General features: G+C 51.4%; 45 protein-coding genes and 2 riboswitches (2 of these 47 cut by a window edge). Of the genes, 33 read left to right on the forward strand and 12 right to left on the reverse strand.

The window, feature by feature from the left end; genetic code table 11:
* The 19 genes from B2633_RS15845 to B2633_RS15935 all read left to right on the forward strand — a co-directional run.
* A protein-coding gene (locus B2633_RS15845; RefSeq protein ID WP_483171664.1) for a calcium-translocating P-type ATPase, PMCA-type crosses the window boundary here: on the forward strand, positions 1–185 show its 3' end. It extends 2,437 nt beyond the left edge of the window; only the last 185 of its 2,622 coding nucleotides appear in the window; its start codon lies off the left edge, out of view; it ends in the stop codon at positions 183–185.
* Between the two features lie 292 nt (positions 186–477).
* Positions 478–1,353: a DUF4349 domain-containing protein gene (locus tag B2633_RS15850; RefSeq protein WP_483171665.1), complete on the forward strand. Its 876-nt coding sequence runs from the start codon at positions 478–480 to the stop codon at positions 1,351–1,353.
* A 386-nt stretch (positions 1,354–1,739) separates the two neighbouring features.
* On the forward strand, positions 1,740–2,180 hold the full coding sequence (locus B2633_RS15855; protein WP_483171666.1) for a Na-translocating system protein MpsC family protein: 441 nt from the start codon (positions 1,740–1,742) through the stop codon (positions 2,178–2,180).
* Between the two features lie 357 nt (positions 2,181–2,537).
* Positions 2,538–3,593 carry an alcohol dehydrogenase gene (locus B2633_RS15860; RefSeq protein ID WP_483171667.1) on the forward strand — a complete coding sequence of 352 codons (1,056 nt, stop codon included), beginning with the start codon at positions 2,538–2,540 and terminating at the stop codon, positions 3,591–3,593.
* A gap of 460 nt (positions 3,594–4,053) precedes the next feature.
* A complete protein-coding gene (locus tag B2633_RS15865) occupies positions 4,054–5,742 on the forward strand; it encodes a metallophosphoesterase (protein ID WP_483171668.1) in 1,689 nt (562 codons plus the stop codon).
* Between the two features lie 29 nt (positions 5,743–5,771).
* On the forward strand, positions 5,772–7,739 hold the full coding sequence (locus B2633_RS15870) for a chitobiase/beta-hexosaminidase C-terminal domain-containing protein (RefSeq protein WP_483171669.1): 1,968 nt from the start codon (positions 5,772–5,774) through the stop codon (positions 7,737–7,739).
* Positions 7,729–8,748 carry an FMN-binding protein gene (locus tag B2633_RS15875; RefSeq protein ID WP_483171670.1) on the forward strand — a complete coding sequence of 340 codons (1,020 nt, stop codon included), beginning with the start codon at positions 7,729–7,731 and terminating at the stop codon, positions 8,746–8,748. The genes B2633_RS15870 and B2633_RS15875 overlap by 11 nt, the downstream gene beginning before the upstream one ends.
* Positions 8,749–8,906: 158 nt before the next feature.
* Positions 8,907–9,155, forward strand: coding sequence for a DUF4405 domain-containing protein (locus B2633_RS15880; RefSeq protein ID WP_483171671.1), 249 nt, complete (start codon positions 8,907–8,909; stop codon positions 9,153–9,155).
* A 78-nt stretch (positions 9,156–9,233) separates the two neighbouring features.
* A riboswitch (molybdenum cofactor riboswitch) is annotated at positions 9,234–9,355 on the forward strand.
* Between the two features lie 69 nt (positions 9,356–9,424).
* Positions 9,425–10,435 carry an FAD:protein FMN transferase gene (locus B2633_RS15885; protein ID WP_483171672.1) on the forward strand — a complete coding sequence of 337 codons (1,011 nt, stop codon included), beginning with the start codon at positions 9,425–9,427 and terminating at the stop codon, positions 10,433–10,435.
* Between the two features lie 114 nt (positions 10,436–10,549).
* Positions 10,550–18,424 carry an S-layer homology domain-containing protein gene (locus tag B2633_RS15890; RefSeq protein ID WP_483171673.1) on the forward strand — a complete coding sequence of 2,625 codons (7,875 nt, stop codon included), beginning with the start codon at positions 10,550–10,552 and terminating at the stop codon, positions 18,422–18,424.
* 122 nt (positions 18,425–18,546) lie between these two features.
* A complete protein-coding gene (locus tag B2633_RS15895) occupies positions 18,547–19,959 on the forward strand; it encodes an S-layer homology domain-containing protein (RefSeq protein ID WP_483171674.1) in 1,413 nt (470 codons plus the stop codon).
* Positions 19,956–20,495 carry an ECF transporter S component gene (locus B2633_RS15900; RefSeq protein ID WP_483171675.1) on the forward strand — a complete coding sequence of 180 codons (540 nt, stop codon included), beginning with the start codon at positions 19,956–19,958 and terminating at the stop codon, positions 20,493–20,495. The genes B2633_RS15895 and B2633_RS15900 overlap by 4 nt, the downstream gene beginning before the upstream one ends.
* Before the next feature lie 47 nt (positions 20,496–20,542).
* Positions 20,543–21,070 carry a hypothetical protein gene (locus B2633_RS15905; protein ID WP_483171676.1) on the forward strand — a complete coding sequence of 176 codons (528 nt, stop codon included), beginning with the start codon at positions 20,543–20,545 and terminating at the stop codon, positions 21,068–21,070.
* A gap of 18 nt (positions 21,071–21,088) precedes the next feature.
* Positions 21,089–21,751, forward strand: coding sequence for an energy-coupling factor ABC transporter ATP-binding protein (locus B2633_RS15910; RefSeq protein ID WP_483171677.1), 663 nt, complete (start codon positions 21,089–21,091; stop codon positions 21,749–21,751).
* Positions 21,744–22,418 carry an energy-coupling factor ABC transporter ATP-binding protein gene (locus tag B2633_RS15915; protein WP_483171678.1) on the forward strand — a complete coding sequence of 225 codons (675 nt, stop codon included), beginning with the start codon at positions 21,744–21,746 and terminating at the stop codon, positions 22,416–22,418. Before B2633_RS15910 ends, B2633_RS15915 begins: the two co-directional genes overlap by 8 nt.
* Entirely contained in the window at positions 22,402–23,145 is a 744-nt protein-coding gene (locus B2633_RS15920) for an energy-coupling factor transporter transmembrane component T family protein (protein WP_483171739.1), read from the forward strand. The genes B2633_RS15915 and B2633_RS15920 overlap by 17 nt, the downstream gene beginning before the upstream one ends.
* Before the next feature lie 112 nt (positions 23,146–23,257).
* Positions 23,258–23,791, forward strand: a complete 534-nt coding sequence (mobB, locus tag B2633_RS15925; RefSeq protein ID WP_483171679.1) for a molybdopterin-guanine dinucleotide biosynthesis protein B — start codon at positions 23,258–23,260, stop codon at positions 23,789–23,791.
* Positions 23,784–24,455 (forward strand): BUD32 family EKC/KEOPS complex subunit, encoded by a 672-nt coding sequence (locus B2633_RS15930; RefSeq protein ID WP_483171680.1) that lies wholly within the window; start codon positions 23,784–23,786, stop codon positions 24,453–24,455. The genes mobB and B2633_RS15930 overlap by 8 nt, the downstream gene beginning before the upstream one ends.
* A complete protein-coding gene (locus B2633_RS15935) occupies positions 24,452–24,802 on the forward strand; it encodes a NusG domain II-containing protein (protein WP_483171681.1) in 351 nt (116 codons plus the stop codon). The genes B2633_RS15930 and B2633_RS15935 overlap by 4 nt, the downstream gene beginning before the upstream one ends.
* A 33-nt stretch (positions 24,803–24,835) precedes the next feature.
* Here B2633_RS15935 and B2633_RS15940 read toward each other — a convergent pair whose 3' ends face one another.
* From B2633_RS15940 to B2633_RS15950, 3 genes are read right to left on the reverse strand one after another with little or no spacing between them, the layout of a single operon-like run.
* Positions 24,836–25,693, reverse strand: a complete 858-nt coding sequence (locus tag B2633_RS15940; protein ID WP_483171682.1) for an energy-coupling factor transporter ATPase — start codon at positions 25,691–25,693, stop codon at positions 24,836–24,838.
* Positions 25,678–26,514 (reverse strand): ATP-binding cassette domain-containing protein, encoded by an 837-nt coding sequence (locus tag B2633_RS15945; RefSeq protein ID WP_483171683.1) that lies wholly within the window; start codon positions 26,512–26,514, stop codon positions 25,678–25,680. Before B2633_RS15945 ends, B2633_RS15940 begins: the two co-directional genes overlap by 16 nt.
* A gap of 14 nt (positions 26,515–26,528) precedes the next feature.
* Positions 26,529–27,326, reverse strand: a complete 798-nt coding sequence (locus tag B2633_RS15950) for an energy-coupling factor transporter transmembrane component T family protein (RefSeq protein WP_483171684.1) — start codon at positions 27,324–27,326, stop codon at positions 26,529–26,531.
* 130 nt (positions 27,327–27,456) lie between these two features.
* Here B2633_RS15950 and B2633_RS15955 point away from each other — a divergent pair, with 130 nt between their 5' ends.
* Positions 27,457–27,987, forward strand: a complete 531-nt coding sequence (locus B2633_RS15955; protein ID WP_483171685.1) for a Gx transporter family protein — start codon at positions 27,457–27,459, stop codon at positions 27,985–27,987.
* 156 nt (positions 27,988–28,143) lie between these two features.
* Here the strand turns inward: B2633_RS15955 and hpt are convergent, their stop codons facing one another.
* From hpt to B2633_RS15970, 3 genes are all read right to left on the reverse strand, one after another.
* Positions 28,144–28,692 carry a hypoxanthine phosphoribosyltransferase gene (hpt, locus tag B2633_RS15960; RefSeq protein WP_483171686.1) on the reverse strand — a complete coding sequence of 183 codons (549 nt, stop codon included), beginning with the start codon at positions 28,690–28,692 and terminating at the stop codon, positions 28,144–28,146.
* A 4-nt stretch (positions 28,693–28,696) separates the two neighbouring features.
* Positions 28,697–29,659, reverse strand: a complete 963-nt coding sequence (locus tag B2633_RS15965) for a cytidylate kinase family protein (protein ID WP_483171687.1) — start codon at positions 29,657–29,659, stop codon at positions 28,697–28,699.
* A gap of 851 nt (positions 29,660–30,510) precedes the next feature.
* Positions 30,511–30,741 carry a DUF896 domain-containing protein gene (locus B2633_RS15970; RefSeq protein ID WP_483171688.1) on the reverse strand — a complete coding sequence of 77 codons (231 nt, stop codon included), beginning with the start codon at positions 30,739–30,741 and terminating at the stop codon, positions 30,511–30,513.
* A 149-nt stretch (positions 30,742–30,890) separates the two neighbouring features.
* On the opposite strand from B2633_RS15970, the gene B2633_RS15975 reads away from it, so the two are divergent.
* From B2633_RS15975 to B2633_RS15995, 5 genes are all read left to right on the forward strand, one after another.
* A complete protein-coding gene (locus B2633_RS15975) occupies positions 30,891–31,829 on the forward strand; it encodes an ABC transporter substrate-binding protein (protein WP_483171689.1) in 939 nt (312 codons plus the stop codon).
* Positions 31,830–31,835: 6 nt separating this feature from the next.
* Positions 31,836–32,573 (forward strand): ABC transporter ATP-binding protein, encoded by a 738-nt coding sequence (locus B2633_RS15980; protein ID WP_481039702.1) that lies wholly within the window; start codon positions 31,836–31,838, stop codon positions 32,571–32,573.
* 377 nt (positions 32,574–32,950) lie between these two features.
* Complete coding sequence (locus tag B2633_RS15985; protein ID WP_483171690.1) at positions 32,951–34,627, forward strand: sensor histidine kinase; 1,677 nt, start codon at positions 32,951–32,953, stop codon at positions 34,625–34,627.
* Complete coding sequence (locus B2633_RS15990) at positions 34,602–35,744, forward strand: response regulator (protein ID WP_483171691.1); 1,143 nt, start codon at positions 34,602–34,604, stop codon at positions 35,742–35,744. Before B2633_RS15985 ends, B2633_RS15990 begins: the two co-directional genes overlap by 26 nt.
* Before the next feature lie 287 nt (positions 35,745–36,031).
* Entirely contained in the window at positions 36,032–43,438 is a 7,407-nt protein-coding gene (locus B2633_RS15995; protein ID WP_483171692.1) for an InlB B-repeat-containing protein, read from the forward strand.
* 284 nt (positions 43,439–43,722) lie between these two features.
* On the opposite strand, the gene B2633_RS16000 is transcribed toward B2633_RS15995, so the two are convergent.
* Positions 43,723–44,835 carry a putative sulfate/molybdate transporter gene (locus B2633_RS16000; RefSeq protein WP_483171693.1) on the reverse strand — a complete coding sequence of 371 codons (1,113 nt, stop codon included), beginning with the start codon at positions 44,833–44,835 and terminating at the stop codon, positions 43,723–43,725.
* Positions 44,836–45,067: 232 nt separating this feature from the next.
* Here B2633_RS16000 and B2633_RS16005 point away from each other — a divergent pair, with 232 nt between their 5' ends.
* Positions 45,068–45,808 (forward strand): ABC transporter permease, encoded by a 741-nt coding sequence (locus tag B2633_RS16005; protein WP_483171694.1) that lies wholly within the window; start codon positions 45,068–45,070, stop codon positions 45,806–45,808.
* Positions 45,809–45,960: 152 nt separating this feature from the next.
* Positions 45,961–46,572 (forward strand): YjgB family protein, encoded by a 612-nt coding sequence (locus B2633_RS16010; protein WP_483171695.1) that lies wholly within the window; start codon positions 45,961–45,963, stop codon positions 46,570–46,572.
* Positions 46,573–46,807: 235 nt separating this feature from the next.
* Here the strand turns inward: B2633_RS16010 and B2633_RS16015 are convergent, their stop codons facing one another.
* Both B2633_RS16015 and B2633_RS16020 read right to left on the reverse strand, forming a co-directional pair.
* Positions 46,808–47,668, reverse strand: a complete 861-nt coding sequence (locus tag B2633_RS16015) for a DUF6544 family protein (RefSeq protein WP_483171696.1) — start codon at positions 47,666–47,668, stop codon at positions 46,808–46,810.
* Positions 47,662–48,459, reverse strand: coding sequence for a hypothetical protein (locus B2633_RS16020; protein WP_483171697.1), 798 nt, complete (start codon positions 48,457–48,459; stop codon positions 47,662–47,664). The genes B2633_RS16015 and B2633_RS16020 overlap by 7 nt, the downstream gene beginning before the upstream one ends.
* A gap of 252 nt (positions 48,460–48,711) precedes the next feature.
* On the opposite strand from B2633_RS16020, the gene B2633_RS16025 reads away from it, so the two are divergent.
* From B2633_RS16025 to B2633_RS16040, 4 genes are all read left to right on the forward strand, one after another.
* Positions 48,712–49,278: a nucleotidyltransferase family protein gene (locus tag B2633_RS16025; protein ID WP_481039678.1), complete on the forward strand. Its 567-nt coding sequence runs from the start codon at positions 48,712–48,714 to the stop codon at positions 49,276–49,278.
* Between the two features lie 75 nt (positions 49,279–49,353).
* Positions 49,354–49,494: a hypothetical protein gene (locus tag B2633_RS16030; RefSeq protein WP_483171698.1), complete on the forward strand. Its 141-nt coding sequence runs from the start codon at positions 49,354–49,356 to the stop codon at positions 49,492–49,494.
* A gap of 68 nt (positions 49,495–49,562) precedes the next feature.
* Complete coding sequence (locus B2633_RS16035; RefSeq protein WP_483171699.1) at positions 49,563–50,252, forward strand: hypothetical protein; 690 nt, start codon at positions 49,563–49,565, stop codon at positions 50,250–50,252.
* A gap of 15 nt (positions 50,253–50,267) precedes the next feature.
* On the forward strand, positions 50,268–50,786 hold the full coding sequence (locus B2633_RS16040) for a nucleoside-triphosphatase (protein WP_483171700.1): 519 nt from the start codon (positions 50,268–50,270) through the stop codon (positions 50,784–50,786).
* On the opposite strand, the gene B2633_RS16045 is transcribed toward B2633_RS16040, so the two are convergent.
* Both B2633_RS16045 and B2633_RS16050 read right to left on the reverse strand, forming a co-directional pair.
* Positions 50,715–52,124, reverse strand: a complete 1,410-nt coding sequence (locus B2633_RS16045; protein WP_483171701.1) for a sensor histidine kinase — start codon at positions 52,122–52,124, stop codon at positions 50,715–50,717. The genes B2633_RS16040 and B2633_RS16045 overlap by 72 nt on opposite strands.
* Positions 52,096–52,791: a response regulator transcription factor gene (locus B2633_RS16050; RefSeq protein ID WP_481039672.1), complete on the reverse strand. Its 696-nt coding sequence runs from the start codon at positions 52,789–52,791 to the stop codon at positions 52,096–52,098. The genes B2633_RS16045 and B2633_RS16050 overlap by 29 nt, the downstream gene beginning before the upstream one ends.
* Positions 52,792–53,056: 265 nt before the next feature.
* Positions 53,057–53,184, forward strand: a riboswitch (cyclic di-AMP (ydaO/yuaA leader).
* 109 nt (positions 53,185–53,293) lie between these two features.
* On the opposite strand from B2633_RS16050, the gene B2633_RS16055 reads away from it, so the two are divergent.
* Together B2633_RS16055 and asnS are read left to right on the forward strand one after the other, a co-directional pair.
* Positions 53,294–54,535, forward strand: coding sequence for a KamA family radical SAM protein (locus B2633_RS16055; RefSeq protein WP_481039670.1), 1,242 nt, complete (start codon positions 53,294–53,296; stop codon positions 54,533–54,535).
* 231 nt (positions 54,536–54,766) lie between these two features.
* On the forward strand, positions 54,767–56,161 hold the full coding sequence (gene asnS / locus B2633_RS16060) for an asparagine--tRNA ligase (protein WP_483171702.1): 1,395 nt from the start codon (positions 54,767–54,769) through the stop codon (positions 56,159–56,161).
* A gap of 82 nt (positions 56,162–56,243) precedes the next feature.
* On the opposite strand, the gene B2633_RS16065 is transcribed toward asnS, so the two are convergent.
* Positions 56,244–57,671, reverse strand: the 3' portion of a protein-coding gene (locus tag B2633_RS16065; protein ID WP_483171703.1) for an ATP-binding protein. 1,383 nt of this gene lie beyond the right edge of the window; 1,428 of the gene's 2,811 nt are visible here — the last part of the coding sequence; its start codon lies beyond the right edge, outside the window; it ends in the stop codon at positions 56,244–56,246.

The raw sequence follows: 57,671 nt of genomic DNA on the forward strand, positions 1-57,671 counted from the left end.
CCGTGATTTCCATTGCCCTGATCGGAGTGGTTGCCTTTATACCGGCTGTGGCCTCTGCCTTCGGATTGGTTCTGCTGTCTGCCGCCTCATACCTTCTGGCATTGGGTCTGGCCCTGATCCCTATCGCGGTTTTGGAATTTTCCAAAGCTTTTGGGCTGGTGAAGCATCAAACCGCCGACGCATAAAGCGGCTTATCTGGCGGGAAACGAGCCGGTCGGCACCGGTGTTGACAGCTATTTCGGGGAGACAGGCTGCGGCCCGGAGAATATGATCTCTGCTGTCCTCATTCTCAGCGGCAATACAAAAATTGCACTACACTTGAATGTTTGACTGCAATAATTGCGTAATGATGATATAGCCTGAAGCTTTTCTCGATTTATCACCGCAGGGCTTCCGGGGAAACCGGGTGGGGTGCGGCTATCTTTACGAACTTTATGATATAGTTTTACTAACAAGGTTAGAAAGGGGAGGTATCAGTTGAATCGCTGGCCAGGAATCATTGTCATTCTGCTTATACTGCTCTTAACCGGTTCACTGATCGGATGCGGTTCCGCCAAGTCGCAAGACCTGGTCCAGAATGAGCGCGCCGAGATGGCGAAAGACAGCGCCCCCGGCAGCCCGGAAACAGCGCCGCAGTCTGATTCGGCCTTAGAATCGGCTGGCATGGAGCGTAAAATAATACAAAATGCCAACCTCGACATTAAGGTTGAGGATGTTTCTCAAACCGTAGACCGGATTACCGCCTTATGCACCGAAAATGGAGGCTATACCGTCAATAGCCGTTTGTACAGAGATGATCAAAGGGTTTCTTCGCAGCTGTCCATAAAGGTCCCGCAGGAGAAGCTGAACGACATTATCTCCTCCATCTCCCAGTTGGGAGAAGTGACCGACAAAGTCATATCTACCCGGGATGTTACCGAGGAATACTATGATGCCGAGGCGCGTCTGAAGGTGCTGAAGGCCAAGGAAGAACGCCTGGTGGGCTTATTGGGCAAAGCAGCCAGTATCAACGATATCATCAGCATCGAAAATGAACTGGGCAAAACCCGCGCCGAGATTGAGGTTCTGGCCGGGCGCCTCAAATACCTTGCCAATGCCACCGAATACAGCCTCATCGAGATAGAGCTTGTGCAAGCCGTCCCCGGCGCCGTAAAAGCGCCTCAGGGAACCATGGGCAAGGCTATGCAGGGATTGGTGTCCAGTGTCAACGGGTTAATCAATTTTGCCAGCCACAGCGTAGTGGCATTGTTCATTATCCTGCCCTGGGCCTTGGTGTTGTTCTTGGCGTTCCTGCTGTTGCGCTATATTTATGGAAAACAGCGTGCCAGACGTACCAGGGAAAAAGAATTATAAAAACCTGGTTTAGCCCAGATATAGATATAATAAACCAAACCAGGTCCTAATTTGATATGAAGTAAGGGATTTTTGTTCTTGACAATTCAACAATGCTTTACTATTCTAACAATAGAGGCAAATATCAATTCTAAACACGACAAAACTTAACAAAACTTAATATTACGGTGGCTGACAGGGAAACCATCGGTTGCTCTTTAAGAGACCAATATTTAAGTGCTGTACGTGTTACATATAGCATATTTAATATTGGTTTTATTGTTTTTACAGAGAGAGATTAAATATTCTGCAGAACATAAAAGCGTCATTGCATAGAGATTTTAAATACTCTGCAGAAACAAAAGCGTTGTTGCATAATATTGATAAGGGAGTTTGGGGGTAATATTATGTCAACTCAATTCAAATTGGTAGATGATAAAGCTATCATTCCTACCGGCATGTCCGGGCGCAGGTTGAATGACCAGGAACGCCGTCAATTTCAACACGAATTTAAAATTTACATGGAAAAATATTTCAAAGACAAGCTTGGCAAAGGGGTCGATAAGACCAAAATCGTTATTTGGGACGATATGCTGGTTATCCGCGGCGAAGGTTTTCTAACCGAGCCGGAAAAATACATAAACAAGACTCCGTCTGGAAGAGAGGTGGTAAGAGCAGCTCGAATGCAGGTGGTAAAACAGCATGCTATTGACAACGTAGGCTATTTCGAAAACAGGTTGAGCGCTGTCGCCATTCACCATGCCTATGAGTTGGAACCGGAAAACGATTTCTGGATGCATGTGATTGTCTTCGACCGCATATTAACTGAAAAATCGAGCGTAGATTAAAATCAGAGTATACTCGAAATTCCCGGTGGTCTGTAGAGAACCCTGCGGGGGGCTCCAAAGAAAACCGATGTGTTATAAGTGCTTTTATGCGCGTTTAACCATCGGCTTTTGTTGTTTTTAGGGTTAATATGGCGGTTTTTGCCGCATGTTAACCTGTAATGGTACGTTGAGCAAAACCTGCAACAAATTACCTGGTGGTCTGTAGAGAACCCTGCAGGGGGCTCCAAAGAAAACCGATGTGTTATAAGCGCTTATTAAGCGTAATTAACCCATCGGCTTTTATTGTTTCTGTATTAATTAGGGGTGGATAAAATGAGGGGCATGCAGTCCCTCGGAAAAGAAAAGGGAGGTTTTTTAATGGCTGACACAATGAAAGCTCTGGTTTATCGTGGCCCCGAAAAAATCGGTTTGGAGGATGTACCGGTACCGCGCATTATCGAACCCGATGATGCGATAGTAAAAGTGACCACTTCCACTATCTGCGGCACCGACATTCACATCTGGCACGGGGGTATGCCGGAAGTAGAACCGGGAAGAATAATCGGCCATGAATTTGTGGGTGAAGTCGTGGAAGTAGGCCCTGCGGTAAGGAACGCCAAGGTAGGGGACAAAGTAGCGGTTTCCTGTGTCACCCAGTGCGGCGAGTGCTTCTACTGTGTACGCGGGATTTATTCGCATTGCACCACCGGCAGCTGGATATTCGGCTATATGATCGACGGCTGCCAGGCCGAGTATGTGCGGGTACCTCATGCCAACCTGGGGATGTTTAGCATTCCTGAGGGACTGACGGAGGAAGATGTGCTCTTCGTCGGCGATATCCTGTCAACCGGTTATTTTGGCGCCGAACAGGCCAAGATTGAACCGGGCGATACTGTTGCGGTTATGGGTTGCGGACCGGTTGGAATGTGCGCTATGACCACCGCCCGGCTGTGGGGGCCTTCCAAGATAGTGGCTGTCGACATCAATCAGGAACGTTTGGATTGGGCAGTGAAGAACGGTATCGCTGACGTTGGAGTCAATCCCCTCAACGGGGATGCCGGCGATGCTATCAGAGAAATGACTGAAGGACGCGGCGCTGACGCTACTATCGAAGCCAATGGTTTCAAACCCACTTTCGATATGGCCATCGATGCTGTCAGACCCGGTGGAACAGTATCTCTGATCGGCGTATTTGAAAAACCCCAGGAACTGGCCATGAACACCTTGTGGATCAAGAACATCAGAATCAGCATGGGTCTGGTCAACGCCAATCGCATTCCAGAACTGATCAAGTTGATCAAGGCCGGTAAGATCAGCACCAGCTTCCTGTGCACCCATCGCGCTCCATTAAATGATATTGTTAAAGGCTATGATATCTTTGGCGGCAAGAAAGATGGCTGTCTGAAGTGGATAGTAACTCCTTACCAGAAATAGAAACCAGAAATTATTTGTCTCCTGGCAAAACAGGATTCATGTTCAAGCCAAAAGGCGCCTCTTTTATGAGGCGCTTTTTGGTGTTTGGCCAGGATGTCTGCTGAGCTGGTGGATTGGAAGAAATCGATCGTCAAGCGGCGGCAAGGTGACCCCAAGGTTGGGACGTTACCGGTAATGTGGGGTCCGAAAGAAAAGATCTGCTCAAAACCGGATTATTCCAAGTTGCCGATATGATTACATAGGACAGATGATATCAATCCTGGTTTTGCATACAAAATAATGCAGGGTTTTAACTTCTGATGTCAAAGTTATACAAAAGTTGTGCAAAACATATATTCTTCGATTCGATTATACTGGGGTGTGTGAATTTTGAGATATCGCATCAAAGAAAATATGTGGGGCCAATACCTGCGGGGAGAAACAAATGTTGTATCGAAATATTTGTAAAGGTTGTATGAATGTGAAAATCGCCAAATTTTATTTCACCTTGGGCTTGATTATTTTGTTAATGCCTCTCCTGGTCATAGCGGGATGTTCTCCTGAGCCGGAAGATCACAATACGTCTCAAGGATTTTCATTTATATATATGGGTGATTCTCAAGCTGATCCCGAGACCGGCGACTATACAGCCTGGGGTGAACTGCTGGAGACGGCTGCCCGGCATGAGAGTCGGCCTGCCTTTGTCATGATCGGGGGAGATCTGGTAAATGACGGAAGTGACCAAAGGGAATGGGATGCCTTTATGGCGGCCGGAGGCGAGACCTTGAAAAAATTGCCTCTCTATCCCGCCACCGGCAATCACGACCTTACTGATCTCTACAAAGCTATTTTTGACCTCCCTCAAAACGGTCCGCCCGGGAAAATGGAAGCCTTCTACTCTTTTGACTACAGGGACGCGCACTTTACGGTCATGGACAGCAATGCCATGGGGGCAGCCAATCCCGAAGACCTGGAATGGCTAAAAAATGATCTGTCTGCAACTGACAAGACCCACAAAATCGTCATGTTTCACCATCCAGCCTATCCGGCCATAAATATCCCCAAAGATATGCAGCGGGCTGAAACCATTCAAAAGTACTTTGTGCCTGTCATGGAGGAAGCCGGGGTTGATCTGGTTTTATCAGGCCATCAGCATGTTTATATGCGCACCTACCCTCTAAAAAAAGGGGTGCGGGATGATGACGGCATCGTTTACCTGATGGGTTTTTCCGGGGGTAAGCAGTACACTCCGGGCAGTTTTGAATATGCTGCCGCGAGCATTGGCGGCAAGCCGGTATATACCGTAATAACCCTGAATGAGAAGGGTATTTTCCTGGAGACCCGGGACAGCAGCGGAGCGATAGTGGATTCCAACCGGGGGCCAAGTCTTTCCGAACAGCAAAAGCAGTTGAGCATCATAGTGAAAGGAGACGGCATTGACGGTGAGAAGAACTTCAGCTTCGGAGAATTGGCGGCTTTGCCGTATTCTGGCTTTGAACATGTCTACTCCACTATCAACAACTGGCCGACTCCCAGGTTCTACGCAGCGCGGGGCTTAACCGTAAGGACCATTTTAAAAGCGGCCGAGGTATTGGATTCAGCTCAGCTCATCACTTTCCGCTCTCCGGACGGTTATGAAATCAGCTTCACCCGAGAGCAGTTGATCGGCCTGCCTCGTTATTATTATCCCGCTGTCAAAGAAGGCTCTGCTGCCGGAGCCGAGCGTGTGGAGTCCATAATCGCATATGAATATAAAGAAGGGTCCGGAGATCTGGGGGAAGCCGTGAACGATTCCCCCTGCCTGATCTTCGGCCAGAGCAACCCTTTAGAACATACTAATCCGGCCTTTGTGGTAAACGTCAATGAAATAATAGTGTCCAGCGCGGACGCTGAAGCCTGGGAACCGGCCAAGACCTTCCCGGCTGAGGGGAGGATCGCCTCCGGAGAAAGTGTTAAACTGCAGCACTCATCGCTCGGCCTGCTCAAGCTGCACTATACCCTGGACGGCAGCGACCCCACCATGCTTTCCCCTATGTATAATGTGAGTACTTATCAGCCGGAACTTAATAAACCCATAGTTATTACTAAAGACACGGTCATCAAGGTCCTGGTCACCGGTTATGGAAAAAAGGACAGCATTATTAAGGCCTTCACATTTGATGCCCAATAAATATGATAATCAAGTAGCAGGAGGGTATTATGCACAACCTCGGCAGGAAAAAAACTTTACTCATCGCCGCTTTAATGATTTTGACCCTTTCCATCACGGTTTACTCTGGCTGCAGCAAGAGCAAGAGCAGCGGGGATCCTGAGTACGAGGCCCGGGTGATTACCATCGAAGGCTTAAAGCCTCAGGATGAGGCCGATGTGTCCTTGACTGAGATATCGGTTGCGGAATTGCGCCAGCTGGAGCAGCATGACCTCAATGCCAGTTATAAAAGAACCACCGGGCTCACCGAAGAATTCAAAATGTCAGGTCCTTATCTCGAGGATGTCATCCGGCACCTGGGGGGGAATCTGGCTGAATATGCCGGCATAGGCGTGGTGGGTAGAGATGGTTATTACTGCCTTTTATCTAAAGAGGTAATCGATGCCACCCCCGATCTGATGTTGGCGCTGGTCATAGACGGCGAAGCCAAACTGGATGACGACAACGCCCCGGCGCGTCTGGCGGTACAGGGGCAATTCGGGCCCTACTGGGTAAAACAGGTCGAAAAAATCATTCTTTATAAAGAGATACCGGAGAAGTCTATCACTTCTGTATGGGTATTCCGCAACCTGGCGGCCGGCATCGAGCCATATAAGTATGAATACTATGGCAGCAAGGATGATGCCATCGACCTGGAACAGGTCTTCTCCCGCCTGGATAATGTAGACAGCAAGGCCTTTTTCACCATGAAATCGGCGGACGGATTCAAGAAAAATGAAGTCATCAATATGGTGAAATCGCGCTATTATATCAAGATAGAAGGGGCTGACGCACCCACCAACATTTCTCCTTATATAAAACTGGGCATGAATGTTCAGAATATCGCCTGGGTCTCCACCAACGCGGATGCTGCCATATTCCCGGAGAAGATGCTGGAATACATGGATGTAAGCGAGATAGGGGGAGAAAAAGGCATCACCCTGGAAGAAGTCCTGTATGAAACCGAAGTGGAATCGGTGAAATCGACTAGCTTTGACATACTGGGGACTGCTGGAGAGAAAATCACCGTGAGCGGTCTGGATATGAGCCGGGGCATATTGGTCAATCGGGCCGACGGCACCGCCGGGGTGGTGTGGGATCCCGGCACCGGACACCAGAACATCAACAACCTTTTGCGCATCCGTATGGCGAAGGTGACGCCATCGGCGCCGGGGAGTGACAAAACCGGGGAAGCCGGCGACAAGACAGTACCTCAGTCCTGGACTGACGGCCCCGCCGCGGACACCATACTGACCATCAGCGGGGATGGGATCAGCAAGACGATGTATCTCTCTCTGGCCGATTTAAAAGGAATGCAAGCCGCATATACCGAGCAGCGTTTTTCCACGGTCAACAACTATCCTACCCGCAAGTTCGCGGTAGCCAAAGGAGTCAACCTGGCCTATCTTTTGCAACAAGCAGGTTTAAAAAGCGGCGCGAAAAGCATACAGGTAGAGGCCAGTGACGGCTACAAGGCTTCGCTCACCCGGGAACAGCTCCTGGGAAAGCGCTATTGCTATCCGGACCTGTTATCCGGCGGCACCGCTGCCGCGGTCGAAGTCAAGCCCATGCTGGCCTGGGCTTTTGGCGAAGGACAGGAGCTCTCGAAGGCCCGGGAAGGGGATTTGCGCCTGGTTATCGGGCAGCAAGGTCTAAATGATGTAAATACCGCGGTGTCAGTGCAGATGGTCTCTAAAATAACAGTTTCCACCTCAAATCCGGGCAGCTGGAGCAAGGCACAGGCTGTAAAAGACGGCGGTCAGATCGTTTTGCAGCATGATAGCATGGATCAAGTGAAGCTTCATTATACATTGAACGGGGAGGAGCCCAATGAAAATAGCCCGGTATATAACCCCAGCACCTCATATTTCCAGCCTGAACTGATCAAGCCTATCCCGGTGAGCGGCTCCGGTGTTATTAAGGTGAAAGTGATCGGCTACGGTAAATACGACAGCGGGGTATTGAGCTATGCTTATTAGAAAGCTGGGGTTATTGCTGGTTTTGATGGCAGCCGCTGCGCTTTTAGGTTGTGGGGAGTCATCGCAGCCGACCGCGGAAGAGCTGAAAGCTGTCAACGAAATATTTACTCAGGATTACACCGCCGGGGACTTGACCGTTATCACTGATGAGTTTATGACTGCGGACAGAAAAGACAAATTCCAGGCGGTCAAGAAGGTTTTTACCACCCCTGAAGGCGACTATGCTTTTATTTGCAAACCGGTGGCTTACAACGGGCCTATTACCCTGGCCATCGGCATTGATAAGGACAGTGACAAGACTACAGGTATGAGGATAGTCAGCCATATGGAGACCGAACATTATGTGCGCGACATGAACAACAGCTGGTTTACCCAGCGGTTCGCTGACAAGTCCAGTCAGGATTACCTGCAGCTGGTTCACCTGGAGGCCAAACGGGACAATGAGATTATTATTATAACCGGAGCAACTGTGACCACCGAGGCTATCGCCAATGGGGTCAATGCCTGCATGGGAATATTCCGCGAGGCGGTTCTAGGCCAGAGCGCTGAGGCAGTGCCTTACATGGTCAAATTTGAGAAATCCGATGCCGAAGGCCCTGAGGAGAACGGTAAACTGGCTGTCAGGTCATACGGAACCATTCTGGGGGAGGTCACCCTGGAACAGATCCGGGAGATGCCCAGTGTCAAACGCACTATGATGATTCATTCCACCTCCGGCACCACCAGCCACAGCTTTAGGGGTACCCTGCTTTCCAACGTCATCGCAATCGTGGATCCCGGTCTGCTCACCGGCTGTGAAATGGTGCAGCCGGTGGGCGTGGATGATTATATGTCCAATATCTCTATGGATGAGGTCTTAAAAGAGAACGCGGTCTATGTTATGTACGAGGACAATGGGGAGCCGCTCAAAACCAAAGACGGGAAACCCGGAGCTATGCGGGTGGTGGTTCTGGATGATGTCTTCGGGCAGCGCTTCACAAATTATATGATCGAGATCGTGGTGGAATGATAGGTTTGGGGCCAGAAACAGTGCGCTGATCAGAACCGTGCTGCTGCAAATACTGAGGTTTTCCGGCATACGATCATAAGCCGTGATGCTATGGCCCTGATTAATGTGACAACTACGGGCTAACGATTCAGCCCAATTACTACAACCAGGTGATGATTATGAAGAGCGCAAAGGCCAAGGCCATCATTTCTACACTATTAATAGTGACCGCCCTGTATTCCATGTCCAGTGGCGCAGTTCTATACTTTTTAGACTATGGGATGTGGCTGGGTCTGACCCGCAAGTTTATTAAGGACAGTCATGCACTGAGCGCTTTGATTATGGGGTTTGGCATTATTGCACATTTGGTGCTAAACTGGCGGCTCTATGCACGGGAAATTAAAACCGCGCTCAAAAAGAACTTATAGAACCTTGATAGAAGCTGGTTGTGCCAATTAAATTATTGCCCCCCTTTTTCAGTATAATGTGGTAAAATAACAGAAAATTAGATAAATTTATTCCGAGTTCATTTTCCTAAGATCATAAGAGGATTATGGGAATGAACCGATGGGTATAGTTGGAAACGGCTGTGCCTCCCGTTTTGGAAAGGAATACTCAATAAAGCGTGTTGTGTAAATAACGGGCGGCATTTTTATAAGTCGCTCGTTTTTTTATTGATCAAGAGAGGAAGCACCTTATGCCTGAGTCACGAACCGTATTCTTTATATGCCTGATGATTCTGGCTTTAAGCCTCTCGGGATGCGGACAGCGGGAATTACAGACCTACAGCCGGGATTTTTTCGCCATGGACACCTACATAACCTGCAAGATAACCTCACAGGACCAGGCCCTGGCCGAGCGGGGACTGGGAGCGGTAGAGAAAGCATTTGTTGACATCGATAGTCTGACCAACCGATTTGATCAACAGTCGGAACTGCAATTGATAAACCAAAATGCTGGGATAGCCCCGGTCAAGGTGAGCCAGGACACTTTCACACTGGTAAAAACGGGTGTGGAGTGGTATCAGCGCACTGACGGGGCCTTTAATATCTTGATAGGCAGCGTCATGGACTTGTGGGGATTCGGCACCGACCATCCCGCAGTGCCGGGGCAGGATGATGTTAAGCAGGCCTTGAGCAAAGCCGATTGCAGCAAAATCGTGCTGGATGAAGCTAAGTCTACAGTTTTTTTGCCTGAAAAAGGCATGATCCTGGATCTGGGTGGGATAGCCAAGGGCTACGCCACCGATAAGGCAGTGTCCACATTGCAGGAATTGAGCATAAAAAACGCCCTTATAAATGCCGGAGGCAATGTCTATGTGTTAGGAAACAAAGCTGACGGAACTCCCTGGAGGGTAGGGGTACAGGACCCCCGCAACCCCGAGGGCATCAAAGCAGTCCTGCAAGGCCGGGATCAGGCCCTGGTGTCCTCCGGTGATTATCAGCGCTACTTTGAAGTGGATGGGGTCCGATATCATCATATCATCGATCCCCAGAGCGGTTTTCCCTCCCGGGCCAGCGCAGGCACCACGGTGGTAATGGAATCCGCCACCATTGCGGATGTGCTCTCCACCGCCCTTTTTATAAAAGGTCCGCAGAAGGGCCTGGAGATGGCGGCGGATATGCCCGGGGTGGGTGCAGTGATGATGATAAGTACAGATGGACAGATGGTAGGAAGGAATTTGGATCAGTACATAGTTCAACCGTAGCATGGCAGGATAGTTACCCATAATACAGGGACAGGCCGGTGCGTTAGGCCTGAAGCCCTTTTATGGATAAAAGATGTTTATGAGAGAGAATGAGTAAACAAGGGAGGGATCTATTTGAGAGCGAGCACTTTGATGAGACCGGGCAGGAAGACGGGCAGATGGTTCAGGCAAAGCATATCGCTGCTGTTGGCCTTGGCCTTGATGACCTGTTCGGTGATCATTCCGGGCGGCGGTTGGGCCCAGGCTGAGGATGAATTGAGCGGCAAGACCGAACAGCCGATCCTGCTGGTCAGCGGCGATGACATTATACCTAGTGGCATCTATACTGCGGCCAATGTCAAAAATGAGAAATCATATACCCTGGATGAGCTGCAGGGTATGACGGATCTGGTAGAGAGCAATTATTATTCCACTATCAATAATTCCGGTACCAAAAGAATTCATTTGGGCGATGGTATCACGGTAGAAGGATTATTGGAACAAAGTGGATTTTCTTTGTCAACGGATAGCGAAATCAGCATGATGGGAGATGACGAAGGGGTTAGTTTTAATGGCAGTAAGCCTCTTTTAGGAAGGTATTATTATCCTCATATCGGCACTGGATCTGAAAGTGACAGTGTAGTGGTTGACGCTATACTAGCATGGGCAAATAGCAGGGAGGATCAAAGCGGGGGCTCACCCGTCCTTCCCCAGGATACAAACGATATTGAAGAAGAAGATCTGCTGACACTGATGGTTGGCCAGCAGAATATCAATGATGTAAATAACAGCCTGTACTGGACGGGAGTGAGAAACCTAATAGTAGGTGATGTTCTCACTAACACGCTAATTACCATCGCTGGAGAAGAATTCACCAGAGGCGAAATCCTAATGATGGAGAGGGCGGATCGCAGCTATACCTATACCAAAAGTGGCGATATCACCGCGACAGAATACGTCCGGGGAATACCCCTGGCAGTATTATTGGACGGATATGATAATGATTATGTGGTCAACTTCACAACCGCTGATAATTGGGATGTAGAGGCCTCCGGTATGACGGTAGGTGATTTGATCAGCGGCAACTATATGCTGGCTTATGAAAAGGGAGACAGTGAAAGCGGACCAAAAGACGGAATATATGACACCAAAAAGGACGATGCTTCCGTCTATGGATATTTCAGACTATATGGTGATGCTGTCAGCCCTGCAAAAATGATCACTTCGATCACTGTTAATTCGCCCGAGTATGTGGACTACACCGACAGCTCTTACAAGCATATCAACAACGGCGGGCTTTCCGGAGACGCTCCGTACAATATCGATGCCATCACCGGGGCTACGCTGACCGTGGAAGGCCCGGGTGTTGAAAGCACCACCCCCATTCGGATTTATGATTTGGAAGCCACCGCTAATGCCAACATTTATAGAGGCTTATACACTGACGTCAGAGAAGGCAACCCTGCTGAATTCAGCTATGAAGGGGTCAAAGTGTTGTCCATCATCGACGGGCTGGTAAACAGCAATGTGGAAATAGTCGATGAAGATGTGCAGATCATATTCAAAAACCGCTGGCGGCAGAACGTTGGCTACATAAGCTATGAGCAATTGGTGGACGCTGAAACCCCGGTGATACTGGCCTATGGGACCGGCACCGCCGATGGGGCCACGGTGGCGCCCTTCGTCTACGACAATGATCTCGGTTCGGTAGCCGGACTGGACAATGAAGACGGCTGCGTGAAACTGGTCTATAATAAGAACGAGTTTCCATTTCTGTCACTGCATGATCAGTTCGTAAGCGTGGCCTATATTTACGTTGAACAGGGCGGAGAACCGCCCGGCTATAAACACAGTGAAGCCAGCGATGATGCCTATAAAAATGTGGCGAATACGGAGCAGCTTTTAACCTTCACCGGTACCGCATTGGGCCGTGAGGTCAACTACACCGTGGCCGAGCTGGAAGCCATGGTGGAGTATGGCCCGGACGATCTTCCTGTTGCAGGAGGTTTGGGCTATCGCGATGAATACGGACTGTCAAATACCACCTACTGGTATGTGAACGAATATGAAGGCGTCAAATTGTGGGATTTTTTGACCCAGAAAATGGGCCTGAATGCGGGAACCTACGCCAACGATAACAATACCCTGGTGTCCTTCGCCGCCTGGGATAATTATCAGACCACGGCTCAGTTCTCCATGGCGCAACTGGCTGATCCCGACCGCTTTTATTTCTATGAGAAATCCCCCCTGGATATCGGCACTACCCGGCCTACCAAGGCACAATTGGCCACTCCTGAATACCAGCCCGACAATACCGTAGGGGAATGGGACACCGACAGCAACGGCTATCCGGTCAAAAAAGGCTACCCGGTCATGCTGGCTTACGGCGTCAACGGCTATCCTTATGTCAGGGACAGCAGCCTGCCTGGTTATGCAGGCGGTTTGGGCAATGACGGCGGGCCGATGCGGGTCATTTTCGGCAAAACCGACGGTATGAACCGCAGCAACCCTGAAGATCCAACGAATTACGCCTACTTCTACAACAACGGTTCCAATCAGCTGCAGCGCGCCCAGGAAATCTATGTGGGCGATGACAAGCGCTACAGCACCCATATGGAAAACCCGGAATACACCGCCATGGCGGACAGCACCGCCTTGACCGTGGAAGTGGTGCAGGGAGGAACAACCACTACCAAGACCTACACTTTGGCCCAGTTGGAGAGCCTGCTCTACGGGGCCGGAATCTCCAAAGGTGATATGGAAAAGGAAGGCCGCCAGGAAAAAGCGTATTATGCCCATAAAGTATTTAATGAAGCCCTTCTCGAGGACTTGTTTGAAGGGGTCAACCTGTGGTATCTCCTGTCTGAGGATGTAGGTATGCAGGGCGTCTTAGGGAATGTATCCCTGTACTCGGGAAGCAGTGAAACCAGTGCTCTGGATCTGACCCTGACTGACCTGCAGAGCGAAGGCTTCAACTCCCTGCGTAATACCGATGGCCTGGGGATGATGGTGGCCTTCGCCAAAAACGGCTATCCTCTGGTACTTGACAAGAATGCCGCCGGTTATGTTTCAACCGATACCGTTACCGGCAAGACCATCGAAAACAGCGACGGTCCCCTGATGTTCGTCAGCGCCCAGACCGAAGCCCAGAAAGATGCCGGTACCCCGGGGGCAGCCGTTACGAATCTGACCAAAATCGTAATCAATCTGGAAGCGGATATCTATGCACATACCGGCGATTATGCCGCCTATGGCGAAAATGAAGTGGCTTTCAGCGGCGCAGTCAAGGACGGAGCTGTCACCCTCAGCGTCAGTGACCTGGAAAAACTGCAGAAGTACATGGTGACTGGCAGCTATACCGTGGGCGGAGTCAGCCAGACCTATCGCGGCATCGACCTGAAACGTCTGCTCTTCAGCAGCAGTGTGGGGGCCAGCGCCCTGCTCGACCAAGTCACTGTAAGCAACGGTGATTCCGGGTCCAAGACGGTTACTGTAGCTGATATGAACGGGGCTGCCAAACCCATAATCCTGGCCTACGGCATCGGCAAAACCGGGGCGGATCCGATCGGCAAGCCCCTGGTGCCGGATGAAAGCAGCCCGGGTTATGATGGGGAATACCTCAACAGCGGCGGGCCGTTGCGCTTGATCATCGACGGGTCTGCAGAGGACGACTGCATCGAGAATGTAACCGCAATTGCGGTCACGGCCGCGACTCTCACGGGCTGGACCCACAGCGCCGGTGCTTTTGCGGCTTATAAGAACAAAACCCTGAGCGTCTCGGGTTCCAACAGCGCCCGGTCCCTACATATGACCGTAGAACAAATAGAAGCCCTGAGCAGCACCTATAAGATATTCGATCAGTATAAGATGGGCAATTTCCTCTATTTTGAAGGTGTGGACCTCCTGAAACTGTTGAGGGATCATGTCGGTTTCAGCAATGACCTGCAGTCCTCCAATATCACGGTTTACTCCAAGGATGGCTATCACATCGACTTTTCCGCCACGGACCTGACCAATGGGGTAAACGGCAAGCCTATCATACTGGCTTACGGCCAGGGTATATCTGCCGATGATGGACTGCCCCTGGTAGACGGCAATGACACCAATGATATCAGGGACGGCTTTGATTCCGATATCGGCAATGCCTTCGGTCCCCTGCGCCTGGTGGTTCACGACAATACCGGCTGGTGCAGCAAATGGGTGACCGCTATCGTGGTGGGGACCGGCAGCGTAGAACCTCCTCCGACTCACGATTTTGTTCTGACCAATGGCAGTGAGGTCAGCAATTATGACATATCCGATATCAAAGCCATCACCACCGGCAGCGGTGGAGAGGCGACCGCAAGCTACCTCTACACCTCCAGCTCGGTATTGAAAACCGACTATGTCAAAGGGATTTTCCTGGCCGATCTGCTGGCTCATGCCGGGATATCCGGCGCTCAGGCCAAGGTGACGATAAACTGCACCGACGGCTTCGAATCCAAGCAGCCCAGCTACCGGGAAATCTCCCTGGCCGATATCAGCAGCCAGGGCTATTTCCTGGCCTATGATGCCGGTGAGAGCGCAGGTGCAATGACTGATATCCTGGATGAAGACAAAAACGGCGTGGAAGCCACCGTGCGCATCTATCGCAATTACGATGACGGCAGTTCCTGGATGAACCGCCTCACCAACATCAAAGGCATCACTGTCACCGGTGCAGGCAGTGCTGATCCCGAGTACACTTTCACCGTCTACCCGGGCAGCGGCCAGGCCGGGGAGCTTCCCACGGCCTCGGTGCGCGACGTGGCGATCGATGCCGGCGGGGGCATGTGGGTAGGCACCAACAACGGCGGCGCCTGGTACAAACCGGCGGCCGGCGAGGAGTTCACCATCAATACCCTGACCAGTGAAGGCTATGTACTGCAAAGCAATCTGGTATACGCTATCGCTATTGATAGCGGGGGAGGCGTCTGGTTTACTCAGAGCAAGACCTATAATCCAGGCCAGGCTCATCTCAATAAAGGCGCAGCCTATTTGAAGGACGGCGCCATCACCTATTACAACACCGATGTGCCCGGCACCATTCCCGACAATTATGTTCAGGAAGTGCGCATCGATGGCGGAGGAAATGTCTGGTTCGGCTCCTTCGGCGGTTTGACCAGATACAATCCCGGCACCGCTACCTGGACCAGCTGGGATCAGAATTATGCCGACGGTGAGGGAGACCACTTCCCGGCCACTTCGGTGGATAATCTCATCTGTGACGGCCAGGGCGGGGTCTGGCTGGGGTTCTATCCCACCGGCGCCGGGACTGAAACCGATCCATTCGTGGGCGGATTTGCCCATATGACCGCGGATGGGGACATCACCCCCTACCAGTATACCGCCGATTATGACAGTACATTGGCAACCTCCCTTTTAGCCCAGGTATGGGTCAGGGATATTGCGGTGGATGCCAATGGCGGCGCCTGGGTGGTAGCCTCGGGTTCTTACCCGGAAATGGCCAACGTAGGTGGCACAGTATGGTATGTGGACAATAACGGAACCGCCACCAGGTTTACCGGCGACCAACTCCTGGGCGCCGGCAGCCTGACCGGCAATGTGGAGATCCGCATGGTCAATGTGGATGCCAATGGCGGGTTATGGCTGGGAACCTCTGGAGACGGTTTGTTCTACATAGCCGACCCGGGAACGACTGCGCCCTTGACCATCACCGCGCAGTACAGCGGGGCCAACGCGGCCTGGCCTGATAACGTATATTTCAATAACATCTACGCCATGGACATCATCGATGGGGTGATGTATCTGGGCAGTGATGGCGGGGTTATGACCGCTGCCCTGGCGGATATAGCAGCTCCCCCGGAACCGGAAGTCATCGAGACCTTCACCATCGCCGGCCTGGATGCGGGAGAAATCAGCTATTATGTGGGCGGCAGCGGCCATGAGCATACCTTTAAAGGCCTGCCGGCTGGCGCCGGCCAGGTTTTAAGCAGCTACCCGTATAACGGAGACACTCATTATGTAAAAGGCGCGCTGCTAAAAGACCTGCTGGCTGATGCCGGTGCGGGAGACAACATCAAGGTTACCATCACCACCAGTGATGGCTATACCAAAGCCTCCTATCAAAATATCCCTTATGCTGATATCGTAGCCAAGAACTATTTCGTCGCCTATGATGTGGGCGAGAACACCGAGACCTTAGGCAAAGTAGCCGATGAAGACGGCAATGGCGTCACCGCTTCATATCGCATCTACCGCAACCTGGATGACGGAACGGCCGGCCTCAAGGACAACCGCATCAAAGGCGTGGTAGGCATTACCGTAAGCGATGCCGGCGGCGGGGGGGTAGACCCTGGAGATTATGACTTAACCATCAATGGTTCCGGGGTTAACCAAATTACGCATTACAGTATTTCCGAATTGAAAAATGATCTCACAACCAGAACAGCGAGCTATTTCTGGCTCAACAGTTTCGGCAGCACCGGTACTGACGAGTTTGAAGGGGTCTATCTGGAAGACCTGCTGGATGAGGTAGGCCTGAAGTCTTCGGCCGAAAGCGTGACCGTGACCGCCAGTGACGGTTACCACCGCAGCTTCAATCTGGACGGCAGCGCATTAGGTGTATACTGGACCGATATACAGGGTAACCAGATCATGCTGGCCTGGGAAAGAAACGGTTCTTCCTGCCCTCTGCAACTGGTGGTGGGTCAGACCGCTTCGGATCATGTAAACAAACCCATGTGGGTAAATGATGTCGAAACTATCACTGTAAAAACTGAAAAAACTGAATCAGGTTCGGGTTCAGCAGGCGGATATGAGCCGCCCCAGTCCCAGCAGCCCGCTGGCGGACTGATGATAACCCCGACCATTCAAGGGGATACAGCTCAGACCACTATTTCCGGCGAGGATATGGAAGCTGCTTTGGAAGCTCTGAAGGAAGCGGCGGCAGACCCGCTGGCCCCGCTGAACTTGGAGATCGATGCAGTCAGCGACTCCCCGGACGAGGTGAGAGAGTCTGAGGTTACCCTGGCGGCGGAGGCCGTCAAAGCCCTGGCCCGGGAAGGCAATGTCACCCTGACAATCAAAACCGACCAGGGCATCATAGAATTGCCGCCGGCTGTGTTGCAGTTCCTGGCCCAGGGGGGCTCTGATGAGATCCAGATAGTGATGGGTGAGGCCGCTGATCCCGATTTGAACACAGCTATCCAGGACGTGATCGGACAGAGACCGATTTTGGATGTAATGATATTCAAAGGCGGTCAGGAGCTGACTGATTTGGACGGAAATCAGCTCAAGATCATGATCCCCTATACCATGTCAGGTCAAGAAAGCCCTGACCGGCTGCTCATCTACTATATCGATGATCAGGGTCAAGGCATTGCGGTGGTCGTATCTTTGTACGACCAGCAGAATCAGTCTATGGTTTTCGAAACCACGCATTTCAGCCTTTATGCCGTGGGTTATAACGGCATAAGCTTCAATGACATTGATGGCAGCTGGGCCCGGGAGAATATCGAATTCCTGGCCGCCAGAGGCATTGTGAACGGCAGGGCTGAAGGGGTGTTCTCGCCTGACGGCAATGTCACCAGAGCCGAGTTTCTGACCATGCTGGCTAATTCGGTCAGCGGCTTGAACGCAGCTGATTCAGCCAATGCCGGTTTCAATGATGTGCCGGCCGGAGCCTGGTATGCCGATACGGTGAACTGGGCGGTCGGAAAAGGCATCGTCAGCGGTTATGGCGACGGTCGCTTTGGGCCGGATGACCTGATAACCAGGGAGCAGGTAGCGGTAATGATGGACAACTTTATCACAGCGATGGGCGTTGAATTGCAGAGCGAACAAGAACCGAGCAGCTATACTGATCAGGCTCAAATCAGCGCTTGGGCCCGGCCAGCAATAGCCAGAATGCAGCAATTCGGCATTATGACCGGCAGAAATGCAGGTATGTTCGCGCCCCTGGCTAATACTACCAGAGCCGAAGCGGCTACCCTGATCAAAGGTTATGTAGAAAGTAAATTAGGATTATAAATGTTGATGAATTGGGCGGGTTCCCTTTATTAAACGGGAACCCGCCCTGTCTTTTCTAATTTCCCTGATGAAGGTATGATTAAATAAAATTGATTTGGTTTAACGGGCATAAGGAGGTTATTATGAAGTCCAAAGCTGCCAGAATAATACTTATCAGCATATGCGCGCTAGCCTTGTTGCTGACTGTTAATGTAATTAGCATGGCCGCCTCTACGGAGACCTTGACCATCAAAGGGGATGGTGTCAGACAGGCGGTTACATTTGACCGGGTTCAACTGGAGGCCATGAACCCGGGGATCTCCCAGCACAAATATTCTGTGACCAACAATTTTCCCACCGATAAGGTAATGTATCGTAAAGGCGTGTCTCTGAAACATTTGCTGGATCAGGCCGGAGTTCTGGACACCGCCAAACAGCTGAAATTCATCTCATCCGACGGTTATACCCGCAGTTTTACTTATCAAGAACTCATAGACGATACCCGCTATTGTTTCGCCGCTGATGGTTCCCGGGCGATAGTCCCTACGATGATTGCATTTGCCGACAGCAGCCAGGGCTATGCTTCCATGCAGGACATAGAGCTGGCCTTGACCATGGGACAAAGGATCAAAGGGGAGCAGAACAATCCCTGGTTTGTGAAATACCTGCAAACCATCGAGGTCAGTACCCGAGAGCCGGAGCAATGGCCTGCTGTATCCTTCCGGACTGTAGCCGGGGCTGATGGGATCAGCGTAGAACTCAAACACAATAATTTTGATCTGGTGAAGATGTACTATACTACAGATGGCAGCGCTCCTTCCATTAACAGCAAGGTATACAATATAAGCGCCTCTTACTACCAACCCGAGCTGAACCGGCCGATCACAGTCAGCAAGAATACAGAAATAAGAGCTATCGCTGTGGGGGCCGGAAAGAGAAACAGCGAGACCGCCTCCAGTATTGACTCTGCCGCCGGTGCGGTATTTAGTGACTTACAGGCCTTTCCCTGGGCTGAGTCCGCCATAACAGAGTTAAACCGGGAGGGGATTATCGATGGCATGGGAGACGCCCGTTTCGCCCCGGCAGAGCCCCTGACCAGGGCTCAATTCGCCAAAATGATGATACTGGCTTTGGGTCAAGCACCGGACGTATCCTTCAGCTCTGGTTTCAGCGATGTTAAAAACAGCGACTGGCATTGGCCGTATGTGCAAAAGGCTGCCCGGCTGGGGCTGTTAGAAGGCTACCTGGATGGCAGTTTCGGTCCTGACCGGCCCTTGAGCCGGGAAGAGATGCTCACCATAGCGGTGCGGGCCATGGGGGTCAAGGTGGAAAACGAAACCGTCTCTGCGGAGCTGTTGAGGCCTTTTGAGGACGAAGCCAGAATCAGCGATTGGGCCAGACCCTATTTAGCCCATGCCGAAGATAAGGAAATAGTGGAGCATGGTCATTTGGCAGTAGAATCCGGTCCGGGTCTGGCAATGGATGCTCAGGGCGTGGCCAATCGGGCTGAAGCTGCCGTAACCATACAGCTTCTCCGGGAGAAAATTCGGAAATGAAGGCTCTTTTAGCAAATTTCGGGACTTTCGATTTGGTGGTTATCGCTATGATGGCCGCACTGGGGGTGGCGGTCAAGCCTGTGGTAACAGCCCTGGCACATATCATAACCGGGCCTTTGGTTATCCCCGGAGGGTCTCTGGCCGGTGGGTTTTATATGATGTGGCTGGTTCTGGGAGCAGCTCTGATTAAGAGACGCGGCACCGCTACCCTGATTGGATTTGTTCAATCCATAATGGTTATTGCCGCCGGGGTGTATGGAACCCACGGTATAGTCAGTTTGTTGACTTATACCCTCCCTGGATTAACCGTGGATGTTCTGTTGTGGCTGACAGGGCAAGAGCCCGATGAGAAGCTGGCCATGTTTACAGGCGGCATAGGCTCCAACCTGTGCGGGGTTTTCCTGACCAATGTGGTTTTCTTCCGTTTGCCTTTGGCGCCGTTATTAATGGCGTTAAGCGCCGGGGCCTTATCAGGGGCGCTGGGCGGGTTGTTGGCCTGGATGCTGGCCGACCGCTTAAAGAGATTCAACCTGTAATAAAAGTTACGCCAGGCTCAGCCTGGTCAGGCCTTGCAGAGGATATTATGAAAAAAGACAATCAGATAATAATTATGGTTCTGGCGGTTTTATTCCTGGCCACCGCTATGGGTGCAGGTTTTAACATGAAATACGCCCGCGAAAAGGCCGCGCTGCTGGCAGCCGCAGAGATTGTGGTTCTGGATCGGGGCCGGGAGGCGGCCCGCCTGAACATGGATACGCTGGGCACACTGCCCGCCATAGAATTCACGGCCAACTTGAAGAGCAGCATTATGGAGAGAGCCGAGGAGCATCTTTATACGGGGGTGGCTCTTTCTGAGCTTTTCAAAACCGCCGCTATATCTCTTGAAGGCAGGCAGCGGGTTATGGTCCGTTCCGTGGACGGATATATTGTTCCTCTGACTATTAAGGAGATAGAGGCCCTGGACAATATTTACCTGGTTTATAAAGACAACCGGGAATTTCTGGGCAGTTACAGTGATGCGGACGGGCAGGGCCCTTACATGATTGTTATCCGGGGAGACCGTTTCAGCCAGCGCTGGGCCAAATATGTGTGTGAATTGGATGTACAATAACAAGGGTGGATAAACGGATTGATAGCGAGCATACGAGCCAGAGAGCTCTCTTTTCGGTATAGGGGACAGGATCAGTGGCTCTTTGAGCAGATATCTTTTGAATTGAAAAGCGGTCAGATTTCAGCCCTTACCGGCCCATCCGGCAGTGGAAAAAGCACTCTGTGCTACTGCCTTTCAGGCGTGATTCCCAGGTTTATCAAAGGTGAGTTTAGTGGTGATGTCAGCCTTGAGGGCAGGGTAGGGATGGTTTTCCAGGACCCGGACAGCCAGTTGTTTCTGCCCACTGTTGAGGATGAACTGGCTTTTGGCCCGGAGAATCTCTGCCTTCCCCGGGAAGAAATCGGTCGCAGGATCGAAAGCATTTTGCAGCTAATCGGCCTGCACCGGCTGCGCCTCGCCAATCCGGTCAAACTCTCCGGGGGGGGAAAACAGCTGGTGGCCCTGGGTGGGGTATTGACACTGGATCCGGATATAATCCTTCTCGATGAGCCTTTTTCGCAGTTGGATGATGCCATGCGGGGAAGAATCAAAACGGTCTTGCTGGAACTAAAGAGACAAGGCAAAGCCATAGTGTTCGTCGAACATGACAAGAGCAATCTGGAGGTAGCCGACCAGATCTGGCTTTTAAGCCGGGGCGGTCTTAACCGCCAATCATCTCCAGAGGTAATCAGCCATGATTAGAGAAACGGCTATCGAAGCCAGTAATTTAGGCTTTGGTTATGACCGGGAAAGCAGTATAATAAATAGCCTGAGCTTCACTTTATACAGAGGCGAGACAGTCGCGCTTACAGGACCGAATGGGGTGGGAAAGACCACCCTGGGCAAACTCCTGGCAGGGATCTTAAAGCCTGCTCGTGGACAGGTTCTTCTTTTTGGTGAAAACACTCGCGACATGCCCTTATACCTGATGGGGAGAAAAATAGGATACAGCTTTCAAAACCCGGATCAACAGCTTTTTGCATCCTCGGTGGCGGAGGAAATCGGTTTTGGGTTGAAATACCGGGGCGCAAATTTAGAACATATTTCCCGGGTAACTGCATATCTGCTAAACCTTTTTGATATTGAACATCTTAAAGAGGCCTTCCCTCTAAATCTGAGCTGGGGTGAAAAACGAAGGGTGGTCCTGGCCGCTTGCCTGGCCCAGAATCCGGAATACCTGATTTTGGATGAACCCACAACTGGACTTGACGAAGAACGAATTAAAGCATTAACTGAAATAATTGCCAGCTTGAGGCGCAAAGGTACAGGAATACTCTTGATAAGTCACCATCAAACCTTTATCGAGCAAAATGCGGAGCGCATTCTGCGGATGGAGGGAGGGGAGATCCGTGATGACCGCTTTTTCTGACCTGGATCCGCGCAGCAAGCTGTTACTGGTAGCCTGTCTGTCCTCGGGCGCAGTGATAATGAGCCACTGGGCTTTTTTGAGCGGACTTCTGGCAGCGTCAATATTACTGCTGTTATTGTTCGGGGTCAACCCCTGGGATATGCTTAAAAAGACCCGGGTGCTCTTTAATATGGTGATATTCATAGCCCTGATGCAGAGCATATTTGTTCCCGGTGGACAGGCGCTGCTCACTGTGGGCAGTATTAATCTGCTCACCACCGGCGGGTTAATGATGGCAGCGGAATTTATACTGCGCATGTCGATAATAGCAGCTTCAGCCGGGATACTAGCTACCTCCAACAGCCGGGAGATAATTCAGGGGATGGTGCAATGCAAGCTTCCTTATGAGATTGCCTTCATGGTATCCATGGGCATCCGTTTCCTGCCGGTCTTTGCCGGGGAGGCCAGGGAGGCCATGACAGCCATTCAGTTGCGCGGGGTTAACCTGAGGGAACTTTCCTGGCGACAGAAGCTGGAGGTGACAGCCAGCCTTTTTCAGCCGGTGGTAGCCGGGGCACTGATTAAGGCCAGGGCGATATCAATGTCTATTGAGATGCGCGCTTTCCGGGCGTACTCTACTCGCAGCAGTTATCTGGTTTTGACTCTGGGAGTGAAAGACTATGTGCTGATATCTGGAGGACTTTTGTTGATGGCATTGACTTTGGCATATTATTTTTATTTATATTGATTTATCCTTTGACGGATTTGTACAGGGGATATGGAGCGCTAAGCTTCTCCCTCCAATACCCCCGGCTTACGGGAAACTAGAGCGTGACCAAAAACAGCAGAGGGGAGACAGCATGAAAGTATTATCTATCATTGGCCCTTCCAAATCGGGCAAGACCACTACAATAGAGGCCATAATACCTGAACTGCGGCGCAGAGGTTACAGCGTGGGCTCGGTAAAGGATATCCATTTTCAGGGCTTTGCCATGGATGAGGAGGGAACCAACACCCACCGCCACAAAATGGCGGGCTCGCAGCTGGTTACTGCTCGGGGTTTGTATGAAACCGATGTGATGTTCCCGCAGCGCCTCTCTCTAGAGAGAATATTGAGCTTTTATGACCATGATTTTGTGTTGCTGGAAGGAGCCTATGATTTTCTGGGGCCGGGAATCATTGCTGCACATTCTGAATCAGAAATTGAGGAACGATTAAGGCCAGAGATTTTTGCAGTTTCAGGGCAGATCTCCCATCACCTGGCAGAGTATAAAGGGCTGCCGGTAATCAATGCCGTCACCGCAGCGGCTCGCCTGGCAGACTTGATCGAAGCGATGGTGACGGATTGGAGCGGTGGCCCAGGAATGGCCAAGCAGGGGGATAGTCATGAATGAGTATAAGGGTGCAAAGCGGCTTCCCAGCAAAAAGAACGATGTTTACCGCTATGGGGATGTGGTCATCAAAAAATTCAGCGATGCCGAGAGATTCCGCATGGAAACCGAGATCGGCAGTCTGTTGGAAAAATCCGATATACTGACACCTCCTCGTCTGTCGGTAAACCAGACGGCCTATATCAACGTCTATCGTTTCATTGAGGCAATTCCGGTGGTAGATCTGATTGAGGACAGCGAACTGCAGCTGGCTGAGGAAATCGTCCACAAGATATACCTATGGGTGATGGACTTCTATGCCTTGACCCGGGAGATGACAGGGCAGCAGTATATACTGGGCGATGTTCACCTGCGCAATTTTTTGTATCAGCCCGATTCACAAAAGCTATATGGGATCGATTTTGAGGAATGCCGCCAGGGGAGGATCGAGTCTGATTTGGCCAGGTTTTACGTTTTCCTGCTGCACTATGATCCGGCCTTCACCCCCAGGAAAAAAGCTTTAGGAGCCTTCTGGCTGGATATCATCCAGGCACCGTCAACCCTCGATATTAACTTCTTTCAGCAGGAGGTGGAACGGGAGACTGCTGAGTTGCTGGCGCGCCGCCAGCATAGAAACAGTTCCTTGATATCACCCCCGGTTAGAGAGCAACGGAACATCAACCCATGAATAGACGTGAGTTATTTATGGCCGGGCTGGTAATGCTTTTGATATGGGCGGGCTGGGGGGCCTGGCGAAGCTTTGAAAACCATAAATCCCTCGATCATAATCGAATTGCCATTATCAAACAGGATCAAAAAGTGATAGAAGAAATTAACCTGGATGCCGTTACCGAACCCAGGGAGATCATACTCCCGGGCAAATATCATGAAATCGTGGAAGTGGAACCGGGGCGCATCAGGTTTAAACAGGCGGATTGCCCCGACAAAATCTGCGTAAAAACCGGGTGGCTGGAAAACCCCGGTGATACCGCGGTGTGTCTCCCCAACCGGGCCGTGATCGCTATTGCCGAATGATTACCAACCCGCCGGGTGACTCTCTAACTGATTCTACAATTTCGAACCCAGCAGCCGGGCCATTTCTTTAGCGGCTTCGGCTATGCTCCTGGCCGCACTATTCAACATATAGCCCTGCTGCTGCAGGGAGTAAATAACCTGCAAATAATCGGGAAGCTCCAGATGATACCTGGATAGTATTTCTTTGTCCTTAAGCAATTGGGACACGGCACCAAAGAAAACCAGCGAGCCCTGATGGAGAATGGCTACTTTATCAGCTAAAGCCATGATATCCTGCAGGTTGTGGGAAATCATGACTGTGGTTTGGCTGTTGTCGTGACGGTGCTTTATGATATCCAGTATTAGACTGCGTCCGGCGGGATCGAGTCCTGCCATAGGTTCATCCAGGATTAGTATCTCCGGGTCCATGGCCAGTAGGCCGGCGATAGCCACTCTTCTTTTCATACCGCCGCTCAGACTGTAGGGAGGGATTCCGGCGCTATCTTCCGGGAGCAGGCCCACCTGCTGCATGGCTTTTTTCACGCGATCATTGATTTCAGCATCATCCAATCCCAGGTTTTTCGGCCCATAGGCAATTTCCTCCCAGACCGTCGTCCCGAAAATCTGCTGTTCAGGGTATTGAAAAACCAGGCTTACCTTTTTCCATAGCTCCCGCCTTTGTTGCCGGTCGGAAGTATCTGCAGCGCAGACTGTCACCGAGCCCCTGGTGGGATAGAGCAGGCCGTTTAAGTGCTGTACCAGTGTGGATTTGCCCGAGCCGTTGGGACCGAAAACCCCTAACAGCTCTCCCCGCTGCAGTGAAAAATTGATGTCCTTGAGGGCCTCGCGTTCATAGGGGGTACCCGGCAAATAGGTGTAGTGAAGGCCGGTTACATTTATAATCGGGAGCATATGTATTGCACCAACTCTGCTGTAGTTTTTATACCGCCATCTATGCTGTACTCATTCCGGGTTAGATGGCTGAGCAGCATGTAGAGGCCGGGAGGTTCCAATCCGATGGCTGCCAATTCCGCCTCTTGCCGGTAGACTTCCCAGGGCGCGCCCTGCAAATGGATTGAGCCCTGATCGATAACTATTATTCTATCGGCCTGGACCAAATCTTCAGGGTTATGGCTCGATAAAATTATGGTCATGCCTTCACCATGCAGGGTCTTAAGTTGATCCAGCAGTTCTTTCCTGCTGATGGTGTCCAGCATGGAGGTGGGCTCATCAAGAACCAGGTATTTTGGCTTCATTGCCAAGACCGCCGCCAGAGCAACTTTTTGCTTTTGTCCGCCGGAGAGCAAATTTGGGGAATGGTGCTTCATAGCTTCAAGCCCCACTAACTGAAGGGCCCATTCAATTCGCCGGCTGATTTCCTGCAAGGGCAAGTCCAGGTTCTCCAGACCGAAGGCGATTTCTTCCTCCACCAAGGGAGAAAGCAGCTGATTGTCGGGATTCTGAAATACTACTCCCACCAGGCGCCGGATTAGGGGTAAATGGCCGGGATTGCTGGTGTCCAGCCCGTCGACGTAGACCTTGCCTCTGCCGGGCTGGATCAGTCCATTTAAGAGTCGTACCAGGGTTGATTTGCCGGAACCGTTCACACCCGTTATCCCGACATATTGGCCGGGAAGAATGGTCAAATTGACGTTGCTCAGCGCAGCGTTTGCCGCCCGAGCGTTTTTATATTTTTTGCTTACGTCTAACAGTTCAATGCCTTCTATATCCATAGTGTGACTCTCTCCTAACCCATCAGGGAGATAAACGTTCCCAGGGCCGATCCCAGCAATAAAAAAACGATTATTGCCAGATCCAGTGGCTTCATATGCAAGCGGCTGATGCGCAATTGGTTGGGGCGCCCCGTATAGCAGCGGCTGTCCATGGCTTCGCCGATATCCCCGGCTCTGGACAATGAGGTCTCAAATAATGGGATCAATATGGCCAGATAGCTTTTCAGCCTGATTCCGAGCTTTGGTGCATCAAATTGCGCTCCTCTGGACTGCTGGGCATTTTTGATGACTACCGCCTGATCGATCAAAGTGGGAATAAAACGAAAAGAGATGCTCAGAATGGTAATAAAATCGTGTATCGGTATCTTTAGTTTGCTCAACGGTAGAAAAAGCGCCTCAATACCTGCGGATAGCTTAAAGGGGGAGGTGGTTCTCAATAAAACCATGGAAACAAAGTATAGTATTAATAAACGAGCCAGGTTGATGCTGCCCAGCCTCAATCCTTCCCTGGTAACACTGAGCAGGCCCAGCTCAAAAACCGGGTTGCCGGGGGTGAGCACAGCCTGAAAGGCGAAAGTAATCAGCAGAAGATAGCGGATGCTGCGCAGACTGCGGGAAGCGAAATGCCAATCCATTCCAGAAATCTTCATAGCCAGCGCGGTTGTTAAAAGGTAGAAAATCAGCAAATGCCAGTCGGGATTGATTAGTACGCCCAGAACCATAAGCGCACAGCAAATGATTTTGGTGCGGGGGTCCAACGAGTGCAATAAAGAATCCCCTTGAACGTATTGGCCTAGCTTAATTCCGACCATATTACAATCTCCCCAAAAAGACAAATCCCATCTCGTATATTATAATATCAAAGAGCAGATTTCTGAAATCCAAGTATGGACCATCAACAATGCAGCTTATCAAGTTGTGCCTGGGGGAGAGTTGAAGGATTTGACACCCACCAAAAAACTCGCTGTTGTCGCAATGCTGGTTGCTCAAGCCTCGGTGCTTCATTTCGTCGAAAGTCTCTTGCCTAATCCCATCCCGATCCCCGGAGTGAAACTGGGCCTGGCCAACATCATCACCTTATTGGCCTTGATAGTACTGGACTTCAGGACGGCTTTGCAGATCACGGTTTTGCGAACCGTACTGGGTGCTTTACTGAGCGGCACTTTATTCGGGGTGGGGTTTTTCATGAGTTGTTCCGGTGCGCTCAGCGCTCTGTGCCTAATGGCTGTTTCTTTGCGGGCCATGTCTGGGCTCAGCATCACCGTCATCAGTATATTAGGGGCCATCGCCCATAACCTTGGGCAATTGGCCCTGGCTGCATTGATTCTTAATTTCTCGGGCATATTTTATTATCTGCCGGTTATGCTGCTGTTTTCCATTCCTACCGGATACATAACCGGACTGCTTACCAACGAGCTACTTAAATACATAAAATCCACTCAGCGGCTTGAAGACTTATTCCAAGATCAATAACCACACATAAAGAAACGTCACCTTTTGATAAGTGAGTAGCAGGCTTTACCGGTGGAGAATCCTGCGATCAAAAGGTAAGAGGCCTTGGCGCCACGCTGGCAGCGAGGTTTTAACCAGCGGGTTATAGACAATGCCGATATGACAGTGCGAGTCAGATCAAACCGGTTTGCCGGTTCTGTCCCGTACAAACTCGGCTATATAAGGAAGGTTGCGGTATTTCTCATGGTAATCCAGGCCGTATCCGATCAGGAAGGTGTCTGGCATCACAAAACAACGGTAGTCGATGTTGATGGTCAGGAGCCGTTCGGCGGGATTGTCCAGAAGGGTGCAGATTTTTAAACTGGCGGGCCGGGCGGCTTCCAGGTGCTGGCAGATGTAGCCCAGGGTGAGGCCGGTGCCGATCACATCTTCTGCCAGCAAGACGTCCCGCCCCTTAATATCGATGTCCAGATCTTTGGTGAAGCGTACTGCCCCGGCCTTGGGGGCGGCTTCCGGGGACAGGCCGATGGAAAGGAAATCAACTTCTAAAGGCAGGTCGATGCTGCGGGTTAAGTCAGCTACAAAGTAGAGAGAGCCTTTGAGCACGCTCACGATCACCAGATCCCGCTCCTTATAATCACGGGTGATCTCACTGCCTACCTCAGCGACTCGTTTTTGGATTTGCTCCTGAGAAAAAATGATTTTGCCGATACCTGATGAAGTCATTTATTTACGATTCCTCCCGTAGGCCGAATCTTCTGGCCAGGCTATAGAAGTCGTTTTTAAATACTATGTTGATATTAGTGCCCGGATACAGCTTCTTTAACAACTGCACCTTCTTCTTTTTTTCCGAGACGTATTTCTGATCCATAGTGGTGAGCTCGATATAGGTATCAAACCGGGGCAGATAGAAATCGGGGGAAAAGGCCAGGGTGATATTGCCCTCGGCATCCCACTTGATGGGAAAGGTGCGCGGTTCGTACTGCCATTCGATGCCGTGCATATCCAGGATGGTGGCGAACTCCTCTTCGGAGGGATGTTTGAAAACCACTGGCTTCCGGTTATGGTCAGTGACCGCTTCAGGTTCGGCGGGAGATAAGCCGGACCGGTTCTGGGCCGCATACCGCAACAGGGCGACAGCCTCATCGACGCTTAATAAACCGGTATTAAGGGTCAGGTGATACAATGCCGGGTCAGACCAATCCTGTTTATAAATCGTGGAAATATAGCGCCGGTGCTTGCGGTCGGTGAGCTCCAGAAATCTCTCCGCATCCTTTTTATCCAGGCTATGGGTCTGCATAACCCTGTTGATGCGAACCTCCGGGGGGGCGGTGATTTTAACATGAAGTGCCGAGGGATCTGGGGCAAATATGATCTGCGCCCCCAAACCGACGATGATGGCGGACTGTTGGGATACATAATCTTTGAGTTTGTTTTCCAGGATTGCGGCGAAACTGATGCCCAGTGATGAAGGGGTCAGAAAAAATGCGGGGCTTTCTGTGAGCATATGCAGTTCATGCTTGCCGGCCACTTCGGCAAACCATTGATTTAATATGGAGTCTCGTGTGATCACCGGTAAATTCAGATTCTTTGCCAGCTGTCGTGTAATTTCTTCGCCCAGGCTCCCAGTCTGTCGGGATATGGTGATAAGCAAACCAGTCACCTCTCGCTGCTGATCGTCGGGCCTCCGCATGCCCCTGAATTATCCTGTATTATACCATTAAACAGTATGCGGGGCTAACCGGGGTGTTTGCATGGATCCCGGCAGAGGGAAGTGCTGCAAACGGTTTCGGTTATTTACGTATCCTTAAAGGCCCTGATGAGGCCATTATTCCATTTCACCCATCAACCTATTATTACGCTTTTTTTGCTTGCCTTTCCTGCTAAGTCCTGAGACTTTTCATATTGTTTAATCTCCTCCTGCTTCCTTTAAACCATAGCCTGTTACATACTTATATCTATACTAATGTTATGATTTTGTTAAGATTTTATTAAATAAATATTTATAGTGAGGAATAAAGAGAAATAAGGTCAAAAACGCATCTAACAGATATATATGGACTTATACGGGCATATACGGACCTGGATTACCCCGGGTATTCACAGTATTATATAAATAAGCTCCAAGGAATTCCTAAGATGGATTCCTAACAGAGCCGGAAAACGGAAACGGAACATCGAGTCGGAATACAGGCGCCAGTGGATCAAAAGGGTTCACTATATCTAGGAAGTAAGCCGGAAAGTAGTGTGCAGCAGGTCTGACGACATCGAAGTGATTGCTGGAAAGTCCGAAAGGGTTGGAAGGTAAGAGCGGAAGTGAAGTAAAGCTGATGTAGACGATGAGTAAGGAAGAACGGAATGGACGAAGGGCTTGTAGGAAGATAGAGATGGGAAACAGGAGTTGGAAGGTAATGATAGGAAGAAGTTGATAAAGGTTCGTTGGAGCTTACTTATTGGCATACAGCCGGGGAAAAAACTCCCCGGCCTTTTTATTTTCTGCCGCAGGGACAGGGTTCTTTATCGCGGGTACAGGGACGCACTGCCTCATTCGCCGTTGGGGCGGTGGTGGTGTTGGCAGCCGCAGCTGTCATGGCAGACATGGCCTTTGGGCTTGAGGCCGGCGGCGTCCAGTTGAGTGGTGAGCTGGGTCCTTACCGAATCCAGATAGATGCGGTAAAGCTTTTGCTGCTCCACTTGTTCTTCCGGGGTTAACCCCTGGCTTTTCTTTTTGCGGGCCAATTCATTGATACGCTGAATTAATTCATCAGTGATCATTCTATACTCCTTCTACAAATGCTTTTGAGCTATTTTATCACAATTATTTGGATTAAGTTTCCCAAATCTATGGCCTTATCTGGCATAATGTATTAAAATCAGGCGTGAATAGACACGGAAAAAAATATGTAAGTGTGGGGGATTAGAAGATGAAAAGAATTCTGGTTTGCTTGTTGATCTTGGCCGCCGCTTTTAATCTGGTCGGCTGCGCCCAAAAAGAACCCGCTCCCGCGGAGTCAAAAACCATCACCATCGGAGTGATGCCCGATGTGGAATCAGTTCCCTTTATTATTGCGGAGAAGAACGGTTATTTTAAAAACCACGGCGTTGATGTGAAAATAGTTCATTTCAAAAGCGCCCAGGATAGGGACAGCGCCATGCAGAGCGGGCAGCTGGACGGGTTGATTACCGACGTCCTGGCGGTGGTGTTCGCCAACGAAGGCGGTTTTAAGCAGAAGATTATTGCCAGGAATGACGGCAATGTGGAAATGCTGGCCGGCAAGGACTCGGGAATCGATTCCATGCAGGATCTAAAAGGACGGACGGTTGGACTGTCCACCAATACCATCATGGAATACATGGTCGACAAGATGCTGGAAGCCGATCAGATGAGTCCCGCAGATGTGGAAAAAGTAGCCATTCCACCGCTGCCCACCAGACTGGAAATGCTTATGGGGGGCAAAATTGACGCCTGCATCCTGCCTGAACCCCTGGCCGGCCTGGCGGTTAAAAATGGAGCTAAAGTCCTTGCCAGCACCGATGAGCTGGCCAACAAGCCCGGGGCTATAGCTTTTACCGCGAAAAGCCTTGAGGAGAACCCTGAAGCCATCAAAGCGGTTTTCCGTGCTTACAATGACAGCGTGGCTTACCTGCAGCAAGAACCGGCCGAAAGCTACTTGGACTTTGTGATCGAGTCCCAGGGCTTCCCGGCCAATATCAGAGATTCCCTGGTTTTGCCCCAATACTCCGTGGCGGTGAAACCGGATGAGAAGATCGTCAATGATGTAGTGCAGTGGATGAAAGCTAAAAATTTCATTAAAGGGAATTATGAATATCAAGACCTGGTGGATGAATCAATATTGAGGTAGCTTTTAGTGATCAAGATCAAGGATTTATCGGTGTACTATAAATGGAAAAACCAGGAGATCATGGCCCTGGATCATCTGAGCATCGACATCGAAAGCGGAGAAATCTATACTTTTATCGGTCCTTCCGGCTGTGGCAAATCGACTCTGTTGTACGTATTGTCGGGGATAAAGAAGCAATATGGCGGCCAGGTTTCCATAGACGGGCGGGCCGTGGACCCCAAAGCGCAGCGCATCGGGCTGATCCTGCAGAATTACGGGCTGGTGCCCTGGAAAACGGTCTATCAGAATGCCATGTTAGGCCTCAAGATCAAAAAGGACCGGATCGCTCTCGATGAATACAGCCGCTATATTTTTCAACAGCTGGGGATCGATGATTTGCTGCACCGCTATCCCAAGGAATTGAGCGGGGGGCAGCAGCAGCGGGTGGCCATTGCCCGGGCATTTCTGTTAAAACCGGATCTGCTCCTGATGGATGAGCCTTTCTCCGCTCTGGATGCCATCACCCGTGAGGAGATTCAGGAGCTTTTCTTGAACATCTGGAAAGAGCATCAGGTGACAACGGTTTTTATCACCCACAGTGTAGACGAGGCCCTCTACCTGGGCAGCAACATCGTAGTGCTCTCTCCGGCTCCGGGACGGGTTCTGGAGAACATCAAAAACCCCTGCTTTATGATGGATAACCTGCGCTCGCGGGATGAATACCAGATGATGTCCAATCAATTGCGGACCATTATCAAGCACTAGTTTTATTAACGCAAGCGAGGACGGGGGTGTTGAGGGGGACGTTTCGTTTGTATTATCCCTACAGGAATAATACAAACGAAACGTCCCCCTTCATGCTCCTCATATGTTTTTTGCTCGAAATCTTCATATAAATTTACAGGATAATCAGGTTTTGTCAGCGAAAAAGTACTTATTCGTTATATTATTTGCTGTTGTAAGGTCAGAATTTTATGAATAAGCATGGTACTCTAAAAGTTATATTCCTCCTGCTGCCTGCCCTGTTGCTGTTCACCGCCCAGTACATCGGCCATACATCAGCCCAGTATAGAGTACCGGGAATAAATGGAGGTGTTTTGGACCTTGGCGGTTGGTCTGCCGCTGGGTACCCCAGCTTCCATATGTCCGGTGAGTGGGAATTATATGCGGATCAGCTTGCGGACGGAGCCGCAATCAACAGCGGGACCGGGAATTTCACGCTTTTTCCGCTGCCGTACTCATTATTTAAAAAGGTGGATGCCTACGGGCAGCCTCTGCCTGAGTATAATACCGCAACCTACCGCATTCGGGTCATCAACGCACCCACTGACAGCGGCTATACCATGCGCTTAGGCCCATTATGCGCGGCCTACCGGCTATATGTTGACGACCGCCTGTTGGCTGCCAACGGTAAATTGAGTGATGACCTCACAGCGCCTATATCCGCTTACCGATCTCAGCGCGTTCATTTTTCTACAGACAAAGACAGTTTCGATATTATCCTGCAAACCGCCAACCAGTATGACACCAGAGGCCTTTTGCAATGGCCGCTGGTCTTGGAGTATTATGATGCCCCGGGGCACACTGATGATTGGGAGTCAGTTATTGACTATCTGATGGTGGGAGGCCTTCTGACCATATCCATATTATTATTGGTTTTTTGGCTTCTGGTGCCGGGCAGAACAGACCTCCTGCTCCTGGGTCTGTTTGGTTTCACCACAATGATGCGGGTTATGATTATTCAAGAGGTTTTGATCGCCGACTTGCTTCCGCAAATGTCCCTGATCAGGTTTAGCCAAATGGACTATGCATCAGGCCTTCTTATTCAGTTGTTGGGCCCGGCTTCCATAGCTGCGATTTATCCCCGGCTATTGCCCCGTTGGTTTAGTCCGGCCCTGTTGATTTATACTTTAGGGCTCTTTCTATGTGTCGCAGCAGCTCCCGGAGTGATGCAGAGCGATGCCGGTATAGTTTTTGACATGTTAATGGCCTTGATAGTATTGGTGGTAATTATTGCGCTGATCAGGGCAGTTCTGGAAAACAGACCGGGATCTGCCGCGCTGCTGATACTTTTGAGTTCCGTCGTGGTTCTGTTTTTATTCGACGTAATGGCCGACAGTTCACTGGCCTACCAGGTTCTTTCAGGCAGCGGGCTGGTGTTTGGAGTTATTATTCTGGTGGAGTGTGTCATAATAGCCCGTAATTTTAAAGAAGCGCAGCAATTGGAATTATATGCTTTGAAAGAACAGATCAGACCCCATTTCATACATAACGCTTTAAGCGCCATCATTTCGATTTCCCGCACCGATCCCGACCGTTCGCGTCAGCTCCTGGTTAATTTCAGCAGCTATTTACGCGGCCACTTTGACTATACCAACATCGAACTGATAACTATAGAGCAGGAATTGGAAATGGTTAAAGCCTATGTCGCCTTGCAACAGGCCCGCTTCGGAGATGGATTTCGGGTCAATTATCTCATCGAAACCGATAATTTTCTTATCCCTCCGCTGACCCTGCAGCCTTTGGTAGAAAACGCTCTGACCCATGGTTTGCGCCTGCAGGATTCAGGAACTGTGGCAGTGTATACACAGCGGAGCGGAGATATGGTGCGCATCGGAGTCCGGGATGACGGCTGCGGAATGGACAGCCAGGATTCAAACCTAATTCGCCGGGGCATCGGTATCGCCAATATAAACCGCCGTTTAAACAACCTCTATGGCAGTCAGCTGCAGTTTTTAAGCCCCCCGGAAGGTGGGTGCGAGGTATACCTGGAGATTCCGTACAAGGAGGTAGATGGTCATCAAAGTGCTACTGGTTGACGATGAGCCGCCCATCCTGGATGAACTGGGGTATTTGCTGGGCAAATATGCGGATGTGGAAGTCATGGGCGCTTTCACCGATCCGCGGCAGGCTATTGAGTATTTACAGCAAAGACCGGCCGGGGATCTTGCGCTTCCCGATGCGGTCTTCCTGGATATCGACCTGCCCTATAGCAATGGTCTGGAAACCGCTCGAAAAATGCGTACTATCAACGCAGACATGATCATCGTTTTTGTCACCGCCTACAGTGCCTATGCCCTGGAGTCGTTCCAGGTCCATCCCCTGGATTATCTATTGAAACCGATCCAGGAGTCGCAAATGGATGCCGCCGTGAAACAAATCCGAAAACAGGTCGGGCTGCTGCAAGCCGGCAGCAGGTCTAACAATGGAGCTATCCGTATAAAATGTTTCGGGAATTTTAGCATGACGGTCTCAGGCCAGGATCAGATCAGGTGGGGTACCCGCAGGGTAAAAGACCTTTTAATGTATTTGATCGATTTGGAAGCGGCCCCGGTATCGCACAAAGACTTGGCATCAGCCATCTTCAACGGAGTTATGGACAAAAAAGCGCAGAACAATCTTTATGTGACCATCCATAATTTTCGCCGCCTGCTGCGGGATATCGATCCAAAGGGGGAGCGCCTGCGCTTCCAGGATAACATGATTCTGGACATAGCCCCGGGGACATGTGACTACACCGATTTTATGAGTTTTGCGCGCAGCAATGCGGTGATCAACTCCGGTAATGCCCGGGCTGCCGCAGCCGTGCTGCAGTCCTGCCGGGGCGGCTACCTGCAGGATGTAGATTATGACTGGGCGGAACAAACCGCCAACATTGTAGAACTGGAGTACGAACGCATCGCTTTGGGGTTGGCCCGGTTTTATCTGGGTAATTCTGATTATCAGCCTGCGGAAACAGTCCTGCTGGAACTGGTTGCCCGCAATCCCATTTCGGAAGAGGGGTTTACTCTGCTTCTGGATGTCTATATTAAAAATGATAAAAAACAGGACTACATCCTGATTTATGAACAATACACCGATATGCTGAAGCGGGAACTGCTTGAGGAGCCCCCGGAAAAATACACCCGCTATTATCATTGGATCCGTAAAGCCTAGACTTTCCACGCCTGCTTTGTCTGCCCCCCATCCCCATATTATTGCCTACCCCGGAATCCTGAAGCTATATTCTGAGCTTGCGGTCCCCAAATAACATCATGCCGAACCCCGTTCCAGGCTGCCTTAGCCGAACTTCAAATGCAACAGCACCGGAATTGTATTATACCCGAATTATGGAAAATATTTAAGATTTTTTAAGGCCGCCTTGTTATCATCCTGGTAGATTGGCGCGGAAATTAGCAAAAAATGCAATCTCAGGGATAAGAAGCTAGAAAGCGGGGGAGAGCATGAGAAAGACGGTTTTGGGAATTGTAGTGGCGTTGATAATGGCGTTGGCGGCAGTGCCGCTGATATCGGGGCAGTTGGCTTACGCGGATGTGTATTCCGATCTGGGTCTGAGCACCAGCAGCGAGGATTTGGAAAACTATGACCAGCGCGCGGAAAGCCAGCCTTATAACAGCAAGAATGTTTCTGTAAACCCGGTCTCCGAGACCTACATTACGGAGATAGGTACGATGGAAGTGGCGGTTGATCCCGGGCAGCCCCCACAATCAGTCGGCGCGGTCAAGAGGTCTCTGATAGGTGACAATAACCTGGCCCAAACCGTTACCGAGACCGTTGCGGATGAGAATGACAATAAATATGTCAAATCGGTGGCCCTGGATTTAAACGACGTGGGCAAACCCCACGCCGTTGCCGAACTATATTACCGGGAAGCCAACAATGGTGAGTTGTACCTGTCGATTGTCGACCCCATAGAAGATCTGGCCGGTCCGGCAGGCAACCAGATCCTGGTATTTTCTAACAGCGAAGCCGGGACCCCTTTGATTACGGATTACCGCAACCAGCACAGCTTTCTAACCCTGGTCGCCGGTGACTTCGACAATGACGGCGTCAGTGAGATCGTTGTGTATGTGCCTGATGCGGCTGATCCCCGTCTGGCTCTCTATCAGATCGTTGACGGGGTCATTCAGGACGAGCCGGAACAGACTTTCTCCTTGCCGGGGTTTTCTGAATTCGTATATATGACCTCTGGGGACATTACCGGCGATAATCTGGCGGATCTGGCGGTGAGCTACAACGGACCCGGTACTGAGCAGGTCTATAGTGAATATACCGGACACATCTATATTTTCAAAAGCCAGAACTTTTCCCTGGCCAGCCCCCACGTTTTCAACCATCTCTCCAGGGGCGAGGATAATGGCAAAGACTATTATACCAGCCGTATTAACAACGCCGCGGCTGCCATCGGGAATGTGCAGGGTGACAGTGATGACGGGCAGATGGAGCTGGTGGTGGCCGGAAGCAGAGTCAATAGTAACGGTCAACGTGAGGTTTCCCGGGTGGTTTTGGGCTATCGCTATGACGGCGCTGTCGGCCGCTGGGATTTTCAAGAGGTTTACGGGAGAATGGACCTGGGCAGTGCCGAATTGTTCAACGTCCTCAATATTAACGAGAATAAATTGACCACCCTGGCGTGTGTTGATTTTCTAGGCAAAGATCCTCTTACAACGAAAGGAGCCTACACTTATATCGATGGCATCATCATTGATGAAATGGATGACGTTTATGAAGGCCAGGGCGGGACGTATACAGGCCCAAACTATGCAGACTACGGGATTGTCAGCGGAAATTTCGACGGCAACAGTTATCAGTTCGAGCAGTTGAAAATCCTGCGGGAAAAGCTCAACTGGAATTCAGCCAGCCAATCCTGGGACAGCGGAGGTTTTGAGATCGCCACCTACGGCAGCCCAAGCAGCGTGACGGAACTGGACAGCATCACCACGTGTGCGGCCCTGGCAGCTCCCAATACCGATGATGACACTGTGATTATCAGATACACCGGCCATGACCTGCAATATTCGTTTCCGACCGTACTGGCCGCCCTGGCCTCGCCGCCCTATTTCGGAGACCTGGAACACCTGGACGGCGGTGAGAGCTACATCGGCGGCAGTACAACTGAAATCACCTCCGGTGAAGGCGGTGGTTCAGAAACCCACGGCAATGTTTCGGTCACAGCCGGCGCCTATGCCAGCCTGGAGTCGGAAGTTTCTATTTTTGGCTTTAAGATTGCCCAGGCTGAGTATGAAACAGCGTTTACTGCCGGCTATACCTGGGACACCTCTCATGAAACGGAAGTTACCACCGCTATATCTTACGGCACCTTCGGAGGCCAGGACAGCGTGGCCGTATATGCCATCCCCATGGATGTCTTTATGTATGACGTGTGGTGCCCCGGGGTCGGCGGCAAAGGCGGCTACTGGACCTCCATGAACCAATGTTTCCCCTATGAGGCGGCTTACGTGGTGATTCCCGCCGATAAATACGATGAGATTGCCAGCCGCGAACCGGGCCTGCCCCGCATCGGCGGCGAGCTGTTTAAGCATACCCTGGGGAGACCTGAAACTTATCATAGCAGCAGCCTCGGTATGTTTAAGGTGAAAGACCCCATTGAATATGAGCTGTTTTCAACAGTGGGCTTCGGCAACGCCTATATCACACAAAATATAGAAATTACAGAAACCGATACCGATTCCCATACCTTCTCAGCTGAATTGTCCGGCCGCGTTGGCGGGGGAGCAGTGGGAGCCACTGCCGGGGTGACTTACAGTATCGGCGGCGGGGGAGGCTGGGCTGAGACTACCATTAAAAATGTGGGCTATACCGCGACTCTGCTCAATATGCCGCTGGAGGCCGAAGATCATGGATATAATTACGCCTGGAAGCTGGTGGCCTATCCTTATATAAGTGAAAAGCAGAGTTTCCCGGTGGTAACTTATGCGGTGAGCCAGGTGCGCAGGCCGCCTTTACTGCCCCAGAATCTGGAGATGCAGAGCTCCACTGAAAACAGCGTTACCCTGCGCTGGGACAATGTCGATCCCCATGTAAGCGGTTATCAACTCTACCGTTACTATGATTTTGAAGGAGACCTGGCCGGATATTACAAGATCGGGGATGAAATACCGGTCGGTACAACCACCTATACCGACACCGGCCTGCAGCCTTACACCAACTACCGCTACAAAATCCAGTCCATAGGGGCCGGCTACGGCAGCCAGGTTACTGAAAGCGTATTGGGACCGGAATGCGTTGCCCGGACCAATCCCACCTCCGATGCGCCGATCATTACCCAGCAGCCTGAATCAGTGGAGGTCGCTGCCGGCAGCCGGGCGGTGTTCCAGGTCATCGCCCAGCCGGCGCCCAGTGCTTCTGTCTCCGACCGCATCTTTTACCAGTGGCAGCGCTATGTGGATGGCAAATGGCAGTCGGTTGAAGGCGCCGGCAATAACCTGTTGGCCATCAACGGGGTGAGTAAAGCAGATGCCGGCCGTTATCGCTGCGCAGTTTCCCAATATGTAAAAGATAAGCCTATCACCATTTATTCACAGGCTGTAACCCTGACGGTGAACAAGAATAACCTGGCGGTATTGCTCAGTTTGGATCCATCCGACGGCTATGGCGATATCAATACACCGTTGACTGTAACGGCAACCCTGGATAATATCGATGCTTCCATACCGCCCACCGGCAAGATAAATTTCCTGCTTACCTTTTATCCGGATCCGGAAGTGACCGAAGGCGAAGAGGGGACGCAGATAGAGTATCCCGACCCGGTACTGACAATCATAGAAGCAGCGGTGGTAAACGGAAATGGGGCCGAGATAAGCTGGTCACCGAACTTCTATGGCAGTTATGACATCGTGGCCGTCTACCTGGGAGACGGTAATTATCATAAGAGCACTTCGTCCACCAGCAGTTTTACCTGTGTTGACAGCAGCGCGGCCGGGGCTTCGGGACTCAGGATCACCGGGATCGAAAACAACACCCTGAATTACGGGGATGTGGTCAATCTGAGCGCAACCGCATGGCAGAATGGAAGCATGAAAACGTTGTTAGTTGATGAAGTGGAGTTCGTTTCTTCGGATACGGAAGGATTGGCCGTTGTAAAATCGGAAGGAAGCAATCCCAAATGGCAGCTGACCGCAGCCCGGGCGGGAACTTACCAACTGGAGGCCACCGCCACCATGGGCGCCACGGTACTGAAAGTGACCAAGAACATCACTGTTAACAAAGCCCAGATCGCACTGAAGGTGAAGGATCAGATGCTAAACCAGGGAGATTCCCTGGAGCCTTTTGTCCTGGAACTGACCGGCGGCGAGATGAAGCTAGAGGATTCTCTGGATACTGTCTTTACAGTCGAGTATCTGTATACAGTCAACAGCAGTTCACCGGCCGGGGTCTACGATGTATTCATCGGCAATATCACCCAGGCGGGAAATAATTATGAGGTCTTGAGTGTAAGCAAAGGCATCGTGAATATCGAGGGCCCCAAGTATAATATCAGATTCCGCGGGGTCTCCAACGGTTCAGTTCTGGCCGAGGTCAACAATTGGAGGGTCCTGGATGAAGATTACAACAGCGGTTATGATATCGCTGCCGGAGCCTATGTGCGCTTCAGCGCCGTGCCTGATGCCGGCTACCGGGTGGAGAAATGGGTGGTCAACGGTATCGAATTGATGAAAGACCAGTCCTACGACACCTCGGCATATATCACTTTCAACAGCCTGAGTGCTGATCTGGAGATCGAGGTTTATTTTGTACCCGACATGTGTAATCTGACTTACAGTGCCGGTGACAACGGCACCCTGACCGCACGGATCGGCAGTCTGAACGTGGGCTCGGGAGCGGTGCTGCCGGCGCAGACAGTAGTCAATTTCCTGGCCGCACCGGATGACGGCTTTATGGTGGATCAATGGAAAGTGAATAACAGCGTAGTCAACGGCTATAAGCAGAATAGTTATTTTCACACCATAACTCAAGATACTGATCTGAAAGTGACCTTCACCCCGGCGGAATATGTGGCAGTGGGCTATGCAGCCACCGGCAACGGGCAGGTCGCCGCTGAAGTCAACGGCGGATCAGCCCTGGAGAGCGGCGACCTGGTCACTAAAGGCAGTGAGGTGGTATTCACCGCAACCCCTGACGACGCCAACACCATGATCAAGGAGTGGATCGTCAACGGACAGGTGGTGCAGGGCAGCAGCCCGGTCTACACTGCGGCCAATATACAAGAAGCCTTGAATGTTGTAGCGGTATTTATCGATGCCATCACCTATACGGTTGACTTCGGGGCTATCGGTCATGGTAGCGGCACCCTGACTGCCGAGGTGGACGGGGAGTATATCTCCAGCGGCGACCGGGTCAGGGGATACGCAGATGTACTCTTCACCGCCTATCCGCCGGAAGGCTACCGGGTCAAACAGTGGAAACTGGGCTCTGCGGTCATTATGGATGACAGCGGGGAATCCCCGTTGTTAAGCGAGACCTATATACTGGAGGATCTTCAGTCAAGTGTCACTGTAACCGTGGAGTTCGAATCCACCAATACCTATTGGGTGGATTATTGGGTGATCGATACCCTCCCGGATGAAGAAGGCGGGGAGAACGGCACTATCAACGCCCTGGCCACCTACGCCGGGGTGAGCGAACCATACGGAAGCGGGGAGGATATCTTGCAGGACAGCCAGGTAGTCTTTACTGCTGTGCCTGAAGCCGGCTATACCGTGAAGGAATGGACGATAGACGGCAGCGCGATTGCCGGCGCCGATCCCGTATATAGTATCGCTGCTATTCAAGCCAACCATGAGATCACAGTGGAATTCGAAGCGGGTATAAACCCCCTGACATTTGCCGCCATCGGCCAGGGCTCCGTTTCAGCATCAAGTGCCGATGGAGAGATTTTAAGCGGCACAGAGGTGGCTGACGGCACTGAAGTGACATTTACCGCCATACCCGATGAAGGCTATCAGGTCAAGGAATGGAGGTGCAATGGGGAGCAGGTGGCAGGCGGCAACGATACCTATGAGCTGACAGTGAGCAACGGAGGCTTTGTGGAAGTTGAATTTGAACGTGAGTATTATATCTTGACCCTGGGAGAAAACCTGACAGCTTCTGTGGCTGGCGCCGAGCTGGATGATGATTTGGTACAGGGCGACAAAACTGTAACCGTGACTGCATCGCCTCCGGCCGGATACTTGCTCACCGCCTGGTATGCGGACGGGGTCCTCCTGGAAGACCAGACCGGAGAATCCTACAGCTTTACAATGGTGCAGGATACCGAAGTGACAGCCGATTTCGAACAGCAGTACTATAACGTGATCTTCGTTGCGGAGGGCAACGGCACCATTACCGCCACTGCAGACAGTGCTGATATCACCTCGGACAGCGACCAATCAGGCGGAGCTACCTTAATCTTCACCGCCCAGCCGGCGGAAGGTTATCGGGTGCAAAGCTGGTTCCGCGGACTGTTTGAGGTCAGCGGGCAGCCGGAATCTGGCAGCGATATTCAGACCTATATTATCGACGGCCTCGACAAACCTGAGTATATCAGAGTATTCTTCGAGTTAAAGCCGGAAGATCCGGAGCTGCAGCTATATGTGGTATACTTTGGAGCTGGAAGCGGGGGCAGCCTAAGCGCAACTGCAGAGGGAGCGCCCATCAGCAGCGGCGACACTGTAACCGAGGGCAGCCGGGTGGTATTCAGCGCAGACCCTGACAGCGGCAAGACAGTCGATGAATGGAGCGGAATTGATAACGGAACCCTTTCCAATGACAAACTTACCTTTACCATTGATAGTCTGGCCTCTGGTGAAGATGTCTATGTAACATTTAAAAACCGCGCCACCGGCGGGGGTGGCGGAGGCGGGGGCGGCGGTTCCCTGGCTCCGGCCGCCCGGGTGGAAACCGACACCGGCGCGGCATTTGTAAGTCCATCGGCCGGCGGAGAGATCAGCCTGGGCAGTGAAGTCTCCCTAAATATACCGGATGGCGCCCTGCAGGGCAGCGCCAGGGTAAATGTGGAGATAAGCCGGGCTGGGTCCTTGCCTCAGGAGCCGGGGGGATTCATATTCCTGGGCCAGGCCTTTGAAGTCACCGTGGGAGGCCACAGCTCCTACACCTTTAATAAACCGGTCAGCCTGACCTTCAGTTTCGATCCTGGACAGGTTCCCGCCGGCAGCACCCCGGTGGTGTATTTCTATGACAGGTCGACCTCTACCTGGATTGAACTGGGCGGAACCGTAGCCGGAAACACTATAACCGTAACTGTCGACCATTTCACAGTTTTCGCTGTTATGGCGAAAGAAGCGGCTCCTGTTCAACCCCAGCCGTCTTCCCCGGTATTCAGCGATATCAGCCGGCACTGGGCCCAAGAAACCATTGAGACACTGGCGGGGCAGGGCATAGCTCAGGGTTACGGGGACGGCGCCTTTAGACCGGAGCAGAGCATCACCCGGGCGGAATTCGCCGCACTGCTGGTGAAAGCCCTGCAGCTTCAGAACGCAGGGGACGGCAGGGTATTTGCCGATACCGCCACACACTGGTCCAGAGACATAGTGGCTATTGCCGAGTCCCATGGCATAGTCGGCGGTTATGATGAGAACCATTTCGGTCCTGATGATTCGATCACCAGGGAGCAGATGGCGGTGATGGCGGTGAAGGCCGCTAAACTGGATCAAGGCCCGGCACAGGCTGCCTTTACCGACAGTAACACGATTTCCTCCTGGGCTAAAGGCAGCGTGTCAGCAGCAGTACAGAACGGTATCATGAACGGTTATCCGGACAGCAGCTTCAGGCCGCAGGGTAATACCACCCGGGCTGAAGCCATGACCGTAATTTGGAACTTGATTAACTAAGGAAACAGAGCGCAGCTAGTCCTCCAAAGCCCTCCCAAGGAAGTTGATGGGAGGGCTTTTTGGCCGGGATAGATATTTAGCAGGATAAGCGGAGGATCATGCCCAATACAGGGAGTTCAGGTTGTGAATTCCTGCTATATCTGCACTAGGAGCCTATACCCGGGTCTCAGGCGAAAAGGCGCCAACCGAAAGAAGAAAAGAGGGAGCGCAGCAATGATTGCACTAGGAGATTTGAATCGGGGTTAGAAAACGGCTTGGTATCAGAAGTGCAAATAAAGAGTCTATCAATCGATTTGGCATTTTTTAAAGAACAGGAACATAGCGATTCCCGCCGCGAATCCTATGGCCGGATTGAGAGCGATGCTCAATACCACCACGGCGGCGAATACGAACATTTCCTTATTATCCTCGGTCTTGATGGGTTTGATCAAATCCAGCCCGCTATAGAAGAGCATCCCCCCCAGTACCGCCTGGGGAATGAGCTGCAGGATCTGCAGGCCTGAGGCGCCCAGGAACAGACCGATGAACAGCAGCAAAAGCCCGATGAAAACCAGGGTGTACCCGCTCCTGGCTCCGAACCGATAATGGGCCGCCAACCCGCCGCTGCCGTGACATATTGGGATCATCCCCAGGGGGGCGCCAATCAGGTTGCCGATCCCCAGGGTGAGACACAGGTTTTTATTATTGACCTGCTGAGAAGCATCCGGGAATAGCTGGCTGGCCAGATAAGTGGTCACCAGTACCGAGTTGGTAAGGGTCAAAGGCAGTTGGGGGAGGGTTCCCTGCCAGAATCCCCGGTTGAAGTCGGCCCAAGCCGGCCAGATCGGATGGGGCAGGTTTAGTTGCCAATTCAAAACGGGGAGGTTTATTTCCGGATGTAACAGCAGTGATAAGGCGGTTCCCCCGATCAAGGCAACGATGGAGGCCGGAAAATAGCGGTTATTCATCAGCAGTAGTATCACCAGCAAAATAGGCAGGCCTAGTATCCAGTCGCTGCCGGCCATCTTGATGCCCAGCATGGCCAGGCTGATGCCCAGCCCGGTCTGAATGCCCATAGTTACTGAGAGAGGCGTCAGCCCGGCTATTTTTTCGATCAGTCCGGTCAGGCCGACGAGCAGCAGTACGGCGCCGGTCAGGATACCGGCGGCGGCGATTTCAAAGGCGCTAAAATGATGGATGATGATGGCCGCGCCGATCACTTTCATGGGCTGAACCGGCACCGGCAGACGGTAGAACCAGGCAGTGAAAAGGTACATCAGACCGAACATCACCAGGACGCTGGTCACGTCCAGGCTGGCTACGGTGATAGCCCCGATCACATAAGGAAGAAATGTGCCCAGGTCCCCGATCGAACCCGACAGATCTCCGCTGAGATTTCTTGCTTTTGGCAACATCATCTTACTGCCCCGCTTGCATGCATATGATCCGGATGTCTTTTAGATTATATCACGCCTATGCTCAAAGGAGCGAAAAAAGACAGGGCCAAGTCTGTTGCTGTTCATAAGGCGGTTATACTCTATTGGTAAATGGGCATTAGATGAAGAAACCCTGGCTTATTGTGTTATTAATTTGCGAATAATCTGGTTTTATGCAGCGTGATATATTAAAATCATCCGTGGGTGAGTAAATATGTTTTCAAAAGAGAAATGGCGAGGGGCTTTGTCTGGCGGCTTGATTCTGATGCTGGCCTGGTATCTGTTGGCCCTCATGGTCGATCTGCCCATCATCCCCAGCCCGGTGGATGTCTTTATTCAAATTGGAGAGATATTCAGGACCAAGATGGCCATCCATGTGGTTTATAGTTTAAGCCGGATTTTGGAAGGCATGGCTATCTCGATCCTGATCGGAGTTCCGCTGGGTTTCTTGATGGGGTATTTTGATAAATGGGATAGGATTTTTTCCCCCTTGATGTATTTTGCCTACCCCATCCCCAAAATTGCGCTTCTCCCTATTATAATGGTCTTATTCGGTTTAGGGGAAGCCTCCAAAATCATCATGATCGTGTTGATCATTATTTTCCAGATCATCATCACCGCTCGCGATGCGGTGAAAGACATACCTGCTCAAACCTTCTATTCCCTGCAATCGCTGGGAGCCGGCAGGCTGCAGATTTTCACCGAAATAGTGGCCCCGGCCGCACTTCCTGAGGTATTGACCGCCACCCGCCTGGCTCTGGGCACAGCCATCTCCATACTTTTCTTTACCGAAACCTTTGGCACTCAGTACGGCATGGGTTTTTTCATTATGGATTCCTGGCTCAGGGTCAATTATCTGGACATGTATGCCGGAATCGTGGTTCTCAGTTTTATAGGATTTTGCCTGTTTGTATCTATCGACTATCTGGAAAGAAAGATCTGCTCCTGGAGATAACGGGACCGCTGTATTCTTATGCCAGTACTGCCGGCTATTGCCATCCATTCTGTTCCGCCATCCCGCAAGACACCTCCTTAGATAGGCGTAAATAGAGTTAAACCAACCATAATAATATTAATATCCTTTCAATGGACAGGAGGCAATTATTAATGAACATCAAGCCAATACTGGTCTTGGCTCTGGTTATGGCCATGATGGCTATGGCTGGATGCCAAACTCCCGGGCAGTCTGCTCCGCCGCAGGCCGCAGAACCGGGTAATACCCCGGTTGCTCCCGCGTCTCCCACCCGGGAAGAAACCGCCCTCTTGCAAGAGATCGCCCGGTCTGCACAGGCGGGCAAGGTAATAAACTGCGATTTTGCAGTCAAATCCACCACCTTTGACGACATCGAGAAGACCTGGGGAGAGCCTGCCCAACTGCAGTATGTTGGTGCGGCCAAAGGTACTTATGCCACTTATGCTGACCGCAAAATTGTTTTTGGATTCAATAAAGGCATGCAGGTATTTGAAGTGCGAACCTCTGCCGGCGAGGTGCAAAAGCTGGCTTCAGGGGATGTGAAGGAAGTTCTGGGCGAGCCGGTTATGTTCCGTACTCTGGGCAGTCAGCAGATGTTCGGTTATCAGGCTGGGGATTACCGGTTGGAGTTCGTTTTCAACCCTCCCGCAGACGGGCGGTCTGAGCCCGCAGTTGATCATATCAATGTTTTTTATCCGGCTGGAACCGTTAATATGATGGCGGATGATCCCGGCCGCCAGTGGTAGCGTCAGGAAACTGGGGATTCATAAGTTCCAAAATCCAGCAACTGCAGCCCAACTGCGAAATTCAAGACCCGCAATTAATTGCGGCAGCAGTAACTGGGTCTGAAGGGCGACGCCCAGGCCGGCTGGACTAAACACTGGGGCATGTATAAATCAACCATGCCCCTTACCTGTTTATCTACTTTCACATCGCAGCATTGGCTGCGTGGTTATAACTTCAACAGCTTCTGGTTTGTCTTTACTTATAACTCTCCAGGTTGTATTCCAGTTCCCGGATATTCTTGATCTTGCCGTAGGTATAATCACCTTCAGGAAGGTGCCAGGTGGCTGCTCCGGAAGTGGAGATCCTCATCCCGCTGATTTCACGATAATTGCCTACCGGGGTCGACCAGCGCACCTGCATGTTCTTTCCGTCCATGGTGGTATAGGAGCGGTCATCGGTGACGAAGTTGACCAGCTGCCCGATATCATTGAAGTAGAGCCAGGCCGAAACCCGGTTGGGGCCGTCGGTGAAGATAGCCTTAACAGTTAAATCATCTATGTTTTCCCATTCTATGCGGGGATCGGTCAGGCTGGCCGGGGCCACCAGGCACATATCGTTGAAGAGCGTCGCCGCTTCGGCCCGATCCATGAACTCTCCTCCAATATCAGATACCTTGATCAGCCCGGCCGCTTTGATCAGCATGTTGCCTTTGGTGTTGATATAAGAATCCAGACCGATAACCGGCAGGCCGGACATGTTCATCCTGACCAGAAACAGGCGGGTAGGCTGATCCAGGAAGTTGTATTGCTCAAAAATTACCGGGGTCCAGGGCTTCCGGGGGTCGGTCTTCATCTCCGCCTCCAGGACAATGCGGTAGTTTTGTACTTTGGGCTTACCGATTACTCCGGTATAAGCCAGATATTTCTGTACTATCTCCGGCAAATGCTGAATATCGGATTCTGTAAGTAAAGACAGATCAGCGCCTTGCACCCGGCCGAGTCCGTTTAAAACCTCTTTTTTGTAGGTGCGGCGGATCTCCTGCGATAAATAAAGCAGGGCAAGGGCCGCTACTACGATAAGCACGATTATAATCAGTTTTTTGTCCGTCTTTAACATCTCCGTATCAAATTGAGCATATAGAAGGTGCCTAAAACCAGGCTAAACAAGACTACCAGGCAATAAACCCCCAGCATGGGGTAGTCCAGAGGCAGGCCGTAGATGGGGGCAACCGCTGTACCCAGAGCCACTGAAAAGATCAGGGTCAGGCATTTCAGCAAGGCCACCCCGGCCAGAATGTTGCCGAAGGGGATTTTGCGCAACAGCATATAAGCCGTAACTCCCAGTGCCGGCATCACTACGGCCAGATCCAAAACCAGTACCGCATAGGTATCCGGACGTACCTGCCGGGCAGCTCCGGGTATGAGAATCGACAGCCATAAGGGCACAAATACCGCTATAATCAGTATGAGAAAACCGGCGATGGTTTTTCGCATCCAATTGGGCAGCTGAGTCTGGCACACCGCAGCGGGCTTGAAGCTGCTCAGCCCCAGTATAAGACTGTATATAGCCAGGGCAAAGATCAACAAGTATAGAGGATAGAGCTGATTAAAATTACCGCTAATCGTGAATAAGCCATAGGCATAAAAGAAATAGGCGCTTAAGCCCAGCATGATGATGAAGCTCTTATAGCGCTGCCTTTTCAGGAATTGAGACGACATCAAGGCCAGGATGACGGCTGCCGGGATCGAAATCACATCCTGAGAAAAGGCGCCGGGCAGTAAGCTCTCCGCCAAGGCCTCCCAATAGATTTGCGGATGAAGCAGGCCAGTCGATGCCGCCCCTAACGCCAGCAGCGACAGGATGAGCATAAGGATGGCAGTCAGCCGTCCTTTACCGGGGTCGACCATAACGTACCTCCTCTGTTTTGATAAACTCTAGCAAAATTCGCTGACTGCTCGTAAAATCCCTGCTGTTTATCAGTATGTGCAGTATATTTCTGTATATGCCGGGGCCTATGGCACCACGGTCTGAACGGTGATGTATTCTCAAATTAGACCTGATTCTGGAGAGGATAGCGGGACCTTGGTGGAGAACTATTATTTACAAGTATTGTTTAGTATGGATAATAGAACCATATATAGACCCGGGGGGGAAAACAGGTGATTGAAGGCGTAATAGCCGCAGCAGGGAAATCACAGCGCACCGGTGAGCTGAATAAACTGGAACTGGATTTGGGCGGCAAAGCCGTGCTGGCAAGAAGCCTGGAAAGCATGCTGGCCTTTTGCAGTACGGTTTATGTGGTGGTGGGCCATTATCGGGAGAGCCTGGAAAAATTACTGGGCCAATACAGCAATGTTGAGATGGTCTTCAATCCCAGTTATGAAAAGGGCATGTTTTCTTCAGTGAAGGCCGGCCTGGTGCATATAAAAGCCTCCCGGTTCTTCTTCATGCCCGGCGACTGCCCGTGCGTGACCCCACAGGTATTTAAACAAATGCTGCAGATCGATGCCCCTATCGTGGTGCCGAGCTACCAGAACCGGCCCGGGCATCCAGTCTTGATGCACAGCACTCTGATAGCTCCGATCCTGCAGGGGAAATTCCCCAGCCTCAACCAATTCATCACAGCACAGGGTTGTGTTTTTGCCGAGGTGGACTGTCCCGGCATACTCATGGACATCGATACAATGGAAGACTACCGGCAAATTCAGCGCCGGTTCCTGCACTGACCTGGATGGCACTTTTCCGCCGGCAGGATATTCATAGTTAACGCCATTTCCGGCTAAAAATCAGGCGCCCGCCTTATGACCAACCTATCAGTATCTTTCCGCATTTTTCATCCTGGCCCTGCAGCTTTTCCCGGCCATCCCGAAGAACAATTATTTACCGCCTTGCAGCAATACTCCATGAATGAGGAAATATTAAGCGGCATAACTATTCTATAAAAGCTGACCATCCAGCCTGCTGCTGCCGGATCTGGGCATAAGCCGGCCAACTTCGGACCGGATCCGTTTTGGCAGCACTTATCGCCGCACATCGTGGTTGCGGAACCGGTTTATTTACTTTAAAGGAGCTGAGCGCTATTAAAAGGTTATCCTGGGTGATTCTGTTCTGGGGCTCTGTTTGGGGCCTGACCGAGGCTACACTGGGCTATTTGATACATCTTGCGGCCCTGCCTATTCCAGGCCTGCCCGGTTTGCTGATGTTCCCGGTAGCTTTCTTTTTCATGAAAAAGGCTTACGATGCCGGCGGGAAGATGTGGGCTGTTTTCTATGCCGCCGCAGTAGCGGCTGCGATTAAACTCACCGACCTGTTCCTGCCCGGACTTACGCCCATATTCGTTGTCAATCCGGCGGTGGCTATTATCCTGGAAGGCTTGGCGGTCGGGCTGATAATGCATTACCGCAGTGTGCCCGAAAAAAAGCTGAGCTATCTGGAGGTGCTGGCGATGCCTCTGTTATGGCGCGCGGTTTTCCTGTGCGATCAGTATATAATCTCACAGTTGGGACTGCCGGCGGGGCTGGTCACCAACGGCCCGGCCGTGGCCTTGAAATTCCTGCTGTGGGAGAGTTTGATCAACAGCCTGTTAATCTATGCTTTTCTTTCCAAGCCCTTTGCCATCAGAGTTAAATTTGTGGAGATCAAGCCGGCCTATGCCTGCCTGGCCTTGTTGATAGCACTGGGTGTGCAGAGACTGGTATAACACCGGGGCATCCGTATGGTATTTATCATTTGCGGACCCATTAATTCAGGAAAGAGCACCCGCATGGCAGCCTATTATCATGATTGCCACCGCCGCAAGGCTGACGGCCTGATCAGCCGCAAGCTTTACAAGGGATCCACATTTGTGGGCTATGAGCTGACCAGGCTTTCCAACGGAGAAAAACGCCTCTTGGCTTTATTGAATGATTATTATCGGGACCAATTTGAGGAGTGCTTCAGCTTTGGACCCTATGTGTTTTCCGGAGCCGCTTTTGAATTCGGAGAAAAAGTTCTCGAAGAAATGCTTGATGATGACAACCTCAAATATATCTTCCTGGATGAGATCGGACCTATAGAACTTGAAGGCCGTGGATTCTGGCGGGTTTTCCAGCGTTTGTTGAATTCGGATAAACATCTTTTCATCGGGGTTCGCGATCAATGCCTGGCGCCGGTTTTAAGCGGTTTAAACCAGGCCTGCTGCATCGTCACTGACGCTGGGGAGGACGACTTTCACCACTCCGCCCCCCCGGTCTGAGTCATTTTCCAGCCTGATTTCACCCCCGTGCTCGTCAACGATTTTGCGGGCAATGGCCAGGCCCAGGCCTGAGCCTTCCGCCCGGGTGTAGAAGTATTCGAAAGCGTGGGTGAGGTCTTCGGCACTGAAACCGCTGCCATCGTCCTGTACCCTGACCAGGACCTGTTCTCCCGCTGAGGTTATATAGGAGCTTATGGCAACCGACTGCTGGGCGTGGCGAACCGCGTTGGAGAGCAGGTTAATGAACAGGCTCTGCAGGCGATCCCAATCCCCTACTACAATGGCATCTTCCGGTATATCCGCAGTGATCAGGACCTTGCGGTCCAGAGCGTAGCCTCCCACTGAATCCAGGGCGTTTTCCACTATGTAAGCGAGGCAATGGGGCAGGAAATAGTTGCGGTGCGGTTGTTCCAGAATAGTGATGTCGATCATATTTTCAACGATGTCCCGCAGCCGCAGGCTCTCTTTATGAATGATATCCATGGCATTTTCCAGAGCCGGGCCTTCAAAAATACCGTCTCTTATCCCCTCGGCATAGCCGTTGATGTTCATTAAAGGAGTCTTCATCTCATGAGAGGCATTTTGAAAAAAGTGGCGCATGCTCTCATCATAGCTTTTCAGCCGTTCTGCCATCTGATTAAAGGCAACCGCCAGATTGGACAGCTCGTCACTGGATCTGGTCTCCAGCTTTATGTCAAACTGCCGGTTACCCATGGCCTCAGCGTAAAGTTCCAGGTTTTTTAAAGGCCTTGCGATATAGCCGATCAGAAAATAGGCGATCACCAGGGCGCTGACCAAGGCGATGAATAGGTTGCCGAACACCAGGTAAAGCGTGTTCAGATACATGTTGCGCAGGCTCTGCAGGGCCACAAAAGTTATCACCGTGCCGTTGATTTCAGGATTGATCCCGATGGGGGTCTCGACTGACAGGTATTGTTCGGTACGGTAAATATTGGCACTGGTCTTATCAACGGTTTCCCGGTCGCGCAAAGGATGGGGCAGGTCCGATAACTGCTGTCCAACCTGAAAATCCTCGGGGTGGCTGCTGAAGGTGATCCTGTTGTCAGGGCCGACCAGCATGTAATTGCTTTCTACGGAACGGCCTAAAAGGAGTATGGTTGTAGGAAGATCGGCCTCATGGGAAAGCGCCCCGGATTGCCGGCTTTCAACGATAAAGGCGATCTCCCAGGCCTGTCTTTCCAAGCCTATCTGGGCCCGGTTTTCCAATACTCCGAAAAGGATCGGATAAAATGCCATAGTGGTCATGGTAAAAGTTATTAAAACCACCAATAGATAACTGATTACAATCCTACTCGAAATGCTTTTTAATCTGCCCATCTAATCTATACCCGTAACCCCAAATGGTTTTGATAGTAGTATCGGAACCGCTGGCCCTCAATTTCTTGCGCAGCCGTTTGACCGTATCATCTACCGCCCGTTCACTGCCCATATAGTCATAGCCCCACACCCGGTTCAGCAGTTCCTGACGGTTAAAGGTGCGCTGGGGATGCTGCATTAATAAGGCTATCAAATCGAACTCCCTGGTAGTAACCTTCAGGGTTTTACCGTTCACCAGTATCAGCCGGTCCACGGGGAACAGCTTCATATTACCGCACTCACTGCAGCCGGATGGCTGCTGGTGAGGCAGGGTGCGGCGCAAGACGGAACGCACCCGGGCCATCAGTTCGCGCGGGCTGAATGGCTTGGGGAGATAGTCGTCGCCGCCGATCTCCAGGCCGATAATGCGGTCCAGAGCCTGCCGGCGAGCCGAAATAAAGATAACCGGGGCTCTGCTGTGCTGGCGAATCTCCTTGCAGAACTCCAGACCGTCCTGGCCGGGCAGCATGATATCCAGGATGAACATGTCAGGATAGCCTGAATCCAATCGCTTGCGCAGCTCTTCTATGCTGTTGAAGGACTCCACCTGATAGCCTTCGTTTTGCAGGTATTTGCTGATGAGCAGGCGGATATTCTCTTCATCATCAACTATAAATATAGTTTGCATGGTACGCTCCCTAAAAAACCGACGGTTGATGTAGCAAGCCATTTATTAAAGCATATCCTATTAATGTGGCAAAAATATATTAAGCATGTCGATTTCTGCAGAAATGAGCAGCAGATGATTTATATAACCGCTGCCGGAATTTTGCCACATTTTAAGTTTAATATATAGTATATAATATATATATACATCGTTGGGACATGGCGAAACAAATGCCCTAGGGTTAGGGCTGAGGGAGGAATCAAGTCTATAGGCGCAAACAAATGAGCAAAAGCCTGCGCTGAATTTCCTGGAACAGGAGAACGGGGGAACCATCATTTGGGGTGAATCCGTCATCGGTAGGGGACCCTTTCCCCGAACCCGACAGCTAACCTCGTAAGCGCTGAAAGGGAACCCGAGGTTAATACTCTTCTTCTGACCAAAGGCCTTCCTTTGGTCGTTTTAAGTCTCGGCCCTTTTCTAATGTGACCATTCCTGCCAAAACCCTGAAGAAAGGAGTGCCAGCATGAGAGAAACAGGGGATATCAACAACCGTCATCAGTCCTTATTAAGAAGCCGCCAACTAAGTGACGATGCCCAGCCTTACCAGCAATTTCTAAGTCAATTACCAGATGAAAAAACCATACAAGCCGGGATTGCCAGGCGCAGATTACAGATCCAGGCTGTGATCGGAGGAACTGATCAGGATTGGTCTAATTGGAAATGGCAGCTCAAGCACCGTATCCGGGACAGCAGGATACTGGGACAAATTCTGGGCCTGACCCAACTGGAGATGAGGAGAATCGACCGGGTCAGCCAGGTCTACCGCTGGGCCATTTCTCCTTACTACCTCAGCCTGGTGGACGAAGATTATGAAAACAGCCCGATTTATCGCCAGGCCGTTCCCGATCTCCGCGAACTCCTGCCCGGGGGCAGCCTGGATCCCATGAATGAAGCCTTGACTTCACCAGCGCCATGCGTTACCCGCAGATACCCCGACCGGCTGATCATCAATGTCACCAACCAGTGTGCCATGTACTGCCGTCATTGCCAGAGAAGGCGCAATATCGGGGAACATGATCTGCATGCCTGCAGGGAAGACATCGCCAGAGCGGTTGAATATGTGGCCCAAAACAGAGAGGTCAGAGATGTGCTTATTACCGGCGGGGATGCCCTCTTGCTGAGCGACCGCATGCTTGATATGCTGTTGAACAAACTCTATCATCTGCCTCATGTGGAAATCATCCGTATCGGAACCAGAACTCCGGTTACTCTGCCGCAGCGCATTACTCCGGAACTCTGTGATATTATCCGTAAGTATCCGCCTATTTATATTAATACTCAGTTCAATCACCCTCTGGAAATCACCCCGGAATCCAAACAGGCCTGCGACCGATTGGCCGAGGCCGGGGCTATTCTGGGCAACCAGGCCGTACTGTTGCGCGGCATCAATGACAGACCCTATATTATGCGCAGGCTAAACCATAAATTGCTTAAGATCCGGGTTAGACCTTATTACATCTTCCATGCCAAAGACGTCAAGGGCACCAGGCATTTTCAGACCACCATCCAGGAGGGCATGGACATCATTGCCTCACTGCGCGGGCATACCTCCGGTATGGCGGTGCCTACCTATATAGTCAACGCCCCGGGCGGCCTGGGCAAAATCCCGCTTATGCCCAACCACATCATGCATATGGACGCTGACAAAGCGGTATTGATGACCTGGGAAGGCAATATCGTAGAGATCTCCAACAAAAAAGCCTGAAACAGCTGATTAATAAGCTGAAAACGGCCTGCGCAGCTTAGCGCAGGCCGTTTCCCTGCTCTAACTGCGGCATTATGAGGGTTTGGTATTGTGAGGCAGACCCTGCCGGTCATTTTGCCCGGGCCGTTACCGCGTCTGCCTTTTGGGGGTTTTAAAATCCAGGAGATAAGTCATAATAAAGGATAAATGGAAATGTCATTCCAGTCTATATTGATACAGGGGGTTAATGCCATGGAGAAAGTGATCATCAGACAGCTGATGCGGGAGACCGAGAGGCTGGCCGGTCAGGAAGTGGAGGTCAGCGGATGGGTGCGCAGCAACCGCAGTCAAAAGAACTTTGGCTTTATCGCCCTGCATGACGGCACCCATTTCAATACCGTTCAGGTGGTTTACGAAAAGGACGCTTCGGCCAATTTTGATGCCGTGGCCCGAATTCGGGCCGGCTGCGCGGTTACCGCCCGTGGAATCATGGTGTTGACTCCACAGGCCAAACAGCCTTTCGAAATAAAGGCCCATGAAGTGGTTCTGGAAGGCGATGCCCCCGAGGACTATCCCATACAGCCCAAACGCCACACCCGGGAGTTCCTGCGCGAGATGGCTCACCTGCGACCCCGTACCAACCTGTTTGCGGCGGTTTTCCGTATCCGCTCCCTGGCCGCATATGCCATTCACGAGTTTTTCCAGAAACGCGGTTTTGTCTACGTACACACCCCCATCATAACCGCCAGTGATGCTGAAGGCGCCGGAGAGATGTTCAGGGTAAGCACACTGCCGGCTTCAAAACCGCCGCTCACTGAATCCGGGGAGGTGGATTTCAGTCAGGATTTCTTCGCCCGCAAAACCAGCCTCACCGTCAGCGGGCAGTTAGAAGCCGAGGCTTTCGCCCTGGCCTTTCACGATGTTTATACTTTCGGCCCCACCTTCCGGGCTGAGAACTCCAACACCGCCAGACATGCCGCTGAGTTCTGGATGATCGAGCCGGAGATGGCCTTCGCCGATCTGAGCGATGATATGCGCCTGGCTGAAGCCATGGTGAAATATGTCATCGGCTTCATACTGGAGAATGCTCCTGACGAGATGCAGTTCTGCTATCAATTCGTTGATAAGGAGCTGGAGGAGCGGCTTTTGGGACTATTAAACCAGCAGTTCGCCCGGGTAAGTTACACTGAAGCGGTAAATCTTTTGACCAAAGCGGGGCAGAAATTTGACTATCCGGTGGCCTGGGGACATGACCTGCAGACCGAGCACGAGCGCTATCTGACCGAAAAGGTGTTTAACAAACCGGTATTTGTAACCGGCTACCCCAAAGATATCAAGGCCTTCTATATGCGCCAAAATGATGACGGCAAGACCGTGGCGGCTATGGATCTTCTGGTCCCCGGGGTGGGGGAATTGATCGGCGGCAGCCAGAGGGAAGAGCGCGAAGACTTTTTGGCCCGGCGCATGGAAGAGCTTAACATGGATCCCCGGGAACTGTGGTGGTACCTGGATCTGCGCAAATACGGCGGGGTCAAACACGCCGGCTTCGGCCTGGGCTTCGAACGGCTCATCATGTACCTCACCGGGGTCGCCAACATCCGCGATGTCATTCCTTTCCCCCGCACCGTCCGCTCCTGCGAATTCTAAGCAAAATGTCACGGGGACGGGGTTTTTCTAGGTTAAAAATGGGAACGGACCCATTGTCAACCCCGTCTCCGCGGTATAGTCTTTATTCAGCTGCGATACTGGTCCACATGTCCGGGGGCTGCCCGGGAAAATTCTTGTAGCGGATCTCTCCGTGCCGGGGCTTGATATTGGCCTGGCAGGATTCTGAGCGATAATTTTGCGCCCAGATGTGACAAATAGGAATCTTAAGTGCTTCTGCCCTGGCCACCACTTGGGCGGTTACCGAGGAATATTTCTGGCGGTTGCCATCCCAGACCACGATGATAACATTGCTATGCTCGGCGATAAACTGCCCCGCTTTGAGGTAAGCAAGACGCCGGGTCGGAGTTGGCGGCATCTCTATCACTTCTATAGCCCGGTTGTTGATCCAGTACTCATACTCGCTGCGCAGCTCGGCCCCGGCCGGATCATGGCGGTAATCTTCGCTAGCGCCGAAAGTTTCCAAATATCTCTGCATAGAAAAGGGGAGTACCGCGATGAGGCGGGCCGCTTCATCTTTTAGCAGCGCACCTGCTACCAGGCGGTCAGCCCCGGCTGCCAGGGGAGAAAATACGGTCAGATAATGGGCCGGGAATTGCCTTTCTATGAAAGCGATCACCCTGTCGATAGACCGGCTGAGAATGCCGATCTCCTCGGGATCCAGGTTAACATGCCCGGTGATGCCTATGCGCAGCAGCTCACGGCGGCCAAGTTTGGTGAGATCGTTGAACTCCTTCATATTGACATGCATTTCCACAATATGATCAGGGGGCAGGCTGGATAACTCGTACTTGCGCTTGTCCGCCAGGCTGCTCATCTTGAGCAGATTCTCCAGGGAGCGCGCTCCGTGCCAGTAACGGCTAACCAGTAAAAAGGCATCCAGCACACTTGGCTCGATTTCAAACTGCCCGTTTATCTTGAGATGAGCGGCGTTGGTCTCCAGGTACTGGCGAAGGATAAAGGCCCGGCGGATGACATAGAGGCGGTCTTCTACCGAATTGGGATTGCCGTTGATGCCTTTGATATTGATGAAAGCCCTTAAACGGCTGATGAAATCCGGTTTTTTGGCGGCTCTATCCTCAGCGTTGTCTCCGGAGCGAAATTCTTCAAAGGAATGGCGGGTTGCCCCGGCAAAGACAAAAATGCCGCCCCCCAGGGGATGTGATAAGCCTTCATAAGTGAATTCACCGTCCTGCATGGGAGCCAGAAAATAGCGCAGCCATCCCAGGGGAAGGCCTTCGCAGGGAGTGTCAAATTCATCCCAGAAGACCAGGGGCATTTTCCCCTTGAGATTTAAATCGCGCACCTGATGGAAGGCGTTCTGCAGCTCGGCGGGGGAGTCGAATTGCGACAGGTTGAAGGTTAGCTGCGCCTTTTCACCAATACCCAGCCCGCGGGCGATTTCTTTAATGACAAAGGATTTGCCCGAACCGGGCGGGCCAAACACCGCTACGCAAAGCGGGGTTTCCGGGTTCTTGAGCTGGAAGTATTC

Source organism: Syntrophomonas sp. UBA1041 (assembly GCF_002316705.1).
Classification (GTDB): Bacteria; Bacillota; Syntrophomonadia; order Syntrophomonadales; family Syntrophomonadaceae; genus DTU019.

What these genes read in the sequence shown, in the direction of transcription:
- B2633_RS15855 (WP_483171666.1), top strand. Translation starts at nt 1,740, where the DNA reads ATGTCAACTCAATTCAAATTGGTAGATGATAAAGCTATCATTCCTACC.
- B2633_RS15860 (WP_483171667.1), top strand. Translation starts at nt 2,538, where the DNA reads ATGGCTGACACAATGAAAGCTCTGGTTTATCGTGGCCCCGAAAAAATC.
- B2633_RS15870 (WP_483171669.1), top strand. Translation starts at nt 5,772, where the DNA reads ATGCACAACCTCGGCAGGAAAAAAACTTTACTCATCGCCGCTTTAATG.
- B2633_RS15875 (WP_483171670.1), top strand. Translation starts at nt 7,729, where the DNA reads ATGCTTATTAGAAAGCTGGGGTTATTGCTGGTTTTGATGGCAGCCGCT.
- B2633_RS15880 (WP_483171671.1), top strand. Translation starts at nt 8,907, where the DNA reads ATGAAGAGCGCAAAGGCCAAGGCCATCATTTCTACACTATTAATAGTG.
- B2633_RS15885 (WP_483171672.1), top strand. Translation starts at nt 9,425, where the DNA reads ATGCCTGAGTCACGAACCGTATTCTTTATATGCCTGATGATTCTGGCT.
- B2633_RS15895 (WP_483171674.1), top strand. Translation starts at nt 18,547, where the DNA reads ATGAAGTCCAAAGCTGCCAGAATAATACTTATCAGCATATGCGCGCTA.
- B2633_RS15900 (WP_483171675.1), top strand. Translation starts at nt 19,956, where the DNA reads ATGAAGGCTCTTTTAGCAAATTTCGGGACTTTCGATTTGGTGGTTATC.
- B2633_RS15905 (WP_483171676.1), top strand. Translation starts at nt 20,543, where the DNA reads ATGAAAAAAGACAATCAGATAATAATTATGGTTCTGGCGGTTTTATTC.
- B2633_RS15915 (WP_483171678.1), top strand. Translation starts at nt 21,744, where the DNA reads ATGATTAGAGAAACGGCTATCGAAGCCAGTAATTTAGGCTTTGGTTAT.
- B2633_RS15920 (WP_483171739.1), top strand. Translation starts at nt 22,402, where the DNA reads ATGACCGCTTTTTCTGACCTGGATCCGCGCAGCAAGCTGTTACTGGTA.
- mobB (WP_483171679.1), top strand. Translation starts at nt 23,258, where the DNA reads ATGAAAGTATTATCTATCATTGGCCCTTCCAAATCGGGCAAGACCACT.
- B2633_RS15930 (WP_483171680.1), top strand. Translation starts at nt 23,784, where the DNA reads ATGAATGAGTATAAGGGTGCAAAGCGGCTTCCCAGCAAAAAGAACGAT.
- B2633_RS15935 (WP_483171681.1), top strand. Translation starts at nt 24,452, where the DNA reads ATGAATAGACGTGAGTTATTTATGGCCGGGCTGGTAATGCTTTTGATA.
- B2633_RS15940 (WP_483171682.1), bottom strand. Translation starts at nt 25,693, where the DNA reads ATGCTCCCGATTATAAATGTAACCGGCCTTCACTACACCTATTTGCCG.
- B2633_RS15945 (WP_483171683.1), bottom strand. Translation starts at nt 26,514, where the DNA reads ATGGATATAGAAGGCATTGAACTGTTAGACGTAAGCAAAAAATATAAA.
- B2633_RS15950 (WP_483171684.1), bottom strand. Translation starts at nt 27,326, where the DNA reads ATGGTCGGAATTAAGCTAGGCCAATACGTTCAAGGGGATTCTTTATTG.
- hpt (WP_483171686.1), bottom strand. Translation starts at nt 28,692, where the DNA reads ATGACTTCATCAGGTATCGGCAAAATCATTTTTTCTCAGGAGCAAATC.
- B2633_RS15965 (WP_483171687.1), bottom strand. Translation starts at nt 29,659, where the DNA reads ATGCGGAGGCCCGACGATCAGCAGCGAGAGGTGACTGGTTTGCTTATC.
- B2633_RS15970 (WP_483171688.1), bottom strand. Translation starts at nt 30,741, where the DNA reads ATGATCACTGATGAATTAATTCAGCGTATCAATGAATTGGCCCGCAAA.
- B2633_RS15975 (WP_483171689.1), top strand. Translation starts at nt 30,891, where the DNA reads ATGAAAAGAATTCTGGTTTGCTTGTTGATCTTGGCCGCCGCTTTTAAT.
- B2633_RS15985 (WP_483171690.1), top strand. Translation starts at nt 32,951, where the DNA reads ATGTCCGGTGAGTGGGAATTATATGCGGATCAGCTTGCGGACGGAGCC.
- B2633_RS15990 (WP_483171691.1), top strand. Translation starts at nt 34,602, where the DNA reads ATGGTCATCAAAGTGCTACTGGTTGACGATGAGCCGCCCATCCTGGAT.
- B2633_RS15995 (WP_483171692.1), top strand. Translation starts at nt 36,032, where the DNA reads ATGAGAAAGACGGTTTTGGGAATTGTAGTGGCGTTGATAATGGCGTTG.
- B2633_RS16000 (WP_483171693.1), bottom strand. Translation starts at nt 44,835, where the DNA reads ATGATGTTGCCAAAAGCAAGAAATCTCAGCGGAGATCTGTCGGGTTCG.
- B2633_RS16005 (WP_483171694.1), top strand. Translation starts at nt 45,068, where the DNA reads ATGTTTTCAAAAGAGAAATGGCGAGGGGCTTTGTCTGGCGGCTTGATT.
- B2633_RS16010 (WP_483171695.1), top strand. Translation starts at nt 45,961, where the DNA reads ATGAACATCAAGCCAATACTGGTCTTGGCTCTGGTTATGGCCATGATG.
- B2633_RS16015 (WP_483171696.1), bottom strand. Translation starts at nt 47,668, where the DNA reads ATGTTAAAGACGGACAAAAAACTGATTATAATCGTGCTTATCGTAGTA.
- B2633_RS16020 (WP_483171697.1), bottom strand. Translation starts at nt 48,459, where the DNA reads ATGGTCGACCCCGGTAAAGGACGGCTGACTGCCATCCTTATGCTCATC.
- B2633_RS16030 (WP_483171698.1), top strand. Translation starts at nt 49,354, where the DNA reads ATGACCAACCTATCAGTATCTTTCCGCATTTTTCATCCTGGCCCTGCA.
- B2633_RS16040 (WP_483171700.1), top strand. Translation starts at nt 50,268, where the DNA reads ATGGTATTTATCATTTGCGGACCCATTAATTCAGGAAAGAGCACCCGC.
- B2633_RS16045 (WP_483171701.1), bottom strand. Translation starts at nt 52,124, where the DNA reads ATGGGCAGATTAAAAAGCATTTCGAGTAGGATTGTAATCAGTTATCTA.
- B2633_RS16050 (WP_481039672.1), bottom strand. Translation starts at nt 52,791, where the DNA reads ATGCAAACTATATTTATAGTTGATGATGAAGAGAATATCCGCCTGCTC.
- B2633_RS16055 (WP_481039670.1), top strand. Translation starts at nt 53,294, where the DNA reads ATGAGAGAAACAGGGGATATCAACAACCGTCATCAGTCCTTATTAAGA.
- asnS (WP_483171702.1), top strand. Translation starts at nt 54,767, where the DNA reads ATGGAGAAAGTGATCATCAGACAGCTGATGCGGGAGACCGAGAGGCTG.